The sequence below is a fragment of the Streptomyces sp. NPDC006261 genome (assembly GCF_040613515.1).
In the GTDB taxonomy this organism is placed as follows: Bacteria; Actinomycetota; Actinomycetes; order Streptomycetales; family Streptomycetaceae; genus Streptomyces.
The window spans coordinates 57,672-114,425 of sequence record NZ_JBEXSI010000021.1 but is presented as its reverse complement, the minus strand read 5'-3'; the positions used below and the strand labels follow the sequence as shown (position 1 = coordinate 114,425).

Sequence of the window (56,754 nt, the reverse complement as noted above, 5' to 3'; positions counted from 1 at the left end):
ACCAACCAGTACGGGGTTTGCTCGGTTGCCCCGATAGAAGTCGGTACGCCGAGTAACCCCCGCTTCCCGAGCGTTCCCGCCGTCCCGCACGTCGCCCCAGGACTCCGCACGAAGCCCACCGGAAGCCCGCCGAACACACACCGCGTGCCCACAGGAACATCACGCGTCGGCTACTGAGGGCGACGAACGAGCAGGTGGGGGTCGCCTCGCGCAGGCGGTGTCCGCCCACCGGCTGCTCCCCGCTCCCCTCCGGGCCCGTGCGGTACCCTGACGCCATGCGTGCCGTACGCCTTCTGCTCAGCGAGCCGCGCTGAAGAGTCCCGACCGGTGAGAACGCCTGGTCGGAGTCAGCGCGGCGTCCCCTCCTGTGCGAGGGGATTTTTCGTTTCCCGGCAGATGACGATCGATGGAGCTTTGAGGATCATGAGCGAGACGAATTCCGCAGCCGAGACGGCCGCGCCGCACCGCTACACGGCGGCGATGGCCGCCGACATCGAGGCACGCTGGCAGGACTTCTGGGACGCGGAGGGGACGTACGAGGCACCGAACCCCACCGGTGACCTGGCGGGCGACCCGGAACTGGCCGCCAAGCCGAAGAAGTTCATCATGGACATGTTCCCGTACCCCTCGGGTGCGGGGCTGCACGTAGGACACCCGCTGGGCTACATCGCCACCGATGTCTACGCCCGCCACCAGCGGATGACCGGCCACAACGTGCTGCACACCCTGGGCTTCGACGCGTTCGGCCTGCCCGCCGAGCAGTACGCGGTCCAGACGGGCACCCATCCGCGGGCCTCCACCGAGGCCAACATGGAGAACATGAAGGTCCAGCTGCGCCGGCTGGGCCTGGGCCACGACAACCGCCGCTCGTTCGCGACGATCGAGTCCGAGTACTACAAGTGGACGCAGTGGATCTTCCTGCAGATCTTCAACTCCTGGTACGACGCCGAGGCCGACCGGGCGCGTCCGATCACCGAACTGGTGGAGCAGTTCGAGAACGGCACGCGGGCGGCCCCCGACGGCCGTGAGTGGAACGCGCTGAGCGCCGCTGAGCGCGCCGACCTGCTGGGCCGGTACCGCCTGGCGTACGCCTCCGACGCGCCCGTCAACTGGTCGCCGGGGCTGGGCACCGTGCTGGCCAACGAGGAGGTCACCGCCGACGGTCGCTCCGAGCGCGGAAACTTCCCCGTCTTCAAGGCCAAGCTGCGCCAGTGGAACATGCGCATCACCGCCTACGCCGACCGGCTGCTGAACGACCTGGACGGGCTGGACTGGCCCGAGGCCATCAAGCTGCAGCAGCGCAACTGGATCGGCCGCTCCGAGGGCGCCCGGGTCGAGTTCCCGGTCGACACCGCCGGTGCCATCACCGTCTTCACCACTCGCCAGGACACCCTGTTCGGCGCCACCTACATGGTCCTGGCGCCCGAGCACGAGCTGGTCGAACGGATCATCCCGGCCGCCTGGCCCGAGGGCACGCACCCGGTGTGGACCGGCGGGCACGCGAGCCCGGCCGAGGCCGTCACCGCGTACCGCAAGCAGGCCGCCGCCAAGTCCGACGTCGAGCGGCAGGCCGAGGCCAAGGACAAGACCGGCGTCTTCACCGGCGCGTACGCGACCAACCCGGTCAGTGGCGAAATGGTCCCCGTCTTCATCGCGGACTACGTCCTGATGGGCTACGGCACCGGCGCGATCATGGCCGTACCGGCGCACGACGCACGTGACTTCGCCTTCGCGCGCGCCTTCGAGCTGCCGATGCGCTGTGTCGTCCAGCCCTCCGACGACCGCGGGACCGACCCCTCCACGTGGGACGACGCCTTCGCCTCGTACGAAGCGAAGCTGGTCAACTCCGCCAACGACGAGGTCTCGCTGGACGGCCTGGGCGTCGTCGAGGCCAAGGCGAGGATCACCGAGTGGCTGCAGGAGCACGGCGTCGGTGAGGGCACCGTCAACTTCCGGCTGCGCGACTGGCTGTTCAGCCGCCAGCGCTACTGGGGCGAGCCCTTCCCGATCGTGTACGACGAGGAGGGCATCGCCCACCCGCTGCCCGAGTCGATGCTGCCGCTGGAGCTGCCGGAGGTCGAGGACTACTCGCCGCGCACCTTCGACCCGGAGGACGCCGACACCCAGCCCGAGACGCCGCTGTCGCGCAACGCGGACTGGGTCAACGTGACGCTGGACCTGGGCGACGGGGCCGGTCCGCGCAAGTACCGCCGCGAGACCAACACCATGCCCAACTGGGCCGGTTCCTGCTGGTACGAGCTGCGCTACCTGGACCCGACCAACGACCGGCAGCTGGTCGATCCGGCGATCGAGCAGTACTGGATGGGCCCGCGCGACGGGCAGCCCACCGGTGGTGTCGACCTGTACGTCGGCGGCGCCGAGCATGCCGTGCTGCACCTGCTGTACGCGCGCTTCTGGTCGAAGGTGCTGCACGACCTGGGCCACATCTCGTCTGCCGAGCCGTTCCACAAGCTGTACAACCAGGGCATGATCCAGGCCTTCGTCTACCGCGACGCTCGGGGCATCGCCGTCCCCGCCGCCGAGGTGGAGGAGCGCGACGGCGCCTTCTATTACGAGGGCGAAAAGGTCAGCCGCGTCCTGGGCAAGATGGGCAAGTCCCTGAAGAACGCGGTCACGCCGGACGAGATCTGCGCCGAGTACGGCGCGGACACCCTGCGCCTGTACGAGATGGCGATGGGTCCGCTGGACGTGTCGCGTCCCTGGGACACGCGTGCCGTGGTCGGCCAGTACCGCCTGCTGCAGCGGCTGTGGCGCAACGTGGTCGACGAGGAGACCGGCGAGGTCACCGTCGTCGACACGGAGCCCGGCGAGGACACCCTGAGGGCGCTGCACAAGGCCATCGACGGGGTCGGCCAGGACCTGGAGGGGATGCGGTTCAACACCGCCATCGCCAAGATCACCGAGCTGAACAACCACCTGACGAAGGCGGGCGGCCCGCTGTCGCGTTCGGTGGCCGAGCGGCTGGTCCTGCTGGTCGCCCCGCTGGCCCCGCACATCGCGGAGGAGCTGTGGCGCCGCCTGGGCCACACCGACTCCGTCGTCCACCAGGACTTCCCGGTGGCCGACCCGGCGTACGTCGTGGACGAGACCGTCACCTGTGTCGTCCAGATCAAGGGCAAGGTCCGGGCCCGCCTGGAGATCTCGCCCTCCATCACGGACGTGGAGCTGGAGGCGCTGGCCCTGGCGGACGCGGCGGTCGTCGCGGCGCTGGGCGGCGCCGGCATCCGCAAGGTGATCGTGCGGGCGCCGAAGCTGGTGAACATCGTCCCGGCGTGACCGCCTCCGTACGCAGGCTGCGTACGGAGTCAGGGCCATCCCTTACGGGCAGGTTGGGGGTTCCGAAGGAACCCTCGGCCTGCCCGTTCCGTTTACGGTGGAGGGGGCGACCGGTACCGGCAGCCGCATCGAGACACCGAGGGGCACTCATGACAGCCGCGATCACGATCTTGGCGCTGCTCTTCGTCGCGTTCATCGCGCTGGGCGTCTATGCGGCCGTGAAGGCCGTCGGCGCTGCCAAGCGAGGCGTGGACCGCACGATCACCCAGGCCCGTCGCACGGTGGAGGACACCACGCTCCGGGCCAAGAGCTTCGGCCAGACCGGCGTCGCGGGTGAGCTGGCACAACTCCGGCTCGCTCTGCGCACCTCGATGCGCGCCACCCAGGACGCCCTGCACGCCGGGGTCGCGGAGGACTCCTCGCTCGCGGAGTCGGTGGGCCTCTTCCGGCGGCTGAGCGCCCACGGCCTGGAGCTGGACGAGGAGCTGAAGCGGCTGGAGCGCGAGCCGGACCGGGTGACAGTCACCAGCCTGCTGCCGCAGCTGAGGGAGCGCACACAGCGGATCACGCACTCGGCGGACTCGCTGCGCTGGGCGGCCCGGGACCGCGCGCGGCAGTTCGCCGACGACGACCTGGACGCGCTGAACGCGCAGATCGACATCGAGGCCGGGGCCCTGCGGCACTGGACCGTGGAGGAGCGGCCCGGGACCTCGCAGGGGCCGGACGCCGGGGCGACGCGGGGGCGCGACGCCGGGGTGGACTGGCCCGAGCCGGCCGCCGCCGGGGGCGGCAACAGCAGCACGGCGGACGGGTCCTGGGGCGGACCGGCCCGTGAGGAGGCCCCGCAGGCGATCACCGCGCCGGACCCGCACCTGCGGACGAAGTACCCGTGGCAGAAGTCGGCCAGGCCGGAGACGACCAACTGACGGCAGGCCGTCCGGCTTCTCAGCCCGATGGGCTGGTGGCTGATGGTGACCGGACGCGTTCCGAAGTGACCGCGAATGATCGCCAGGGCCGGGGTCGGGCTCCCGCACTCCCCCCTCGGCAGGTAACCTCCGGCTCATGTCCCGCCATGTCGCTATCGTCACTGATTCAACGGCCTACCTGCCGCGCCGGACGATGGAACGGCACGGCATCACCGCGGTGCCGCTGACCGTCGTCCTGGGCGATCAGGCGCTGGAGGAGGGCACGGAGATCTCGGCCCGCTCGCTCGCCCTGGCCCTGCAGAAACGCCACTCCGTGACCACCTCCCGCCCCAGCCCCGAGGTCTTCGCCGAGACCTACCGGGCAGCGGCCGACGGCGGGGCCGACGCGGTGGTCTCCCTGCACCTGTCGGCGGAGTTCTCGGGCACGTACGATGCCGCGCTGCTCGCCGCGAAGGACGCACCGATCCCCGTACGCGTGGTGGACACGGGCATGGTCGCCATGGCCCTGGGCTTCTGCGCCCTCGCCGCGGCCGAGAGCGCGGAGGCGGGCGGCAGTCCGGACGAGGTCGTGGCGGCGGTGGAGAAACGGGCCGCCGGAACATCCGCGTACTTCTACGTCGACACTCTGGACTACCTCCGCAGGGGCGGCCGTATCGGCACGGCCCAGGCGCTGCTGGGGTCCGCGCTTGCGGTGAAGCCGATCCTCCAGCTCGACGGCGGCCGGATCGAGATGCTGGAGAAGGTACGGACGGCGTCCAGGGCCATCGCCCGCCTGGAGGAGATCGTCGCCGAGCGGGCAGGTGAGGCGACGGTGGACATCGCCGTCCACCACCTCGCCGCGCCGGAGCGCGCGGAGCGCCTGGCCGAGCGGCTGCGGGAACGTGTGCCGGGACTGGCCGACCTCCACGTCAGCGAGGTGGGCGCGGTGATCGGGGCACACACGGGGCCGGGGCTGCTCGGCGCGGTGATCTCGCCGCGGTGACGGTGCCGGATCCCTCGGACGAGTGGCCGGGATATCCACAACTGACCGGCTGTCCACAGGAATCGCGGCAGCTCAGCGGGTTGGGGCGGCTGTCCCTAACGTCGTGAGGCATGGCCCTTCGAACTTCTCGGGTTTCGATCCCCGACGCCCCGTCCGCCGCCGCTGATTACTCGTCCGCCGCTGCTCCGCCCGCGGCCTCCCCGTCTCCGGTGCCGTCTCCCCTCCCGTCTCCCCTCCCGTCTCCGATCCCGCCGTCGGCCTCGGCCTCCGGTGGTCCGGCCGCGGGAGTGGCGGCCGCCGCCGAACGTGCTCCGGCGGGCGGGCGCCGGGTGCGGCGCGGTCCCGGCAGCCGTCCGAGCGGCCGGGCGGGGGTCCGTCCCGGTGCCCGCCCTGGCAGGTACGGGTCCGCGCGCGGCCGTGCCGCCCTTGCCGCCGCGGCGGCAAGGCGCCGGGCGGACGCGCTGATGGCGGGTGCGCCGGGTCCGGGTGCGGTTGCTGAGTCGGGCCCGGGGGTGGTTGCTGAGCCGAGCCCGGGGGTGGTTCGCGAGCCGATCCCGAGTAGGTACCCGCTGCCTGACGACCGCGCGGGGGAGGACGCCCAGACCCAGGCGGGCGGGCCCCAGGCGGGCGGGCACACACAGGTTGGGCGCGTGGTGTCGGGGCTCTGGGACCGGGTGCCCTTGTGGGTGCGGATCAGGTGGGGGCTGGCACCGCGGACGCTCGCGGCGCTGGCCCTGGTGCTGGTGGCGGCCGTCGGTCTCGCCGCCTTCCACTTCTGGACCGTCCGTCCGCAAGGGGTGCGTGCGCCTGAGACGGTGGAGGCGGGGGCTGCGACGGTGGCCGAGGATTCGTTACGTGCCGAAGGCGCGGACCCGGTGCCCCGGCCGGTCGCCGGTGCACCGCCTTCCCCTCCTCCCGAACCGGCCGGGCAGATCGTCGTGGATGTCAGCGGCAAGGTGCACCGCCCGGGCGTCCAACGCCTTCCGGCCGGTTCCAGGGTGGAGGACGCGCTCCGGGCGGCGGGCGGGGTGCGCGCCGGGACCGATGTGACGGGGCTCAACCGGGCGCGCGTGCTCATGGACGGCGAGCAGGTCGCGGTGGGGCTGCCCCAGGTCCCGGCCGCCCTCGGCCCGACCGGTGGGGCGGAGGTAGCGCCGGGGGCGTCCGGCCCGGTGGCCCTGCTGAGTCTGAGCACGGCGACCAAGGAGCAGCTCGAAACCCTGCCCGGGGTCGGGCCCGTGCTGGCGCAGCACATCATCGACCACCGCACGGAGAACGGCGGATTCCGGTCCGTCGACGAGCTCCGGCAGGTCAACGGCATCGGTGACCGCAGGTTCGCCAACCTCCGACCACTCGTGCAGCCATGAACGGTCCCGAGGCGGGTGTGGCCGACCGGCACACGACCGCCGCCACGAATGGTGTGCCGGGGACGGCTCGCGCCCGGGAAGAGGGGCCGGCGGATCTGCGGCTCGTCCCGCCGGCGTTGGCGGTCTGGGCGGCCGCCGCTCTCGCGCTGGGGCTGCCGGGACGCTGGGTGGCCGCAGGGACGGCGGTCTGTGCCGTCGTGGCGCTCGCACTCCTGGCGGCCGCGTCCGCCGGGGGCAGACGGACCGCCGCGCCCTCCGGGTCGGGGCGGGCCGCCGCACCTGCTGGGCGTAAGCGAGCCGTCGCGGCGGGAGCCGTGCTGTTCTGCGCGGCGGCGGGCGGGGCCACGGCCGGACTGCACGGCGCCGACGTGTGGCGAGGGCCCGTCCCCGGGCTGGCGCAGGAGCACGCGCGGGTCGACGCCGAGGTGCGGGTGACCTCGGATCCCAGGCCGACCCGCCCCGGCGTGCGGGGCAGTCACAGCACCCCTGCCATGCTTCTGCTCAACGCCGACATCACCGAGGTGACCGCACCCGGCGGCCACCGCACCCGGGTCCGTACGCCGGTCCTCCTCATGGTCTCGACCGGGGACGACCGGGTGAGGTGGCAGGAGTTGCTGCCGTCCACCCGGCTGCGCGTCGGCGGCCGTCTCTCACCGCCCGCCCACGGGGGTGAACGCCTGGCCGCCGTCCTGCGGGTGGAGCCCCAAGGGCCACCTCGGATCACCGGAACCCCGACGGCCGTCCAGCGCGCGGCCGGGGAGCTGCGCTCCGGACTGCGGGAGGCGACGGACGGTCTCGACGCGGACGCGCGGGCGCTGCTGCCGGGGCTGGTGGTCGGAGACACCTCCAGGGTCTCGCCTGAGCTCCATGACGCTTTCAAGGCCACCGACCTGACGCACCTGTTGGCGGTGTCAGGAGCCAATCTGTCGATCCTTCTCTTCCTCCTCATCGGCCCGCCCGGATCGGCGCTGGACAGTGAAAGACGAGGTCTGGCGCCGAAGTTGGGCATCTCCCTGCGGGGGACCGCGCTGATCGGCGGAGTGCTGACGCTCGTGTTCATCATCGTGTGCCGCCCGGAGCCGAGCGTCCTGCGCGCGGCGGCCTGCGGCCTGATCACCCTTCTCGCCATCGGGACCGGCCGCCGCCGGTCCCTGATCCCCGCCCTGGCGGCGGCCGTGCTGCTCCTGGTGCTGTACGACCCCTGGCTGGCCCGGAGTTACGGGTTCCTGCTGTCCGTCCTGGCCACCGGTGCCCTGCTGACGCTCGCGCCGCGGTGGAGCGCCGCGCTCCAGCGGCGAGGGATGCCGGTCCGGTTCGCCGAGGTGCTGGCGGCGGCAGCAGCGGCGCAGGCGGTGTGCGCGCCCGTCGTGGTGGTCCTGGCCTCGCGGGTCAGCCTGGTGGCGATTCCGTGCAACCTGCTGGCGGAGTTCGCGGTGGCGCCCGCGACGGTGCTCGGATTCGCGGCGCTGGCCGTCGCCCCGGTCGCCCCGCCGGTGGCCGAACTGCTGGCGCGGGTCGCGGGCTGGCCGGCCGGCTGGATCGCCTCGGTGGCCCGCACGGGGGCGGGCCTTCCCGGGGCGGAGGCCCCGTGGCCCGGGGGCTGGGCCGGTGCCGCTCTCCTCGCGGTCCTCACGGTCCTGGCCGTGCTGCTGGCCCCTCGGCTGATCCGTCGTCCCTGGCTCTGCCTTGCCGCCGCGCTGCTCCTGGTCCTGGTCGTGCTGCGGCCGGTCCCGCTGACCCGGATCGTGACGGGGTGGCCGCCACCGGGCTGGGCGTTCGCGCTGTGCGACGTCGGGCAGGGCGATGCGATGGTGCTCGCGGCCGGGGAGGGGGCGGGCGTGGTCGTCGACGCCGGACCCGACCCCCGCTCGGTCGACCGCTGCCTGCGCGATCTCGGGGTCACCCGCGTCCCGCTCGTGATCCTCACCCACTTCCACGCCGACCATGTGAGGGGACTGCCCGGCGTGCTGCGGGGCAGGGCGGTGGGCGCGGTCCAGACGACGAGCCTCGACGAGCCGCCGGAGCAGGCTGCGTTCGTGCGGCGTACGGCGGCCGCGGCCCGGGTCGCGACGGTGCGGGCGGCAGCCGGTGAGCGACGCCGGGCGGGGCCGCTCGACTGGCGGGTCCTCTGGCCGCGCGACGGGCCCGGGGGAGCAGGGGCGGTGAAGGGGGCGGGCGGGCCGAACGACTCCAGCGTGACCCTCCACGTACGGGCCGCGGGCGGTCTGACGCTGCTGCTCCTCGGCGACCTCGAACCACCGGCCCAACGGGGGTTGCTGCACAGCCCGGCGGGGCTGCCCCGGGTGGACGTCCTCAAGGTGGCCCACCACGGCTCGGGCTTCCAGGACGCGGGGCTGCTGGAGAGCGCGCGGCCGAGGCTGGCGCTCATCTCCTGCGGTGCGGAGAACCCGTACGGCCACCCGGCACCCCGTACCGTCGACGCGCTCAGGGCCGCCGGGGCGCGGGTCCTGCGTACCGACACGGCCGGGACCATCGCGGTGACGGGCGCGGGGAAGGAGCTGCGGGCGGTGGGCCGTTCAGGACGGGGCAACTGACCGGTCGGCGGTGGCGGGGGAGGGGGCCGGACCAGCCAGGTGCCGGAGAGCATCGGGTCGCGGCCTGCCAGTTCGTTCACCTCCCGCCAGGCCCGGACGGTGTGCGGGGTGATGCGGAGGTACACCCACGTGGAGCGCTTCCGCGGATCCCACCCGAGCTTCGCCCCGTCCGGTCCCTGGGCGCTACGGCTTCTCCAGCCATCCCTCGTACTCCGCGGCGAACTCGTCCAGTGCCGTGGGGTCCAGGCGTCCTGTCGGGTCTTCCACGACCACCAGCCACTGGGCGTCCTCGGCGTCGTCCTCGCCGGCCAGGGCGTCCCGCACGAGCTGGGGTTCCTCGGCGACTCCGAAACGCTCCGCCAGCTCCCCGGCGACCTCCTCCGCGGCGTCGCGGTCGGGCAGCACCAGTACATGTCTCACATCGCTCACCCGGTCATTCTCCGGTACGGGCACCTGTGCCCCGCACCCTGGGGCGGCCGGGCTGTCAGCGGGTCATGGGATGCTGGATCGCGATGGCCACCAGGAAGAATTCCACCGACGATCCGCTCGCCCCCCTCACCGTCGCCGTGGGCCAGGAGGACCTCCTCCTGGACCGTGCGGTGCAGCAGGTGGTGGCGGCGGCCCGCGCTGCCGACGCCGACACGGACGTCCGTGATCTGGCGTCCGATCAGTTGCAGCCCGGCACACTCGCCGAGCTCACCAGCCCCTCGCTCTTCGCCGAGCGCAAGGTCGTGATCGTGCGCAACGCGCAGGACCTCGCGGCCGACACGGTGAAGGACGTCAAGGCCTATCTCGGTTCGCCGGTCGAGGAGATCACGCTCGTCCTGCTGCACGCGGGCGGGGCCAAGGGCAAGGGGCTCCTGGACGCGGCGCGCAAGGCCGGTGCCCGGGAAGTCGCCTGCCCGAAGACCACCAAGCCGGCCGAGCGGCTCTCCTTCGTACGGTCGGAGTTCCGGACCCACGGACGGTCCGCGACGCCGGAGGCGTGCCAGGCGCTGGTCGACTCCATCGGCAGCGATCTGCGGGAGCTGGCCAGTGCGGTGTCCCAGCTGATCGCGGATGTCGAGGGGACGATCGACGAGGCGGTCGTCGGGCGCTACTACACGGGGCGGGCGGAGGCCTCGTCCTTCACCGTCGCCGACCGGGCGGTCGAGGGGCGGGCGGCGGAGGCGCTGGAGGCGCTGCGGTGGTCGCTGTCGACCGGGGTCGCACCCGTCCTGATCACCAGCGCGCTGGCGCAGGGGGTGCGGGCGATCGGGAAGCTGTCCTCCGCGCGGGGCGGGCGGCCGGCCGACCTCGCCCGGGAGCTGGGGATGCCGCCGTGGAAGATCGACCGGGTCCGGCAGCAGATGCGGGGGTGGACGCCGGACGGGGTGGCTCTGGCCCTGCGGGCCGTGGCCGCGGCGGACGCGGGGGTGAAGGGCGGGGGGGACGACCCTGAGTACGCCCTGGAGAAAGCCGTCGTCGCGGTGGCGCGGGCCGCGAGGCCGGGGCGGTAGCCGTTCCCTCCGGGTTCGACGCTGGATGCGGGGCCCCCCGTGTGAGCACCGGTTCCGTCCTCGCACGCCGGACGGGCTGGAAACGCCCGGCGGCCCCGTGCGCCCGGCGGCCCTGTGCGCCCGGCGGCCCCGCACGCACGGAAGCCCCGCACGCACGGAAGCCGCCCATGCACGGCAGCCCCCCACGCCCGGCACGCACGGAAGCCCCGGAGCGCCGATCTGGGGAGATCGGCGCCCGGGGCTTCCGGGTCACACTCTTGGTGCGCCGCACCCGCGTGGCGAACGCAGGTTCGGTGTGCGGCGCGGGGTGCCGGTCAGGGGCGGGAGAGAGGGCCCGTCGAGTCCGTTCCGGCGGTCACATCAGTGAGCTTCGGAAGAAGCTCAGGCCTGCAGGGCGGCAACCTTGGACGCCAGCGCCGACTTCTTGTTGGCGGCGGCGTTCTTGTGGATGACACCCTTCGAGACAGCCTTGTCGAGCTGACGGGAGGCGTCGCGGACGGCCGTGGTGGCCTTCTCGACGTCACCGGCAACGGCGGCCTCGCGGGCCTTGCGGATCGCGGTCTTGAGCGACGACTTGACGGCCTTGTTGCGCAGGCGCGCCTTCTCGTTGGTCTTGTTCCGCTTGATCTGGGACTTGATGTTCGCCACGAATAGAGCCTTTTCAGGTTCGTTGGATCTTCCAGGTGAGCCGCGCCGCTCGTGAGAGCGCACGAGGCACAGCTGTCCACGGTAGCAGTCACCCTCCGACCGGCCCAAACCGGTCGCTGTCCCGCAGGCGTGGGACGATGGAGCCTACGTATCGATCCGACCGACGATCCGACCGACCCGACATCGACCCGAGACACGGCGTTCGGCGTCTCAAGAATCAGGACCCTGCGTGCCCGCGACTCCTTCCAACGTGCCCGAGCCGAGCCGTACCGACCCGGCGCTGATCCGCAATTTCTGCATCATCGCGCATATCGACCACGGCAAGTCGACCCTTGCCGACCGGATGCTTCAGCTGACCGGAGTGGTCGACCAGCGGCAGATGCGTGCTCAGTACCTCGACCGGATGGACATCGAGCGCGAGCGCGGCATCACCATCAAGTCCCAGGCGGTCCGACTGCCGTGGGCGCCCAACACCGGTGAGGACACGGGCACCACCCACATCCTCAACATGATCGACACCCCGGGCCACGTGGACTTCACCTATGAGGTCTCCCGTTCGCTCGCGGCCTGCGAGGGCACGGTCCTGCTGGTCGACGCCGCGCAGGGGATCGAGGCCCAGACGCTGGCCAACCTCTATCTCGCGATGGAGAACGAGCTCACCATCGTCCCGGTGCTCAACAAGATCGATCTGCCCGCCGCGCAGCCGGAGAAGTTCTCCGAGGAGCTGGCCAACCTCATCGGCTGCCAGCCCGAGGACGTGCTCAAGGTCTCCGCCAAGACCGGTGTCGGCGTGGACGCGCTGCTCGACCGGGTCGTCCGCGACGTCCCGCCCCCGATCGGTGTCGCCGACGCCCCCGCCCGCGCGATGATCTTCGACTCGGTCTACGACGCGTACCGCGGCGTCGTGACGTACGTCCGTGTCATCGACGGACAGCTCAACAAGCGCGAGCGCATCCGCATGATGTCGACCGGCGCCACCCACGAGCTGCTGGAGATCGGGGTGTCCTCCCCGGAGATGACCCCGGCCGACGGCATCGGTGTGGGTGAGGTCGGCTACATCATCACCGGTGTGAAGGACGTGCGGCAGTCCAAGGTCGGTGACACGATCACCTCCCTGCACAACGGGGCGACCGAGGCGCTGGGCGGTTACAAGGACCCGAAGCCGATGGTCTTCTCGGGGCTGTATCCGCTGGACGGCTCGGACTACCCGGACCTGCGCGAGGCGCTGGACAAGCTCCAGCTCAACGACGCCGCCCTGGTCTACGAGCCGGAGACCTCCGCCGCGCTCGGCTTCGGCTTCCGCGTCGGCTTCCTCGGCCTGCTCCACCTGGACGTGGTCCGTGAGCGGCTGGAGCGCGAGTTCGGCCTCGACCTGATCGCGACCGCCCCCAACGTGGTCTACCGGGTCGAGATGGAGGACGGCACCGAGCACGTCGTCACCAACCCGAGCGAGTTCCCCGAGGGCAAGATCGACAAGGTGCACGAGCCGGTCGTCCGCGCCACGGTGCTGGCCCCCAGCGAGTTCATCGGCGCGATCATGGAGCTCTGCCAGAACCGGCGCGGCACCCTGCTCGGCATGGACTACCTCTCCGAGGACCGCGTCGAGATCCGCTACACGCTGCCCCTCGCCGAGATCGTCTTCGACTTCTTCGACCAGCTGAAGTCCAAGACCCGCGGTTACGCCTCCCTCGACTACGAGCCCACGGGCGAGCAGTCGGCCCAGCTCGTCAAGGTCGACATCCTGCTCCACGGCGACAAGGTGGACGCGTTCTCCGCTGTCACCCACAAGGACAAGGCGTACGCGTACGGCGTCCGGCTCGTCGCCAAGCTGCAGAAACTCATCCCCCGGCAGAACTTCGAGGTGCCCATCCAGGCAGCCATCGGCGCCCGGGTCATCGCCCGTGAAACGGTCCGCGCCATCCGCAAGGACGTCCTCGCCAAGTGCTACGGCGGTGACATCTCCCGTAAGCGGAAGCTGCTGGAGAAGCAGAAGGAGGGCAAGAAGCGGATGAAGATGGTCGGCAACGTGGAGGTCCCGCAGGACGCCTTCATCTCGGTGCTGTCGACCGACGAGTCCGCCGGGGAGAGCAAGGGCAAGAAGTAGCCCCAGTCCCGCCCCTCCGAGGTGTCCCGCCCGGCCCGTCCGAGGTGTCCCGCCCCGATCCGGGTCGGCGCCGGGCCGACGAGGAGTCCGAAGGGCCCTCACGCCGCAGTAACGTGCGGTGTGAGGGCCCTTTCGTTATGAAAGCGGCGGCCCGTTGCCCCTTACGTGGCGGACGGGTGCGCTCTACTCTGATCACGCATCGATGGTTACTCGCCAGTTAAACAAGCCGAACAAACAGGTTGCGCAGCAGGACAGCAGCAGTAGTCGCAGTATCAAAGAAGCCGGTCGTAGCAATGCCGCAGGCCCGGAGGACGTCGTGAGCGACACACAGACCTTGATCGATAACCGGCCGCCCTCCGTGGCGGTCCTCTTCATCGACCGCGTGGCGGCGACCCCGGACGGGGAGGCATACCGCTACCCGGTGCCGTCGGCCTCGGGCGAGGGTCCCGACGACTGGAAGTCGCTGACCTGGGGCCAGGCAGCCAAGCGGGTCTACGCGATCGCCGCCGGACTGATCGCCCTCGGTGTACAGCCGGAGGAGCGGGTCGCTCTCTCCTCCGCCACCCGGGTCGAGTGGATCCTCATCGACCTCGGCGTGATGTGCGCGGGCGCCGCGACCACCACGGTCTACCCCTCGACGAACGCCGAGGAGTCCGCGTTCATCCTGGGCGACTCCGAGAGCCGCATCCTTATCGCGGAGGACGCAGAGCAGCTGGCCAAGGCCCGCGAGCGCCGCGCCGAACTGCCCGACCTCGCCCATGTCGTGGTCATCGACCCGGCCGGCGTCGAGCCCGCCGAGGGCGACCCCGAGGGCTGGATCATCACCCTCGCCGACCTGGAGGCCCGGGGCGACGAGCTCCTCGCCAAGACCCCGGACGCGGTCACCGAGCGGGTCTCCGCCATCACGGCCGACCAGCTCGCCACCCTCATCTACACCTCCGGCACCACCGGCCGCCCCAAGGGCGTACGGCTGCCGCACGACAACTGGTCGTACATGGCCAAGGCGACCGTCGCGACCGGCCTGATCACAGCCGAGGACGTGCAGTACCTCTGGCTGCCGCTCGCCCACGTCTTCGGCAAGGTCCTCACCTCGGGCCAGATCGAGGTCGGCCACGTCACCGCGATCGACGGCCGCATCGACAAGATCATCGAGAACCTGCCGGTCGTCCAGCCGACCTACATGGCCGCTGTCCCCCGGATCTTCGAGAAGGTCTACAACGGGGTCGCCTCCAAGGCCCGTGCGGGCGGCGGCGCCAAGTACAAGATCTTCCAGTGGGCGGCCGGGGTGGCCCGCGAGTACGCCAAGGTCTCCCAGGACAACTTCCGCCGCACCGGCAAGGCGTCCGTGCCCTTCGCGCTCGGCGCCAAGCACAAGGTCGCCGACGCGCTCGTCTTCTCCAAGATCCGTGACGCCTTCGGCGGCCGGCTGCGCGCCTGCATCTCCGGCTCCGCCGCCCTCGCCCCCGACATCGGCTACTTCTTCGCGGGTGCCGGCGTCCACATCCTGGAGGGCTACGGCCTCACCGAGACCAGCGCCGCCTCCTTCGTCAACCCGGGCGAGGCCTACCGCACCGGCACCGTCGGCAAGCCGCTTCCCGGCACCGAGGTGCGCATCGCGGACGACGGCGAGATCCTGCTGCGCGGCCCCGGCGTCATGCAGGGGTACCACAAGCTGCCCGAGAAGACCGAAGAGGTCCTGGAGTCGGACGGCTGGATCCACACCGGTGACATCGGCGAGCTGTCGGCCGACGGCTACCTGCGCATCACCGACCGCAAGAAGGACCTGATCAAGACGTCGGGCGGCAAGTACGTCGCCCCGGCCGAGGTCGAGGGCCAGTTCAAGGCGGTCTGCCCGTTCGTCTCCAACATCCTGGTGCACGGCGCGGACCGTAACTTCTGCACCGCGCTCATCGCCCTCGACGGCCCCACCATCCTGAACTGGGCCGCTGAGAACGGGCTGGAGGGCAAGGAGTACGCGGACGTGGTCGCCGCGCCGCAGACCGTCGAGCTCATCGACGGGTACGTGCAACGCCTCAACGAGGGGCTGCAGCGCTGGCAGACCATCAAGAAGTTCCGCCTCCTGCCGCGCGACCTGGACGTCGAGCACGGTGAGCTGACCCCGAGCCTCAAGCTGAAGCGGCCGGTCGTCGAGCGGGAGTACCAGGGGCTGATCGACGAGATGTACGCGGGATCGCGCGAGGCGTAGCGCGCGCTGCCCTGATAGACCCTGGCGTTACGCGGGCGGGGAGCCCGGACCCTCATCGGCCCGGGCTCCCCGCCCGCCGCACGTGCCCCGCGCAGTCCCCGCCGGGTGCCCCCCGTGGGCGGCCGCCCGGCTGAGCGGCGGGCCGTGCCCGCACATCGGATCAGGTCGGTGTGCGGATGACCGGGAGGGCCGGGGCAGACGTAGATCCGCAGGCTGTCGGTGCTGCCGGCCTCGACCTGGGCCGGCTGCGAGGGGCATCGGCCGGCGTGGTGGCGGTCGCGTAGGCGGCGTCACGGTCCTCGTACGGCGCCCAGCCGCGTCCCTCTCCGGCACGGAGCGGGAGCGTGGGGATCGCCGCTCTGCCGGGCCCGCGGGCTGTGACCCGGCGCCCTGGTCGGCCGATCGGCCGGTACGTCTCACCGTCGGCCGGCACGTCTCACCGGTCGCCGCGGAAGTGGTCGCGGATCTCGTCACCGCAGTCGTGCGCAACGCCGACGAACCGGTCTCGGGGGAACGCCAGGATGCCGCCATCCCCGCCCTCCTGCTCGGCCTTCTCCCTCAGCAGCTTCTCGATGTGCGCGGTGTACTCGCGGCACTCGGCGCTGACAGGCCTCTCGCGCCGCGGGTCCGGCGCCGAGGTCGCCCTCAGCCCGGCGGTGGCAGCGAGGCCGGCCACGCACAGCGCAGCCCACGCAGCCACCCACGTGCGGCGGCCCGTCCGTATCGGCTTCGGCATTCCGGCATCTTACGAGCGCTGAGCCCACGCCCGACCGCTGTGCACGTCTTGTGTTTCCCGAAGCCCGGCGTTCGAACCCGCTCGATTTTCTGCCCACTTCGGTAACTCCGTGCTTATGGGTGCGTCCGGTCTGTCACTCTGTCGGAGTCATCGGACCCGTAGGAGCCGCACCGTGGCACCCATCCCCTTGCAGCGGGACACCGTGCAGCGTCCCGGCACCGGCCGTGCCGGGACGCCGCACGGCCCGCGCCTGGCCAGCCGCACCAGCCTGCCCGGAATACCGCTCGCCCCGTCCGCCGCCCGCCGGTTCGTGCGGGCGGCGCTCGCGGAGTGGACCGGGCTCGGGGTGCCCGCCGCCGTGGGCTTCAGCGACCGGCTCGCCGACGACGCCGTGACCGTCACCAACGAGCTGGTCACCAACGCCGTCGTGCACGCCGGGACCACGGTCGACCTGGTCCTCCGGCTGGAGGAGGAGGGCGGCGACGAGCCCTCGGCCGCCCTTGTCCTGGAGGTCACCGACCACCACCCGGCCCGCCCGGTGAGCGGCGACGGACCCGGGGCGGATCCCGAACCCGTCGGTACGGTCGCGGGCGACCTCCCCGACCCCGCCGAGTACGGCCGGGGCCTCCAGCTGGTCGCCACCCTCGCCGAGTCCTGGGGCATCACCTACCGCACCGGCCTCAAGACCGTCTGGGCCCGTCTCCCCGTCGACGACTGGAGCGGCCCGCCCGCCCCGCCCGACCAGGACGCCCTCCGGCGCGGCCTGCGCGCCGCCGAGATCCTCGCCCCCGCAGCCCGGCGCACCGAACGCGACGACGCGGTCTGGGACAGCCGGGGCGCCCCCGCCTTCCTCGCCGAGGCGTCCGACCTGCTCGCCGGGCAGCTCGACGAGGACCTGGTGGCCGCCATAGCGGGCCAGCTGCTGGTGCCCCGCCTCGCCGACTGGTGCGCGATCTGGCTGGAGGCCGAGAGCGGGGGACCGGGGGCCGCGCCCCGGCTCGCCCGGGTCTGGCACAGCGACGAGACCGGTACGGAGCCCTTGCGCACCGCCCTGGAGAGCCAGCCCCTCCGCCTCCCGGCCGGCGTCGGCTCGGGCCCCGTCGCCGTCCCCGTGCCCTGGCCGTCCCCCCGAGCAGAGGCGGACGCCCCGCCCCCCGGCCCCGGCGGCCGCGACGGCGCCGCCCTCGCCTTCCGGATCACCGCGGCCGGCCGGGCGCTCGGCACCGTGCTCGTCGGCCGGGAGGGCGTCGCCCAGGTGCCGGAGGCCGTCGCGTCGCTCGTCGAGGACTTCGTACGCCGCCTGGGCCTCGCCGTCGGCGCCGCCCGCGCCTACACCCGGCAGGCCACCATCAGCCGCATCCTCCAGCGCGGCCTGCTCCCCAGCAAGGTCGCGGAGATCCCCGGCGTCACCAGCGCGCTCGTATACGAACCGAGCGACGACGGCGTGGTCGGCGGTGACTTCTACGACATCTTCCCCTGCCCCGGCGACCGCTGGTGCTTCGTCCTCGGCGACGTCCAGGGCTCCGGTCCGGAGGCCGCCGTCGTCACCGGCCTCGCCCGCCCCTGGCTCCGCCTGCTCTCCCGCGAGGGCTTCGGCGTCGGCGAGGTCCTGGACCGGCTCAACCGGCTGCTCCTCGACGACGCCATGGAGGCCGCCGAGGCCGCCGCCCTGATGGTCGCCGCAGCCGGGGGCCAGCAGCTCCACGACGGAGGGCAGTCCCGGTTCCTCTCCCTGCTGTACGGGGAGGTCGTGCCGCTCCCCGGCGGGGGTGTCCGCTGCACGGTGGCCAGCGCGGGCCACCCGCTGCCGCTGCTGCTGCGCCCCGACGGTTCCGTACGCCCGGCGGCCGAGCCGCAGGTGCTGCTGGGGGTCGTCGAGGACGTGGCGTACGAGAGCCAGACCTTCGACCTGGCGCCCGGGGACACCCTGCTCTGCGTCACCGACGGGGTGACCGAGCGGCGGTCGGGGCCGCTGATGTTCGACGACGGGGACGGACTGGCCCGGGTCCTCGCCGGGTGCGCGGGCCTGCCCGCCGAGGCGACGGCCGAGCGGATCAGACGGGCCGTGCACGAGTTCGCCGAGCAGCCGCCGGACGACGACGTGGCCCTGCTCGTTCTCCACGCGGACTGAAACGTTCCCGAGGCGAGCGACAATGGTCGGTATGCCTTCCGTACTGCCCGATGGTGACCCTGTGCCCGACGACGGGGTGCTGCCCCGCCACGCCCTGGAAGGCGCGGCCGCCCGCCCGCTCGGCTTCTACCTGCATGTCCCGTACTGCGCCACCCGCTGCGGCTACTGCGACTTCAACACCTACACCGCCACCGAGCTGCGCGGCTCCGGCGGAGCCCTGGCCTCCCGCGACAACTACGCCGCCCACCTGATCGAGGAGGTCCGCCAGGCCCGCAAGGTCCTCGGCGACGACCCGCGCCCGGTCCGTACGGTCTTCGTCGGCGGCGGCACCCCCACGCTCCTCCCCGCTGCCGATCTCGTGACGATGCTGGCATCGATCAAGGAGGAGTTCGGGCTCGCGGATGACGCGGAGATCACCACCGAGGCGAACCCGGAATCCGTCGACCCGGCCTATCTCTCCGCCCTGCGCGAGGGGGGTTTCAACCGGGTCTCCTTCGGCATGCAGAGCGCCAAGCAGCACGTCCTGAAGATCCTGGACCGCACGCACACCCCCGGCCGCCCCGAGGCCTGCGTCGCCGAGGCCCGGGCGGCGGGCTTCGACCACGTCAACCTCGACCTGATCTACGGCACCCCCGGCGAGTCCGACGACGACTGGCGGACCACCCTGGACGCGGCGATCGGCGCGGGCCCCGACCACATCTCCGCGTACGCGCTCATCGTCGAGGAGGGCACCCAGCTCGCCCGACGCATCCGGCGCGGCGAGATCCCCATGACCGACGACGACGCGCACGCCGACCGCTACCTGATCGCGGACGAGGCCTTCGCCGCCGCCGGATTCGACTGGTACGAGGTCTCCAACTGGGCCACCACCGAGGCCGGCCGCTGCCTCCACAACGAGCTGTACTGGCGCGGCGCCGACTGGTGGGGCGCGGGCCCCGGAGCCCACAGCCACGTCGGCGGGGTCCGCTGGTGGAACGTGAAGCACCCCGGCGCGTACGCCCAGGCGCTCTCCGAGGGCCGCTCACCGGGCGCCGGCCGGGAGATCCTCGCCGAGGAGGACCGCCGGGTGGAGCGCATCCTGCTGGAGCTCCGGCTCCGCGAGGGCTGCCCGCTCTCCCTCCTGAAGCCCGACGGCCTCGCCGCCTCCCGCCGTGCCCTCACCGACGGACTGCTGGAGAGCGGACCCTACGGGGAGGGCCGCGCGGTCCTCACCCTGCGCGGGCGGCTCCTGGCCGACGCGGTGGTGCGGGACCTGGTGGACTGAGACCGCGGGCCCGCCTCACCCGTCACGTCACTCGGGGAGCGTCACGAAGTCGATCAACTCCTCGACCCTCCCCAGCAGCTGCGGTTCCAGGTCCTTGTAGCTGCGGACCTTGGACAGGATGTGCTGCCAGGCCGCCCCGGTGTTCTCCGGCCACCCGAGCGCCCGGCACACCCCGGTCTTCCAGTCCTGGCCGCGCGGCACCACCGGCCACGCCTCGATCCCCACCGACGACGGCTTCACCGCCTCCCACACGTCGATGTACGGGTGGCCCGCCACCAGCACATGCGGGTCCGAGACCTGCGCCGCGATCCGGGACTCCTTGGAGCCGGTCACCAGGTGGTCCACCAGCACGCCGAGCCGGGCGTCCGGCCCCGGGGAGAACTCGCCCACGATGGCCGGGAGGTCGTCGATGCCCTCCAGGTACTCCACCACCACGCCCTCGACGCGCAGGTCGTCGCCCCACACCCGCTCCACCAGTTCCGCGTCGTGCCGGCCCTCCACATAGATCCGCCCCGCTCGTGCCACCCTGGCCCGCGCGCCGGGCACCGCCACCGAACCGGAGGCCGTACGCGAGGGGCGCACGGGACCGCCGGGCCCCGGGCGCACCAGCGTGACCACCTCGCCCTCCAGCAGGAAGGCGCGCGGCTCCATCGGGAAGACCCGGTGCTTGCCGAAGCGGTCCTCCAGGGTCACCGTGGGCCCCTGCGCCGTCTTCTCGCAGCGGATCACCGCCCCGCAGAAACCGGTGGCGACCTCCTCCACGACCAGATCGGGTTCGGCGGGGACCTCGGGCACGGGGGCGGACCTCTTCCACGGCGGGGTCAGGTCCGGCTGATAGCTGCGCATGCGCCGACGATAATCCTCACCCCGCTCCGAAGATCGTCACTCCGCCCGAGAGGCCGATAGCCGCCACTCCCGATCGAGAGCCCGAGAGCCCGATAGCCCGAGACCCCGAGACCCCGAGAACCGTCACCCCACCCCGAACCGCTCCGCCAGCGCCGCCCGCTGCGCCCGGACGAACGCCGCGTCCACCGCCGCCCCGTGCCCCGGTACGTACACCGCGCCCTCGCCGCCCAGCTCAAGGAGCCGGTCCAGGGCGGCCGGCCAGCGCGAGGTGATCGCGTCCCGGCCCGCCTGCGGTTCGCCCGACTCCTCCACCAGGTCCCCGCAGAGCACCACCGCAGGCTCCCCGTCCGTACCCGGGACCAGCACCGCGAGGTCGTGGCCGCTGTGGCCCGGGCCCACGTCGGCCAGCAGCACCTGACGGCCGCCGCCCAGGTCGAGCGTCCGCTCACCGGTCACCTCGTGGTGCGGCACCACCAGCGTGTCCACCGACCGGTGTGCCTCCTCCTCCGGGAGGCCGTGGTGCACGGCCGAGGCGCCCAGCTCGTCCGCCGAGCGCTGCAGCAGCGCGGTGATGCCCACCGCTCCGTACACCTGCGCCCCGGCGAACGCCGCCGTCCCCAGCACATGATCGAAGTGCGGGTGGCTCAGTGCGATATGCGTCACCCTCCGGCCGAGCAGCGCCTCGGCCTGCCTCCGCAGCTCGACGCCCTCGCGGAGGGTCGAGCCGGTGTCGTACAGCAGCACACCGTCGGCCCCGGCGACCAGCGCGGCCGTGGCATCCCAGCCCGGCAGCCGCCGCCGCCCGATACCGTGGCCCAACCGCTCCCAGCCGAAGTCTTCCCAAGAGACGTGCATGGGGCGACGCTATCGGCAACGTCCCGCACCGCTCGGCGGCGGCGTGGCCGGTCGCCCTTGCCCCCGCCCCACCTCACCCCCTTACACTGACCGGTGGGTAGCTGGCACTCGTACGCTCCGAGTGCCAGACGGATACCGGAGTGAAGACACCGGGGAACGACAGCTGGAGGTGTGCGCCATGCTCAGCGAACGCAGACTCGAAGTGCTGCGCGCCATCGTCCAGGACTACGTCGGCACCGAGGAGCCCGTCGGCTCCAAGGCGCTCACGGAGCGGCACCGGCTGGGGGTCTCCCCGGCCACCGTCCGCAACGACATGGCGGTGCTGGAGGACGAGGGATTCATCGCGCAGCCGCACACGAGCGCAGGGCGCATCCCCACCGACAAGGGGTACCGCCTCTTCGTCGACAAGCTCGCCGGCGTCAAGCCGCTCTCCTCGCCCGAGCGCCGGGCCATCCAGAACTTCCTCGACGGCGCGGTCGACCTCGACGACGTGGTCGGCCGGACCGTACGGCTGCTCGCGCAGCTGACCCGGCAGGTCGCGGTCGTGCAGTACCCCTCGCTCACCCGCTCGACGGTGCGGCACGTGGAACTGCTATCGCTCGCCCCCGCCCGGCTGATGCTCGTCCTGATCACGGACACCGGCCGGGTCGAACAGCGTATGATCGACTGCCCCGCGCCCTTCGGCGAGGCAACGCTCGCGGATCTGCGGGCCCGGCTCAACAGCCGGGTCGTCGGACGCCGCTTCGCGGATGTCCCCCGGCTGGTGCGGGAGCTGCCGGAATCCTTCGACAGCGAGGACCGCGGAACGGTTTCCACGGTCCTTTCCACCCTCCTCGAAACCCTGGTCGAGGAGACTGAGGAGCGGCTGATGATCGGCGGCACCTCCAACCTCACCCGCTTCGGGCACGACTTCCCTGTGATGATCCGGCCGGTGCTGGAAGCACTGGAGGAGCAGGTCGTCCTGCTGAAGCTGCTCGGTGAGGCCACGGACTCAGCCATGACCGTACGGATCGGGCACGAGAACGCCCACGAGGGCCTCACGTCCACGTCCGTCGTCGCGGTCGGCTACGGTTCGGGCGACGAGGCAGTCGCCAAACTCGGCGTGGTCGGACCGACCCGCATGGACTACCCCGGAACGATGGGAGCGGTACGCGCAGTGGCACGTTACGTCGGACAGATCCTGGCGGAGTCGTAAGTGGCCACGGACTACTACGCCGTACTCGGCGTGCGCCGCGACGCATCTCAGGACGAGATCAAGAAGGCATTCCGTCGGCTCGCACGCGAGCTGCACCCGGATGTCAACCCCGATCCGAAGACCCAGGAGCGGTTCAAGGAGATCAACGCCGCTTACGAGGTGCTCTCGGACCCGCAGAAGAAGCAGGTCTACGACCTCGGCGGCGACCCGCTCTCCGCCAACGGCGGGGGCGGCGGTGCGGGCGGTTTCGGAGCCGGTGGCTTCGGCAACTTCTCGGACATCATGGACGCGTTCTTCGGAACGGCCTCGCAGCGCGGGCCACGCTCGCGCACCCGCCGGGGCCAGGACGCCATGATCCGGCTGGAGATCGACCTCTCCGAGGCGGCCTTCGGCACCACCAAGGACATCCAGGTCGACACGGCGGTCGTCTGCAACACCTGCAGCGGCGAGGGCGCGGCCCCCGGCACCTCCGCCCAGACCTGCGACATGTGCCGCGGCCGCGGAGAGGTCTCGCAGGTCACCCGGTCCTTCCTGGGCCAGGTCATGACCTCGCGGCCCTGCCCGCAGTGCCAGGGCTTCGGTACGGTCGTGCCCACCCCGTGCCCGGAGTGTGCCGGCGACGGCCGTATCCGCTCGCGCCGCACGCTCACCGTCAAGATCCCCGCGGGCGTCGACAACGGCACCCGCATCCAGCTCGCCGGTGAGGGCGAGGTCGGCCCCGGCGGCGGCCCGCCCGGCGACCTGTACGTCGAGATCCACGAGCTGCCGCACTCCGTCTTCCAGCGGCGCGGCGACGATCTCCACTGCACGGTCACGATCCCGATGACCGCGGCCGCCCTCGGCACCAAGTGTCCGCTGGAGACCCTGGACGGCGTCGAGGAGATCGACATCCGGCCCGGCACCCAGTCCGGCCAGTCCGTACCGCTGCACGGGCGGGGCATCACCCACCTGCGCGGCGGCGGCCGGGGCGACCTGATCGTGCACGTCGAGGTGACGACCCCGTCCAAGCTCGACGCGGAACAGGAGAGGCTGCTGCGGGAGTTCTCCAAGCTGCGCGGCGAGGAGCGGCCCCTGGGTCAGTTCCAGCCAGGTCAGCAGGGGCTCTTCTCCCGGCTGAAGGACGCCTTCAACGGCCGCTGAAGTGTTTTCCGCCTTTCACCGCACCGCCCACCGGTTACCGACCGGTGGGCGGTGCGGCGTTCGGCGGGAGAACCGGTCACGTCACTCGCTGGCTGATTCGGCCCTGTGCGGAGGACATGGCACGATGCGGTCATGTCCTCCGCGTTGACCGATCTCTGCCGGTATCCGATCGTGCAGGCCCCCATGGCGGGCGGCGCTTCCGGACCCCAGCTCGCCGCGGCCGTCGCCGACGCGGGCGGGCTCGGGTTCCTCGCCGCCGGGTACAAGACGGCGGACGGCGTGTACAACGAGATCAAACAGCTGCGCCGGCTCACCGGCGGCCCGTTCGGCGTCAACCTCTTCATGCCGCAGCCCGCGCTCGCCGACCCCAGCGCCGTCGAGGTCTACCGCCACCAGCTGGCCGGTGAGGCCGCCTGGTACGAGACCCCGCTCGGCGATCCCGACAGCAGCGGCGACGACGGTTACGAGGCAAAGGTCGCCATCCTGCTGGAGGACCCCGTCCCGGCGGTCTCCTTCACCTTCGGCTGCCCCACCCGCGACACGCTGGACGCCTTCGCCAAGGCGGGGACGTACACCATCGTGACGGTCACCTCCGCCGAGGAGGCCCAGACGGCCCAGTGGGCGGGCGCCGACGCCGTCTGCGTCCAGGGCGTCGAGGCGGGCGGCCACCAGTCCACCCACCGTGACGACCCGCAGGCCGACCACACCGGCACCGGGCTGCTCACCCTGGTCACCCAGGTCCGCGAGACGGTGCAGATCCCGGTCATCGCCGCGGGCGGCCTGATGCGCGGCTCGCAGATCGCCGCCGTCCTCGCCGCCGGCGCCGACGCCGCCCAGCTCGGCACCGCCTTCCTGGTCTGCCCCGAGTCCGGCGCCCACCTGCTCCACAAGCAGGCCCTGACCAACCCGCTCTTCGTCCGCACCGAGCTGACCCGCGCCTTCTCCGGCCGGCCCGCGCGCGGCCTGGTCAACCGGTTCGTCCGCGAACACGGCCCGTACGCCCCCGCCGCCTACCCCCAGGTCCACTACCTGACCACCGGGCTGCGCCAGGCCGCTGCGAAGGCCGGGGATGCCCAGGGCATGGCCCTGTGGGCGGGGCAGGGCCACCGCATGGCCCGCGAACTGCCCGTCGGCGAGCTGATCGAACTGCTCGCCGCCGAACTGGAGGCCGCCCGGGCGGCCCTGAGTATGAGGAGCCCCCGGTGACGGCACCGGTCTTCGTCGTCGAGCGGATGCCCACCGGGCCGGAGTTCGTCCTGGACGGCCCCGAGGGACGGCACGCCGTCTCCGTGAAGCGGCTCAACCCCGGCGAGGAGCTCGTCCTCACCGACGGCCTCGGCCACTGGGCGGACGGCACCGTCCGGGCCACCGAGGGCAAGGACCGCCTCATGGTCACGATCGACGCGCCCGTCCAGGAGGAGCCGGAGCCCGCGCCCCGGATCACCGTCGTCCAGGCGCTCCCGAAGGGCGACCGGGGCGAACTGGCCGTCGAGACCATGACCGAGACCGGCGTCGACGCGATCGTGCCCTGGCAGGCCGCCCGCTGCATCACCCAGTGGAAGGGCGAGCGGGGAGCCAAGGCACTGACGAAATGGCGCGGTACGGCACGGGAGGCGGGCAAGCAGTCCCGTCGGGTGCGCTTCCCCGAGGTGACGGAGGCCATGACGACCAAGCAGGTCGCCGCCCTGCTGGCCGGAGCCGACCTCGCCGGGGTCCTGCACGAGGACCGCGACCACGACAGCACCCCCCTCGCCACCGCCGAACTCCCCGCAGCCGGCACGATCGTGCTCGTCGTCGGCCCCGAGGGCGGCGTCTCCCCGCAGGAACTGGCCGCCTTCGCCGACGCGGGCGCCCGCCCCTACCGGCTGGGCCGCACCGTGCTGCGTACGTCCACGGCGGGGACGGCCGCGACCGCGCTGCTGCTGGCACGCACCGGGCGCTGGGGGTGACCTCGAGCCGGACGGCCCCCGTCCGCGCGGGCTCCGGCGATAGCATGCCGGTGTAACTGATCACCAGCGAACGAGGAGGCCCGGCACCATGGCGGGAGAGCCGCAGACCGACTGCCTGTTCTGCAAGATCGTCTCGGGAGACATCCCGGCGACCATCGTCCGCGAGAGCGACACGACCGTCGCCTTCCGCGACATCAACCCGCAGGCCCCGACCCACGTCCTGGTCATCCCCAAGGCCCACTACCCGGACGCCGCCTCGCTGGCCGCCGCCGAACCGCAGATCGCCGCCGACGTGCTGTGCGAGGCCGGAGCGGTCGCCGCCGACGAGAAGGTGGACGGCACCGGCTACCGGATCATCCTCAACACCGGCTCCGGCGCCGGCCAGACCGTCTTCCACGCGCACGCCCACGTCCTGGGAGGCCGCGGCCTCCAGTGGCCGCCCGGATAGCCCTTCCCGTACAGCAGCACAGCAGGAGCGTTTCCCCATGTCCGTACGCGAGCTGGTGGTGCTCGGCACCGCCAGCCAGGTCCCCACCCGGCACCGCAACCACAACGGCTATCTGCTGCGCTGGGACGGCGAAGGCATCCTCTTCGATCCCGGCGAGGGCACCCAGCGCCAGATGCTGCGGGCCGGGGTCGCCGCACACGACATCGACCGCCTCTGCGTCACCCACTTCCACGGCGACCACTCCCTCGGGCTCGCCGGGGTCATCCAGCGCATCAACCTGGACCAGGTGCCGCACCCCGTCACCGCCCACTACCCGGCGAGCGGGCAGCACTTCTTCGACCGGCTGCGGTACGCCACCGCCTACCGCGAGACCGTCCAGCTGACCGAATCCCCGGTCGCCGGAACCGGCGGGGTCCTCGCCACCACGGCCTCGTACACCCTGGACAGCCACCGGCTCTCGCACCCCGTCGAGTCCTACGGCTACCGCCTCACCGAGCCCGACACCCGCCGCATGCTGCCCGCCCTCCTCAAGGAGCACGGCATCAGCGGCCCGGATGTCGGCCGCCTCCAGCGCGAGGGCGTCCTCGGCGGCGTCACCCTGGAGCAGGTATCCGAGCACCGGCGGGGACAGCGCTTCGCGTTCGTCATGGACACCCGGCTCTGCGACGGCGTCCACGCGCTCGCCGAGGGCTGCGACATGCTCGTCATCGAGTCGACCTTCCTCGACGAGGACGAGAAGCTCGCCACCGACCACGGCCACCTCACCGCCGGACAGGCTGCCCGGGTGGCGAAGGAGTCAGGCGTACGCCACCTCGTGCTGACCCACTTCTCGCAGCGCTACAGCGACTCCGAACTCTTCGAGTCCCAGGCCCGCGCGGCCGGGTTCGACGGCGAACTCACCGTCGCGCAGGACCTGATCCGGGTCCCGCTGCCTCCCCGTCACCATCACTGAACCCGCCAGCACCACCGTTTGCGAGACACCGTGCACCTCCCCAAGGCAGAACTCCACCTCCACATCGAAGGCACCCTCGAACCCGAGCTCGCCTTCGCCCTCGCCGAACGCAACGGGGTGACCCTGCCGTACGCCACCACCGAAGAGCTGCGCAGGGCCTACCGGTTCGAGGACCTCCAGTCCTTCCTGGACCTCTACTACGCGCTGATGGCCGTGCTGCGGACGGAGGAGGACTTCACTGAACTCGCCGACGCCTACCTCGCCCGCGCCGCCGCCCAGGGCGTCCGGCACGCCGAGATCTTCTTCGACCCGCAGGCCCACACCGCCCGCGGTGTCCCGATCGGCACGGTCATCGAGGGACTGAGCCGGGCGCTGGAGCGCAGCGAGGAGACCCACGGCATCTCCACCCAGCTCATCCTGTGTTTTCTGCGCGACCTCTCCGCCGAAGCCGCCCTCGGCACCCTTGACGCGGCCCGCCCCTACCTCCACCGGATCAGCGCCGTCGGCCTGGACTCCGCCGAGGTCGGCCACCCGCCCGCCAAGTTCCGAGCGGTGTACGAGGCGGCCACGGCGCTCGGGCTGCGCAAGGTGGCCCACGCGGGGGAGGAGGGGCCGCCGGAGTACATCAGGGAGGCCCTGGACGTCCTCGGCGTCGAGCGCGTCGACCACGGGCTGCGCTGTATGGAGGACCCGGAGCTGGTGGCGCGGCTGGTCGCGGACCGGGTACCGCTGACACTGTGCCCGCTCTCCAACGTGACGCTGCGCACGGTCGACACGCTGAAGGACCACCCGCTGCCGCAGATGATGGCAGCGGGGCTCCTCTGCACGGTCAACTCCGACGACCCCGCCTACTTCGGCGGGTACGCCGGGGACAACTTCGACGCCGTACGGGACGCACTCGCTTTGGATCCGGAGCAGCTGCGCACCCTGGCCCGCAACTCCTTCGAGGCGGCCTTCCTCGACCACGACGAGGAGCGCAGGGCGCGCTACCTGTCCGAGGTCGAGGCGTACGCGTTCGACTGACCGGTCCCGCCGTCCGGACCGGCCGTCCGGATCGCGCTGCGCACCAGCCGCCTGCGCCGTACGCGGAGTTCGGTGACAGCCTGCTCCGGTGAGCCGAGCTTCGGCACGGCACCGGAGAGGCTGCCGGTGGTGGCGGCCAGAAGGGCGGCCGGGGCGCCGCCGCGGCGGCGGACCGAGCCGGGCACCAGCGGCCGGCCACCGGTGTGCAAAGCCACAGCGGTCACCGGCGCGGCGACCAGCAGTGTGGCCGCGCCCAGGATCAGCCCCATCGTCGGATATCCGGCCTCCTCGGAGAGCACGCTCCCCAGCAGCGGTCCGCACGCCACGCCCACGGAGGAGGCCGAGCCCGCCAGGACCGCCCAGCGACCGCGTACGTCGAGTGAGGCGGCCAGGCCGATCAGGTAGGAGAGGACCACCGGGTAGACGGTGTTCCACAGGATCTCGCCGGTCGCGAACGAGCCCAGGCCGCGGGCCGAGGAGCTGACCACGATGCTCCCCGCGATCACCACGGTTCCCAGCCCGATCGGCACCGCCCGGCCCACCCGCGCGCCGAGCACCCCGGCGCCCACGACGCCCAGCAGACCCGCGCCGAGGGCGGCGGCGAACACCGCGCCGACGGTCACCTCGGTCAGCCCCGCCTGGACCACGCCGATGCGGCTGCTGACGCCCCACAGCGCGTTCTGCGCCATGGACCAGACGAGCATGCCGCCCGCCAGGACGAGACCGGAGCGGCGGTGCTGCAGGCGGCCGACGATCCGGGAGGCGGACTCCTCGGGGGCCGTCGGGCCGTCCAGCCGGGTGGTCGCGGGCCAGACGAGCAGGGCGACCAGGGCGATCGCGGCGAACGGGAGGCGGTGGCCGCCGCCGAGGTGGGGGATCGTCAGGTAGAGGGCGCCCGCGGTCGCCGACACCGTGAGCAGCCCGAGCGAGGACGTCCGGTGCGGGTCGCGCTGCGCGGCGATCCCGGCCGCCGCGACCGCCGTCGCCGCCCCCGAGCCGAAGCCGCCGACCACCACGGAGAGCACCACCAGCGGCACGGACCCGGCCAGCGCCGCGCAGCCGTACCCCACGGCGGCCAGCACCAGACCGACCCGGGCCGGGGTACGGGACCCGTGCCGCTCGACCCGGCCCGCCAGGGCGAACCCGGCACTCGCCGAGCTCAGCAGCAGGGCACTGCCGACCAGGCCCGCCTGCGCGGGAGCCAGCCCGAGGTGGACGCTGAGGCGGCCGACGATGGTGGGGAGCAGATAGGAGGCGAGGTAGCCGGCGGTGAAGACGGCGACCAGGGGCCACGCGGCGCGGCGCGAGGACATGGGCGTTCCTGAAGACATGCCTGAGCAGGCAGGGGGGAGGGGGAGGCAACGCGGGGCGCGCCCGAGAAGGGCAGCGCGAAGCAAGCAGGGGACTGCGAAAATACGGGGAGGTACGGCGAGATACGCGGGATACGGCGAGATACGGGGAAGTGCGGCTCTCGTCGGACAACGTCCCCGAAGGTGCTCGCGGGGCAATTTGTATCAAGCGCTCCCGGTCGCCCGGAAGTCGCCCCGCCGTGATCTGGGTCACTTATGCGTTTATGCGCTCAGAAGTGGGGTATCAGCGCATCTTTGTGCAGGTCAGGACGGGCACGTCGGCCCTGTCCTCATCGGCGGGGAGGCCCCGCCCCTGGCCCTGTATCGGGCAGACTGGCCGGATCTCACACTGTCCAGATCTGCCGCACGGCCGGGGGAGCACACGGTGAGCACCGACACTGCAGGGATCGACCCGCTGCTGGCGCTGCGCGCCCCGCAGGACCCCGCCTGCGACGTCTTCCTGACGGGCACGGTCTTCCTCGACATCATCTTCACCGGCCTCGACAGCGCCCCCGTGCGCGGCACCGAGTCCTGGGCCCGCGGCATGGGCTCCAGCCCCGGCGGCGTCGCCAACATGGCCACCGCGCTCGCCCGGCTCGGCCTGCACACCTCCCTCGCCGCCGCCTTCGGCGACGACCACTACGGCGAGTACTGCTGGGACGCCCTCGAACAGGGCGAGGGCATCGACCTGTCGATGTCGCACACCGTCCCCGGCTGGCACTCCCCGGTCACGGTCTCCATGGCGTACGAGGGCGAGCGCACGATGGTCTCCCACGGTCACGAGGCGCCGGCGCCCGCGACCTCCGCCGTCCCGGGCCGGACAGGCGGCCCCACCACCGTCCCGAACCCCGCCTTCCCCCAGTGCCCCCCGCGCGCCCGCGCCGCGATCGCCTCGCTCGTCCCCGGCCGCAGTGAACCCTGGGTGGCCACGGCTGCCCGGCACGGCGCGCTGATCTTCGCCGACGTCGGCTGGGACGAGACCGGCCGCTGGGACCTGGACGCGCTGCCCGACCTGGCGCACTGCGAGGCGTTCCTGCCCAACGCCGAGGAGGCGATGCGCTACACCCGCACCGACTGTCCGCGCGCCGCCGCCCACGCGCTGGCCGAACGCGTCCCGCTCGCCGTGGTCACCCTGGGCGCCGAGGGCGCGTACGCCGTCGAAGCCCGCACCGGCGCCGCCGCCCAGGTGCCCGCCATCGAGGTGGAGGCGCTCGACCCGACCGGCGCCGGGGACGTCTTCGTGGCCGGGTTCGTCACCGGCACCCTCGCCGACTGGCCGCTCGCCGACCGCCTCGCCTTCGCCGGGCTGACCGCCGCCCTCTCGGTCCAGGAGTTCGGCGGCTCGCTCTCCGCACCCGGCTGGGCCGAGATCGCCGCCTGGTGGCAGCGGATCCGCACCTGCGAGAGCCAGGACCCCACCGCCCTGCGGCGGTACGCGTTCCTGGAGGAGCTGCTCCCCACCACGGCCCGTACCTGGCCGCTGCGGCGCGCGGTACCCACGATCGGCTTCCGGCAGTGAGCGCGACGCGTCGCACACACGGCCGGTAAAACCCCTCGGTGTTGTCCCTGCCAGGTCGTAGGCTGGGTAATCCAGAGGTTGTCGAGCAGCGAGAACCCTGCAACGGGAGGTATGCGCAGGCCCGAGGGCCGGCCCATGACTCAGACACCCACACAGCCGCAGGCGCGTGCCCAGATCCGGATCCCGGCCGCACACCCCATGGTGATGCTCCTCGGATCGGGTGACTCGCTGTTGCGCGTGATCGAAGAGGCCTTCCCGGCGGCCGACATCCATGTCCGGGGCAACGAGATCAGTGCCACGGGCGGGGCGGCCGACGTCGCCCTCATCCAGCGCCTGTTCGACGAGATGATGCTCGTGCTCCGCACCGGAGCGCCGATGACGGAGGACGCAGTGGAACGGTCGATCGCCATGCTCAGGGCGGCCGGCACCGGCGAGGGAGACCCCCAGGGCGAGACACCCGCCGAGGTGCTCACCCAGAACATCCTCTCCAACCGCGGCCGCACCATCCGCCCCAAGACGCTCAACCAGAAGCGGTACGTCGACGCGATCGACGATCACACGATCGTCTTCGGGATCGGCCCGGCGGGCACCGGCAAGACCTATCTGGCCATGGCCAAGGCGGTCCAGGCGCTCCAGGCCAAGCAGGTCAGCCGCATCATCCTGACCCGCCCCGCCGTCGAGGCGGGGGAGCGGCTCGGCTTCCTGCCGGGCACGCTCTTCGACAAGATCGACCCGTATCTGCGCCCGCTCTACGACGCCCTGCACGACATGCTGGACCCCGACTCGATCCCGCGCCTCATGGCGGCGGGCACGATCGAGGTGGCGCCGCTGGCGTACATGCGCGGCCGGGCGCAACCGGTCTTCACCAACGTGCTGACGCCCGACGGCTGGCGGCCCATCGGCAGCCTCGAGGTGGGTGACCTCGTCATCGGCTCCAACGGCGAGCCGACCCCGGTCCTCGGCGTCTACCCCCAGGGCGAGAAGGACATCTACCGCGTCAGCGCCCAGGACGGTTCCTGGACGCTGTGCTGCGGCGAGCACCTGTGGACGGTCCGGACGGCGTCCGACCGTGGCCGGGACAAGCCCTGGCGGGTCCTGGAGACCAAGGAGATGATCGGCAACCTCCGAGCGGCGCATGCGCGCCGTTACGAGCTGCCGATGCTGACCGCGCCCGTCAGCTTCCCCGAGCGCGAGGTCCCGATGGACCCGTACGCACTGGGTCTGCTGCTGGGTGACGGCTGCCTAACCGGTTCCACCGCCCCGTCGTTCGCCACTGCGGACCGGGAGCTTGCCGAGGCCCTGAGAGGAGCACTCACCGGCGTCACGCTGCGCCACGAGGCCGGGCCGGACCATGTGCTGAACCGGACCAAGGCGCCGGGCGATGTGATGACACCGGAGAACCCTGTCACCGCGATCCTGCGCCAGCTGGACCTTCTCGGGAGCCGGTCCCACGCGAAGTTCGTTCCGGACGCCTATCTGCACAACTCCGCCGAGGTCCGCCTCGGCGTGCTCCAAGGCCTCCTCGACGCCGACGGCGGTCCGGTCACGCAGTCGGACCGCACCTGCCGTATCCAGTACTCGACCGCCTCGATCGTCCTCCGCGACGACGTGATCGCACTGGTGCGGTCGCTCGGTGGAGTCGCCTGCACGCGCCGCCGGCCGGCGGCGGGCCGGGTGCCCGGACCTGCCAAGGGGCGGCCGGTCCGCCACCGCCACGACGCCCACATCGTCGACATCCGCCTCCCCGAGGGCATCGAGCCCTTCCGGCTCGCCCGCAAGGCTGAGAAGTACCGGGCGGCCGGCGGCGGAGGCCGCCCGATGCGATTCATCGACAGCATCGAACCGGCCGGGCGTGAAGAGGCCGTCTGCATCCAGGTGGCGGCGGAGGACTCGCTGTACGTCACTCAGGACTACCTGCTGACGCACAACACGCTCAATGACGCGTTCATCATCCTCGACGAGGCGCAGAACACCAGCGCCGAGCAGATGAAGATGTTCCTCACCCGCCTCGGCTTCGACTCCAAGATCGTCATCACCGGTGACGTCACCCAGGTCGACCTGCCGAGCGGGACCAGGAGCGGGCTGCGCCAGGTCCAGGACATCCTGGAGGGCCTGGACGACGTGCACTTCTCGCGCCTCACCTCCCAGGATGTCGTCCGGCACAAGCTCGTCGGCCGTATCGTCGACGCGTACGAGAAGTACGACAGCCGAAACGGTCAGCAGGACGGTCAGGCGGAAGGCCGTGAAGACGGCCGACGCGACCGCCGTAAAGGGAAGTAGCCGCAGCGCACCATGTCGATCGACGTCAACAACGAGTCCGGAACCGAGGTCGACGAGCAGGCGATCCTCGACATCGCCCGCTACGCACTGGCCCGGATGCGGATCCACCCGCTGTCCGAGCTCTCGGTGATCGTGGTGGACACCGACGCCATGGAGCAGCTGCACATCCAGTGGATGGACCTCCCCGGCCCGACCGATGTCATGTCCTTCCCGATGGACGAGCTCCGTCCGCCGGCCAAGGACGAGGAGGAGCCCCCGCAGGGGCTCCTCGGTGACATCGTGCTCTGCCCGGAGGTCGCGAAGAGGCAGGGCGAAGAGGCACCGACGCAGCACTCCATGGACGAGGAGCTCCAGCTCCTGACCGTCCACGGAGTGCTGCATCTGCTGGGGTACGACCACGAGGTGCCCGAGGAGAAGGCCGAGATGTTCGGCCTCCAGGCCGCCATCGTGGACGGCTGGCGCGGTGAGCACGGGCTCACCGGCGCGTCTCCGGCCCCCACCGTCTCGTGATCGCCCCTCTGATCACCGGAGCAGTCCTGCTGGTCGTCATCGGCTGGCTGGCCGCCTGCGCCGAGGCGGGCATCGCCCGTACGTCGAGTTTCCGGGCGGACGAGGCGGTACGGGCCGGGCGGCGCGGCAGCGCGAAGCTGGCGCAGGTCGCCGCCGACCCGGTGCGCTATCTCAACGTCGCCCTGCTGGTGCGGGTCGGCTGCGAGATGTCGGCCGGGGTGCTCGTCACCTACGTCTGCCTGCAGAAGTTCCCGGAGACCTGGGAGGCGCTCGCCTTCGCGATGGGCGTGATGGTCCTCGTCAGCTATGTCGCCATCGGGGTCTCCCCGCGCACCATCGGCCGCCAGCACCCGCTGAACACGGCGACGGCCTCGGCGTACGTGCTGCTGCCGCTGGCCCGGATCATGGGCCCGGTCCCGCAGCTGCTGATCCTCGTCGGCAACGCGCTCACCCCCGGCAAGGGGTTCCGCAAGGGCCCGTTCGCCAGCGAGGCCGAGCTGCGCGCCATGGTCGACCTCGCCGAGGCGGAGTCGCTCATCGAGGACGACGAGCGCCGCATGGTGCACTCGGTCTTCGAGCTGGGCGACACCCTGGTGCGCGAGGTGATGGTGCCCCGCACCGACCTGGTCTCCATCGAGCGCTACAAGACGATCCGTCAGGCCCTCACCCTCGCCCTGCGCTCCGGCTTCTCCCGGATCCCGGTCACCGGCGAGAACGAGGACGACATCGTGGGGATCGTCTACCTCAAGGACCTGGTCCGCAAGACCCACATCAACCGCGAGTCCGAGGCCGACCCGGTCTCCACCGCGATGCGCCCCGCCGCCTTCGTCCCCGACACGAAGAACGCCGGGGACCTGCTGCGCGAGATGCAGCGGGACCGCAGCCACGTCGCCGTCGTCATCGACGAGTACGGCGGCACGGCGGGCATCGTCACGATCGAGGACATCCTGGAGGAGATCGTCGGCGAGATCACCGACGAGTACGACCGCGAGCTGCCGCCCGTCCAGGAGCTGGAGAACGGCTGCTACCGGGTGACCGCACGCCTCGACATCGGGGACCTCGGCGACCTCTTCGGGCTCGACGAGTACGACGACGAGGACGTGGAGACCGTCGGCGGACTGCTCGCTAAGGCGCTCGGCCGGGTCCCGATCGCCGGTGCGTCGGCCGTCGTCGACCTGCCCGACAGCCGCAAGCTCCGGCTCACCGCCGAGTCCCCGGCCGGCCGCCGCAACAAGATCGTCACGGTGCTGGTGGAGCCCGAGGAGAAGGAGACGGAGACGGCATGACGCCTCAGCGGCTGCGGGCCTTCTGCCTGGAGTTCAACGCGAGCGTGGAGGAGTTCCCGTTCGGCCCGGAGACCTCGGTCTTCAAGGTGCTCGGCAAGATGTTCGCGCTCACCGCGCTGGACGCCCGCCCGCTGACGGTCAACCTCAAGTGCGACCCGGACGAGGCGGTCCGGCTCCGCGAGGAGCACCCGGCGGCCATCGTGCCCGGCTGGCACATGAGCAAGCGCCACTGGAACACGGTGACCGTCTCCGGCGTCCCGGACCGGCTGCTGCGCGAGCTGATCGAGGACTCCTACGACCTGGTGGTCGCCGGCCTCCCGAAGGCGGAGCGGCTGAAGCTGGACCGGCCGTAGGACGTACGCGTACGAGAGGGCCCGCTCCTCCCGGAGGCCACCCAGCTGAGGGTGCCCGCCCGCCCGGTCCTGGCGGTCGTGCTGCACACCCCTCTGCCGGACACCGGGGCCGGGGCCAGGCTCCGGTGTCCGGCGCCGCCCGAGGGGCGGCGCGGCGCGATGTACCCGGTGCCGGGGTGAGTGGATCCGCGCGGTCAGGTGCTTCGTATGCTCGTGCCATGACCGACAGCACCGGCATCACCGACCTCGACGCCGAGGACCGCAAGATCGTCACCCTGGCGCGCAGCGCCCGCGCCCGCAACGGTGTGGCCGAGGGCGCCGCCGTACGGGACGAGACGGGACGCACCTATGTGGCGGGCACCGTGGCGCTGGAGTCGCTGAAGCTCAGCGCCCTGCAGACCGCCGTCGCCATGGCCGTCGCCAGTGGCGCCACCTCGCTGGAGGCCGCCGCCGTCGTCTCCGCCGCCGAGGCCCCCGCCGCCGAGGACCGCGCCGCCGTTCGGGACCTGGGCGGACCGCAGACGCCGGTGCTGCTCGCAGGCCCGGACGGCACCCTGCGGCTGCGGGTCACGGCGGGCTGACGGGCCGGGTCGGCGGGGGCGGTTCCGTACGGTCCTGCGGCGCACCCCCGCCGTGCCTTCCGGCACGTCCCCGGGGCCCTCCCGACCGGCCTTTCGGCGCGTCCGGGCGGACCGCTGTACGGGAGCGCCGCCGCGATCGGGGAGAATGGTCGCCATGAGCGCTCGCCCGAACCAAGAATCCGCTGCCCAGCAGACGGAGACCACCTCCCCCCACCGGGCCGGCTTCGCCTGCTTCGTGGGCCGCCCCAACGCCGGCAAGTCCACCCTGACGAACGCTCTGGTCGGTCAGAAGGTGGCGATCACCTCCAACCGCCCCCAGACCACCCGGCACACCGTGCGCGGCATCGTGCACCGCGACGACGCGCAGCTGATCCTGGTCGACACCCCCGGCCTCCACAAGCCGCGCACGCTCCTCGGCGAGCGGCTGAACGACGTGGTGCGCACCACGTGGGCCGAGGTCGACGTCATCGGCTTCTGCCTGCCCGCCGACCAGAAGCTGGGCCCGGGCGACAAGTACATCATCAAGGAGCTCGCGGGGATCAAGAAGACCCCCAAGATCGCCATCATCACCAAGACCGACCTGGTCGAGTCCAAGGCGCTGGCCGAACAGCTCATCGCCGTCTCCGCGCTCGCCGACGAGCTGGGCTTCGAGTGGGCCGAGATCATCCCGGTCTCGGCGGTCAAGGACCAGCAGGTGGGCCTGCTCGCCGACCTCATCGCCCCGCTGCTGCCCGAGAGCCCGCCGCTCTACCCGGAGGGTGACCTCACCGACGAGCCGGAGATGGTCATGGTCGCGGAGCTGATCCGCGAGGCCGCGCTGGAGGGCGTACGCGACGAGCTGCCGCACTCCATCGCCGTCGTGGTCGAGGAGATGCTGCCGCGCACGGACCGTCCGGCGGACAAGCCACTGCTGGACATCCACGCCAACGTCTACATCGAGCGTCCCAGCCAGAAGGGCATCATCATCGGCCCGAAGGGCAAGCGGCTGAAGGAAGTCGGCACGAAGTCGCGCAAGCACATCGAGGCGCTGCTCGGCACGCCCGTCTTCCTCGACCTGCACGTGAAGGTCGCGAAGGACTGGCAGCGCGACCCGAAGCAGTTGCGGAAGCTGGGCTTCTAGAAGCCTCCCGCAGCAGGCGCCGGTCTCACGCGCCCTCCTTGAGGACGCGTGAGACCAGCGTGCGCTGCGCCCCGGTCAGATCGGGGTCAGCGCAGTACACGGTGCGGTTGCCGACCGTGATCCGGTACCGGAATCCGTCCGGCACCCCGGACGGCGGCGCGTCCGGGGTACAGGCGAGGACCTCCTCGGCGAGTGACTCCCACTCCGCCGCGTCCCCCCGGCCCTCGGTGTCGACCTCATGGTGGCGGGAGATGCCGGCGAAGCCGCCGGTCCGGGTGACCTGAATACGCATGGCGTCCTGTCTAGCCGGGGCCGGTCGCAAGCTCAAGCCCGCCTCGCTCCCATCCGCTCACTCCGTCGTCGGCACCCCCACCTCGGACCAGGCCTTCAGTACCGCCTCCTTCTCACCGCGCTCCCCGAAGCGGTCGCCCGCCGCCCCGATCGTCAGCCGGGCGAACTCCTCGAAGTCCGCGGTGGCCGTCAGCTCGCCGCCGGTCAGCACGTCGAACCAGATCTGCCCGGCCCGCTCCCAGGCGTTGCCGCCCAGCGAGGTGGCCAGAAGGTAGAAGGCGCGGTTGGGGATGCCGGAGTTGATGTGGACCCCGCCGTTGTCCTCCTCCGTCTCGACGTACTCCTCCATCGACGCGGGCTGCGGGTCCTTGCCGAGCACGTCGTCGTCGTACGCCGTGCCGGGGGCCTTCATCGAGCGCAGGGCGTCCCCGGTGACCCGGGGCGCCAGCAGCCCCGCGCCGATCAGCCAGTCGGCCTGTTCCGCGCTCTGGCCCAGGGAGAACTGCTTGACCAGCGAGCCGAACACGTCGGAGACGGACTCGTTGAGCGCGCCCGACTGGCCCTCGTAGCGCAGGTTGGCGGTGTACTGGGTGAGCCCGTGTGCCAGTTCGTGGGCGATGACGTCGATGGCGTAGGTGAAGTCGAGGAAGATCTCCCCGTCACCGTCGCCGAAGACCATCTGCTCGCCGTCGAAGAACGCGTTGTTGTACTCGTGGCCGTAGTGGACGGAGCCGATGAGGGGCAGGCCCTTGCCGTCGATCGAACTGCGCCCGTAGGCGGAGAGCAGCAGTTCGAAGGTGGCGCCGAGTCCGGCGTACGCGCGGTTGACGCTGGCGTCCGAGGTGGGCTTCTCGCCCTCGTCCCGGACCTTGGTGCCCGGCAGAGAGGTGCCGTTCTCGCAGTCGTACAGGGTGCGGTGGGGTTTGACGGGGACCGCGCCCGCCGTGGGGGTGGCGGGCGCGGCGGCCAGGGCCGTCAGCCGGCGGCGGCTGCGACGGAGGCCGTCGGCCTCCAGGGTGCGGCGGGCCGGATCGGCCAGCCGGGGGTCGCCGGAGTGCGACAGCTTGTCGAGGACGTGGGGCGGCACGATGGTGCAGAAGACGGGGTGGAGCCCGTCTTCGTTGGTTCGAGGCTGCATGACATCGACTGTGGCACTCCGTCACCGTCCTGTCACTGGTTGCGACGATGATTGACGAAATGGAGTGATGAGTCACCGTTTTCCCCTCATCGATGCCCGGTCCCGCATACTGATACGGACCGACGCCCCGGGCCACCCTCGGCTAGGCTCGCCGCATCATGCGTTTCGGGCTGCTTCTCCTTAGCTGCCGCGGCGAGGGCCTGTAGTCGTAGGCCGACCCCCTCCCCGCGGAGTCTGGTGCTGCAGCGGCACCCGTCGGCCGTCCCCTGCTGGACCCCCGAGGAGCCCTACGCCATGACGACCCCCGTGACCCCCGCGAGCGACGCTGTCGGCCGCCCCACCCCGGTCACCAACGCGACGCAGTTCCAGAAGCCGTCCGGGATGCCGGTCCACAAGTACCGCGGTTACGAGGCCGTGGACATCGCGGACCGCACCTGGCCCGACAACCGGATCACCGTGGCGCCCCGCTGGCTGTCCACCGATCTGCGCGACGGCAACCAGGCGCTGATCGACCCGATGTCGCCGGCCCGCAAGCGTGAGATGTTCGACCTGCTCGTACGCATGGGCTACAAGGAGATCGAGGTCGGCTTCCCGTCCTCCGGCGAGACCGACTTCGCCTTCGTCCGCTCCATCATCGAAGAGGGCGCGATCCCCGAGGACGTGACGATCTCCGTCCTGACGCAGGCCCGCGAGGAGCTGATCGAGCGGACCGTGGAGTCGCTGGTCGGCGCGCGCCGGGCCACCGTCCACCTGTACAACGCCACCGCCCCCACCTTCCGCCGCGTGGTCTTCCGGGGCTCGAAGGAGCAGGTCAAGCAGATCGCGGTGGACGGTACGCGGCTGGTGATGGAGTACGCGGAGAAGATCCTGGGTCCCGAGACGGTCTTCGGCTACCAGTACAGCCCGGAGATCTTCACCGACACCGAGCTGGACTTCGCCCTGGAGGTCTGCGAGGCGGTCTGTGACGTCTGGCAGCCCGAAGAGGGCCGCGAGATCATCCTGAACCTGCCGGCGACCGTGGAGCGCTCCACGCCCTCCACCCACGCGGACCGCTTCGAGTGGATGTCGCGCAACCTGTCCCGCCGCGAGTTCGTCTGCCTGTCGGTGCACCCGCACAACGACCGGGGCACCGCCGTCGCCGCCGCCGAGCTGGCCATCATGGCCGGTGCCGACCGGATCGAGGGCTGCCTGTTCGGCCAGGGCGAGCGCACGGGCAACGTCGACCTGGTCACCCTGGGCATGAACCTGTTCTCGCAGGGTGTGGACCCGCAGATCGACTTCTCGCAGATCGACGAGATCCGCCGCGCCAGCGAGTACTGCAACCAGATGGAGATCCACCCGCGCCACCCGTACGCGGGTGACCTGGTCTACACCGCCTTCTCCGGCTCCCACCAGGACGCCATCAAGAAGGGCTTCGACGCGATGGAGCGGGACGCGGCGGCGCAGGGGAAGACGGTCGACGACATCGAGTGGGCCGTGCCGTACCTGCCGATCGACCCGAAGGACGTCGGCCGCTCCTACGAGGCCGTCATCCGGGTCAACTCGCAGTCCGGCAAGGGCGGTATCGCATACGTCCTGAAGAACGACCACAAGCTGGACCTGCCCCGCCGGATGCAGATCGAGTTCTCCCGGATCATTCAGGCCAAGACCGACGCCGAGGGCGGTGAGGTCACCCCGACGCAGATCTGGTCCACCTTCCAGGACGAGTACCTGCCGAACGCCGACAACGCCTGGGGGCGCATCCAGCTGCGCTCCGGCCAGACCACCACCGACACCGACGGCACGGACACCCTGACCGTCGAGGCCACCGTGGACGGCACGGACACCGTCCTGACCGGAACGGGCAACGGCCCGATCTCCGCGTTCTTCGAAGCACTGCAGGCCATCGGCATCGACGCCCGGCTGCTGGACTACACCGAGCACACGATGAGTGAGGGTGCCAGCGCGCAGGCCGCCTCGTACATCGAGTGCGCGATCGACGGCAAGGTGCTGTGGGGCATCGGCATCGACGCCAACACCACCCGCGCCTCGCTCAAGGCGGTCGTCTCCGCGGTCAACCGCGCCTCCCGCTGACCCGGCCGGACACTCCCTCGTACGGACGTCCGCTTTGACCCCGTACAGCACCGGCCCGCGAACCCCGACCGCCCGCTCCGGACGGTCGGGGTTCGGCCATATCCGAGGGTTGTGACCTCCGGGATACTGACGCCGCCTCACGCATGTGGCTAACATCACGTCCAACACACGGCAATGTTGCCGGAGCGTCACGGAGGTGTGCGACGTGCGGTCAGCCAAAGGACAACGCGCTCTGAGGCCGGTCCTCTGCGGCATCCGCACGGTCTGGGACGCCGTCGGCGACGGCGCCTTCTTCTGCCCCGGCTGCGGTGGCGACCGCAACTACCGCCGCCTGACCGGCCGCCGCCGGCTCACCGTCCTCGGCATCCCGCTGGCCCGCCGGGGTGAGACCGGGCCCGTCGTGGAGTGCGCCGACTGCCGGGCCCGCTTCGCCCCTGACGCCCTGGACCACCCCACCACCACCCGGTTCTCCTCGATGCTCCGAGAGGCCGTCCACACCGTCACCCTGGCCGTCCTCGCGGCCGGCGGGACCACCTCCCGTACGGTCCTGGACACCGCGGTCGGGGTCGTACGCGACGCCGGGCTCGACGACTGCACCCAGGAGCAGCTGTACACCCTGGTGGAGGTGCTGGCCGCCGACACGGGGTACGGCTCCCGGTCCGACCCGGCGGCCGAGGCGTGTGGCGCGACCCTCGCCATCGAGCTGCACGAGGTGCTGGCCCCGCTCGCCCCGCACCTGGCCACCGCGGGCCGTGAGTCGGTCCTGCTCCAGGGGGCCAGGATCGCGCTCGCCGACGGGGCCTACAGTCCGGCCGAGCGCGAGGTCCTGACGACGGTGGGCGGCGCCCTGAAGCTCCCGGCCGACGACACGGCCCGCCTGCTCGCCGCAGCCGCCCGTACGCCCTCCTAGGGCTCCGGAGGGCGTACGGCCATCCGGGTGTGCGCGACAATGGCCCCATGAGCTTGTTCCGGGACGACGGCGTCGTGCTGCGTACGCAGAAACTGGGCGAGGCCGACCGGATCATCACGATCCTGACCCGTGGCCACGGCCGGGTCCGCGCTGTCGCCCGGGGGGTGCGCCGCACCAAGTCCAAGTTCGGCGCCCGCCTGGAGCCCTTCTCCCACGTCGACGTGCAGTTCTTCGCCCGGGGCAGCGAACTGATCGGCCGCGGCCTGCCGCTCTGCACCCAGAGCGAGACCATCGCCCCGTACGGCGGCGGGATCGTCGCCGACTACGCCCGCTACACCGCCGGCACCGCGATGCTGGAGACCGCCGAGCGGTTCACCGACCACGAGGGCGAACCGGCCGTCCAGCAGTACCTGCTCCTCGTCGGCGGCCTGCGCACCCTCGCCCGGGGCGAGCACGCACCCCACCTGATCCTGGACGCGTTCCTGCTGCGCTCGCTCGCGGTGAACGGGTACGCGCCCAGCTTCGAGGACTGCGCCAAGTGCGGAATGCCGGGCCCGAACCGGTTCTTCTCCGTTGCCGCGGGGGGCGTCATATGCGGTGACTGCCGGGTCCCCGGCAGCGTCGTACCCTCGGCACAGGCACTCGAACTGCTGAGCGCGCTGCTGAGCGGCGACTGGGCGACGGCGGACGCGTGCGAGGCGCGTCATGTCAGGGAGGGGAGCGGGCTGGTGTCCGCCTATCTGCACTGGCACCTGGAGCGCGGCCTGCGCTCGCTGCGGTACGTGGAGAAGTGACGCGGGCCCTAAGAGAGCGACGCGTTGCGTGAAGAAGTGACACAGGGAGACTGAGAACCTCATGGCAGTACGCGGGATCCTCGGCGGCCGTAACCGGCGCACCTACAAGACCCCCGAGCCGCACCCCTCGGGCGCGACGCCTCCGAAGATCCCCGGTGAACTGGTGCCCCAGCACGTCGCCGTCGTGATGGACGGCAACGGCCGCTGGGCCAAGGAGCGGGGCCTGCCCCGTACCGAGGGCCACAAGGTCGGTGAGGGCGTCGTCATGGACGTGCTCAAGGGGTGCATCGAGATGGGCGTCAAGAACCTCTCGCTCTACGCCTTCTCCACGGAGAACTGGAAGCGCTCGCCGGACGAGGTGAAGTTCCTGATGAACTTCAACCGCGACGTGATCCGACGCCGCCGCGACGAGATGGACGAGCTCGGCATCCGGATCCGCTGGGTGGGCCGCATGCCCAAGCTGTGGAAGTCCGTCGTCCAGGAGCTCCAGGTCGCCCAGGAGCAGACCAAGGACAACGACAAGATGACGTTGTACTTCTGCGTCAACTACGGCGGCCGCGCCGAGATCGCGGACGCCGCGCAGCGCATCGCCCAGGACGTGGCGGCCGGGAAGCTGGACCCGTCCAAGGTCAACGAGAAGACCTTCGCAAAGTACACGTACTACCCGGACATGCCGGACGTGGACCTCTTCGTGCGCCCCAGCGGCGAACAGCGCACCTCGAACTACCTGATCTGGCAGAGCGCGTACGCCGAGATGGTCTTCCAGGACGTCCTGTGGCCGGATTTCGACCGTCGGGACCTGTGGCGGGCCTGCCTGGAGTACGCCCAGCGCGACCGCCGTTTCGGCGGGGCGGAGGCGGTCGAGGCGGCGAAGGCCGCAGAGAAGTGACGTAGGAAGACGTAAAAGAGGGCCCTGTACGCGTACAGGGCCCTCTTTTACGCATGCGTTCGCGCGTCTGTCATGCGCTCGCGCGTCACCCCTTGGCCGCAGCGCACTCCGAGCACGTGCCGAAGATCTCGACGGTGTGCGCGACGTTCACATAGCCGTGCTGGGCGGCGATCATCTCGGCCCACTGTTCGACGGCGGGACCCTCGACCTCCACCGCCTTGCCGCAGAGCCGGCAGACCAGGTGGTGGTGATGGTCACCGGTGGAGCACCGCCGGTAGACGGCCTCGCCCTCGGTGGTGCGCAGGACGTCGACCTCACCCGCGTCGGCGAGGGACTGCAGGGTCCGGTAGACCGTGGTCAGGCCCACGGAGTCGCCGCGGTGTTTGAGCACGTCGTGCAGCTCCTGGGCGCTGCGGAACTCGTCGACCTCGTCGAGGGCCGCCGCCACCGCCGCCCGCTGCCGGGTGGACCGGCCGCGTACCGGCGCTGCGTTCGTGCCACTGATCGGCGCCGTGGCCACAGGTGCCTCCTCGTGTCGCCCGTACATGTGTCGGGCCATTGTGCCAGCCCGCCCGGGCACCACACTCAAACGCGCAGGTCGTCCGCATCCCGGCGGGCAGCCGGTACCTCCAGGGTGCACTCCGCGCCCTTCGCTTCGCTCGCCCGGGCCCGCCGTTTCGCGAGCGGAGCGGCGAGCACGGTCAGCGCGACGAACACCGCGATGGCCAGCAGCACGATCGTCGCGCCCGGCGGGACGTCCTGGTAGTACGAGGTCACGGTGCCGGTCAGGGTCACGGCCGTGCCGATCCCCACGGACAGCACGAACGTCACCTTGAAGGACTTGGTGATCTGCTGCGCGGCCGCCACCGGCACCACCATCAGCGCGCTGACCAGCAGCAGCCCGACGACCCGCATCGCGACGGTCACCGTCACGGCGGCCACCACCGCGACCAGCAGGTTCAGCACCCGCACCGGCAGCCCGGTCACCCGGGCGAACTCCTCGTCCTGGCTGACCGCGAACAGCTGCCGCCGCAGCCCCACGGTGACCAGGACCACGAAGGCGGCCAGCACGCAGATCGCGGTGACGTCGGCCTCGGAGACGGTGGAGAGGGAGCCGAAGAGGTACGAGGTCAGGTTGGCGTTGGAGCCGGTGTCGGAGAGGTTGATCAGCATGACGCCGCCCGCCATGCCTCCGTAGAAGAGCATCGCCAGGGCGAGGTCGCCGCGCGTGTGCCCGTACCAGCGGATCAGCTCCATGACGACCGCACCGGCCACGGCCACGGCGGTGGCCATCCAGACCGGGCTGGTGGAGAGCAGGAAGCCGAGGCCGACACCGGTCATCGCGATGTGGCCGATGCCGTCGCCCATGAGGGCCTGGCGGCGCTGGACGAGGTAGATGCCGATGGCGGGCGCGGTGATGCCGACCAGGACGGCCGCGATGAGCGCCCGCTGCATGAAGGGAGGGGTGAGGAATTCGAGGAGCATCAGGTCAGCAGTCCCGTCCGTACGGGCTCGTCGGCCGCGTGGGGGTGTACGTGGTCGTGACCGGGCAGCGCGTGCTGGCCGAGTGCCTCCGGCGGCGGCCCGTCGTGCGTCACACAGCCGTCGCGCAGGACCACGGCCCGGTCGATCAGCGGCTCCAGCGGGCCCAGCTCGTGCAGCACGAGGAGCACGGAGGTGGTCAGGGCCACCTGCTCGCGCAGGGTCGCCGCCAGGATCTCCTGGCTCGCCAGGTCCACCCCGGCCATCGGCTCGTCCATGATCAGCAGCTCCGGCTCGGCGGCCAGGGCGCGGGCGATCAGGACCCGCTGGTGCTGGCCGCCCGACAGGGCGCTCACGGAGTCCTTGGCGCGGTCGGCCAGGCCCACCAGCTCGATGGCCCGCTCCACGGCCGCCCGGTCGGCCTTCCCGGGCCACCGCAGCTTCGTACGGGCCAGTCGGCCGGAGGCGACGACCTCGCGGATCGTGGCGGGGACCCCGCCTGCGGCCGTGGTGCGCTGGGGCACGTAACCGATCCGGCCCCACTGCCGGAAACGCCGCAGCTCCGTGCCGAACAGCTCGACCGTGCCGCCGGTCAGCGGGACCTGCCCGATGGCGGACCGTACGGCGGTGGACTTGCCGGAACCGTTGGCGCCGAGCAGGGCGACGACCTCGCCGCGGTGCACGGTCAGGTCCACCCCGCGCAGCACGAGGCGCGCGCCGAGGGTGGCCGTGGCGCCACGCAGGCTGACCACGGGCTCGCGGGTGGCACCCCCGGGCTCGCGGGTGGTGCTCTCACGCTCCGGCATGAGCGCCTCCGATCCGAACTTCACCAGTGATGCGGGTCACTTCGCGCCGAGTGCCTTCTGCAGCGCGGCGAGGTTGGCCTCCATGACCTCGAGGTAGTCAGCGCCCTGGGACTTCTTCGTGATTCCCTCCAGCGGGTCCAGGACGTCGGTCTTCAGTCCGGTGTCCTTCGCGAGGGTCTTCGCTGTCCGGTCGCTGGCGAGCGTCTCGAAGAAGACGGTCGTCGCCTTCTCCTTCTCCGCGATGGTGTGGAGCTCCTGGATCCGGGCGGGGGTCGGCTCGGCCTCGGGGTCGATGCCCGCGATGCCCTGCTGGGTGAGCCCGTAGCGCTCGGCGAGGTAGCCGAAGGCGGAGTGGGTGGTGATGAAGGTCTTGGTGGCGGTGTTCTTCAGCCCGGTCTCGTACGCCGTGTCGAGCTTGTTCAGCTCCCCGACCAGGGCCTTGGTGTTCTTCTTGTAGTCGGCGGCGTGGTCGGGGTCGGCCTTCTCCAGTGACTTGCCGACACCCTTGGCGACCTCGGCGTACTTCACCGGGTCCAGCCAGATGTGCGGGTCGGCGCCGCCTTCCTCGCCGTGGTTGTGGCCGTCGCCCTCGGAGTGCTCCTCGTGGGCTTCTTCCTCGTGGCCGTGCTCGTCCCCGTGCTCTTCTTCGCCTTCATGGCCGTGATCGTGGCCGCTGACCTCGGCTCCGTGGTTCTCCAGCGTGGTGAGGGTCGCGGCGTCGACGGTGTTCTTCACACCGGACTGCACAATCGCGTCGTCCACGGCGGGCTGGACGCCCTTGAGGTAGAGCACGTAGTCGGACTCGCTGATGGAGCCGATCTGGCGGGGGGTGAGCTCCAGGTCGTGCGGCTCCACGCCCGGCTTGGTGAGGCTGGTGACGGCGACGTGCTCGCCGCCGATCCTCTCGGCCAGGAACTGCATCGGGTAGAACGACGCGGTCACCTTCAGCTTGTCGCCGTTACCCCCGTCCGCCGCGTCGGAGGTGGAGCAGGCGGAGAGGGCGGCCAGACCGAGGACGACTGCTCCGGCGACGGCGGTGGTGGGTATGAGGCGGTGTACGTTCATGACAGTCATTTTCAACAAAAGTGGAAACGATTGTCAACAAGGCGGATGAGATGCCCGGAAGGTCACATAGGAACGGGCTGAAGATCGTCGGACCCCCCACCGATTTGATCCCAGGGGTGCGCCCGCCGGTAATCTGAAGCATTCGCCGTTCGTCGCCGTCGTAATGAAGAGAGCACCGTGGCCGCCGACAAGATCGACACCATCGTCAGCCTGAGCAAGCGCCGTGGCTTCGTCTACCCCTCCAGTGAGATCTACGGTGGTCAGCGCGCCGCCTGGGACTACGGGCCGCTGGGCGTCGAGATGAAGGAGAACCTGAAGCGCCAGTGGTGGCGCTACATGGTCACTTCGCGCGAGGACGTGGTCGGTCTCGACTCGTCGGTCATCCTGGCCCCGGACGTCTGGGTCGCCTCGGGGCACGTCGCCACCTTCTCGGACCCGCTGACCGAGTGCACCTCCTGTCACAAGCGCTACCGCGCCGACCACCTTGAGGAGGCGTACGAGGAGAAGCACGGCAAGCCGCCGGTCAACGGCCTCGCCGACCTCAACTGCCCCAACTGCGGCAACAAGGGCACCTTCACCGAGCCCAAGGAGTTCTCGGGCCTGCTCTCCACCCATCTCGGCCCCACCCAGGACTCCGGCTCGGTCGCCTACCTGCGCCCCGAGACCGCCCAGGGCATCTTCACCAACTTCGGCCAGGTGCAGCAGACTTCGCGCAAGAAGCCGCCGTTCGGCATCGCGCAGGTGGGCAAGTCCTTCCGCAACGAGATCACTCCGGGCAACTTCATCTTCCGGACCCGCGAGTTCGAGCAGATGGAGATGGAGTTCTTCGTCAAGCCGGGCGAGGACGAGGAGTGGCAGCAGTACTGGATGGACCAGCGCTGGAACTGGTACACGGACCTCGGCATGCGCGAGGAGAACATGCGCTGGTTCGAGCACCCGCAGGAGAAGCTCTCCCACTACTCCAAGCGCACCGCGGACATCGAGTACCGCTTCCGCTTCGGCGGCAGCGAGTGGGGCGAGCTCGAGGGCGTCGCCAACCGCACCGACTACGACCTCAAGGCGCACTCCAAGGCGTCGGGCACCGACCTCCAGTACTACGATCAGGAGGCCGGCGAGCGCTGGACGCCGTACGTCATCGAGCCCGCGGCCGGTGTCGGCCGCGCGATGCTGGCGTTCCTGCTCGACGCCTACATCGAGGACGAGGCGCCCAACGCCAAGGGCGTCATGGAGAAGCGCACCGTGATGCGCCTCGACCCGCGCCTGGCGCCGGTCAAGGTCGCGGTCCTGCCGCTCTCCCGCAACCCGCAGCTCTCGCCGAAGGCCAAGGGCCTGGCGACGGACCTGCGCAAGAACTGGAACATCGAGTTCGACGACGCCGGCGCCATCGGCCGCCGCTACCGCCGCCAGGACGAGATCGGCACCCCGTTCTGCGTCACCGTCGACTTCGACACCCTGGACGACAACGCGGTGACCGTGCGCGAGCGCGACACGATGAAGCAGGAGCGCGTCTCCCTGGACCAGATCCAGGCGTACCTCGGCGCCCGTCTGATCGGCTGCTGACACCCCCGTACGCTCCTGTAGGCGCGTGAGGCCCCTGGTTCCGGGTACGGAACCGGGGGCTTCGTCGTACAGTCCACCGGAGCCCCCGCCGCCGTCCCGGGAGGTACGCGATGCCGTCGATCACCACCAGCAAGGTCACCAGATGGGACCAGCACGGCCGTGAACACGTCGTGCAGGTGCGGAAGTCGGGCATGTCCCGCGAGCTGACGTGCTCCACCTGCGGCTGGCGCCGCTCGGCGCAGTTCCTGCCCTGGCTGAAGGCCCAGGAACACCTCACCGAGGCCCACCAGGCGACGGTCGACCCGAGGGCCTGAAAATCTGGTGCGGGGTGCTCCGGGAGCGGGGTACCGTTTCGGCATGTCTTCGTTCTTCCAGATCTACGAGTGAGAGCGCGGCGGGGCCCGACCACCCGCCGCCCACCGGATCGACCGGATCGATCTCGATCACCCGATCACTTCCTTCCTCACTTCTCACCACGAATGGGAGAACGCCGTGGCCAAGAGCCGCAACAACCTCCTCGGCGTCGGCGGACAGCGCAAGAAGCTGTCCCGCGCCGAACAGCAGGGCGCGGGTTCCGCGCGAGGGGCCGACCGCAAGGTGGCCGAGGACAAGAAGCAGGAGCTGGTGCGCAAGATGCGCGAGCGCGCCGGGACCCAGGCGGCCACGACCGCCGCCGAGCCGGGCGAGCAGGACGCGCCGTCCGCGCAGAGCTGACGCCAGAGGCCTGAGCAGTACCCCGTACGACGGTGGGCCCGGATCACGGATGATCCGGGCCCACCTGCGATCGACCGCCCCGTCACTCGTAGCGGTACTTCAGCGCATCCGCCTCCACCTGCCCGATGCCGGCGAGGGTCAGCTCGGGCATCCGCAGCTGGGCCAGCGTCACTTCGGCCGAGGCCGGCTGGGCGTCTGCCGGCAGCCCGCGCCACGACGGTCACCCGCGCCTGCGCCACCGCGTTCTTCGACCGGGTCCTGCTGGGACTCCACCGCCCGCTGCTCGATGCCCCCAGCCACCGCTGCCCCGAGCTCCAGTTCCTCTGGACACGGGAGGCGGGAAGCGGCCGGGAGCCCGCGTTCAGGAGCACGGCCCCGGCGCCTGGAGGCGGGCGCGGGCTGTGGGAGGGGTTTCTTGGCCGTATCCGGTGGGTGGGTCAGACTGTGGGAGGCCCCCGGCTCCCCCTCCGCCCGCCTGCGGGCCTCCCGCACCCCTCCCCGGTAGGAAAACGCCGTGTCTCACACCTCCGCCGCCCCTCGGGCAAGCAGTCCGGCCCCGCGCTCCGGCTCCCACCGGTTCTCCTCGGTGATCAGCCGCATCGCCGAGGAGATGGCCACCCTCACCGACCACGGCACCCCCGCCGACTACATACCGATGCTCGCCGGTGCCGACCCCCGACGGTTCGGCATGGCCGTCGCGGAGCCGGACGGGACCGTCTACGGTGTCGGCGACTGGCAGCAGCCGTTCTCGACGCAGTCCATCTCCAAGGTGTTCGCCCTGGCCCTGGCGCTGTCCCTGGACGGCGGGCAGCTCTGGCAGGGCGTGGGCCGCGAGCCCTCCGGCAACCCCTTCAACTCCCTGGTGCAGCTGGAGTACGAGAACGGGATCCCCCGTAACCCGTTCATCAACGCCGGTGCCCTGGTGGTGACCGACCGGCTACAGGCCCTGACCGGGGACGCCGCCGGCCAGGTGCGGGAGCTGCTGCGCGCGGAGAGTGGCAACGCCGCCATCGACTTCATGCCGGAGGTCGCCGCCTCCGAAGCGGCCTACGGTGACCGCAACGCCGCGCTGGCCCATTTCATGGCCTCCTACGGCAACATCACGCTCCCGGTCCCCGAACTGCTCGCCGCCTACTTCCGCCAGTGCTCCATCGAGGCCTCGTGTGCGGACCTGGCCCTCGCCGCGGGGTTCCTGGCCCGGCACGGTGTCCGGGCCGACGGCTCCGCACTGCTGACCCGCAGCCAGGCGAAGCAGGTCAACGCGGTTATGCTCACGTGTGGGACGTACGACGCGGCCGGGGAGTTCGCCTATCGGGTGGGGCTGCCGGGCAAGAGCGGTGTCGGCGGCGGGATCATCGCCATCGTGCCCGGGGTGTGCACCCTGTGCGTCTGGAGCCCGGGCCTCGACCGGCGCGGCAACTCCGTGGCGGGCGTCTCGGCCCTCGACCGCTTCACCACGCTCACCGGGCTGTCCGTCTTCTGACCTGCTGCCGCGCCTGCCTGGTCCAGAACTGACGCGGTGCGAAGCCCTCGCGCCGTAGCCAGTGCTCCGTACAGACGATCCGCTCGGCCTCGATCACGACGAGAGGGCCCGACTGGGGTTCGTCGAGGGAACGCGACCGCTCGACGTGGTCGGACTGCCAGCGGAAGGCCGGCCAGTAGTGACGATCGAGACGGTTCTTCGGCGACGGGCCGGCCAGCCATGGTTGGTCACAGGCATGATCGAGTCTCCCACGCCTCGTCCCCCCGCCCTTCCGGCTGTCAGGTCTCCAAGGCCACGAGACGGTACTGCGGGTGCGGACGGATCCGACGCGAAGGGCAAGCCTGGCTGCGTCGCCCCGCGCGACGCCTCCCGGCACCCGCCGCCCGGCCGGGCCCAGCATCAGGGCGAACGGTAGGCGCCCGCCACCGTCCGTCCCGGACGCAGCAGCCGTTCGGTCACGATGCCCGTGCCGCACGCGGTGTCCAGGACCACGCAAGGCCCTTGCGGCAGGAGCCGTTCCACCGCGTCCGCCGCCGCCCGGGCCCTCGGTTCACCACCCCGGGACGCGTCGTAGTGCCGGGCCTCGGCGTCGTGAAGGAGCATGTTTCCGGCCTTTCCCATCGCCTCAGCGTCCCGCGCCTCGATGTCCGGTGGATTCGCCGAGGTGCTTGATCTTCTCGAAGGGATAGGCCCCCACCATCACCACGACCAGGCCGTACGCGGCGAACACCACCAGCGCCCAGGTGGAAACCGACGTGTCGCCGTCACCCAGGATCACGCTTCCGAGGGCCACCACCGGGGCGAGGCTGAGCATCGCGGCCCCCGTGCACCAGAACGCCACCAGACTGTTCGCCCGACCCCGTAGCGCAGGGTCCGACTTCACCTCTGCCGGGACCTCGTATCCGGCGGATCTGTCGCAGACCGCGCCCCGATACCCGATGCGGGCCGCCAGCGAACTGACGACGCCCAGCAGGAGGAAGCAGCCGAAGATGAACAGATGGGCCATGCGGTACCTCGCGGGCTCGTCGTCCCGGGGACCTTATCGGATGGGCCTGATGGCCATGGCGATGGCCTCGTCCCGGAGTGGGTGACATGGCCGTGTCCTGCATCAGTGACCATGACACGGCGGCCCCGTGTGTGGCCCGGCCGCCCCGGTCCGGAACCTGATCGGGGCGTCACCGGCGCTGCGGGAGTACGAGGAGTCGATGCGGCCGCGTCACGCGGAGTCGCTGGCGGCGGCCATCGCCGCCGACCTCGGCGTACCGGAGACGCCGACGGCCTGCCGGACCATCGCGAGGTTCGTGATCGACGCCTATACGCCGGCCCGCGAGGCGGCCGATCCGGAAGCCGCGGTGGACGAGGTCTTCCGGATGATCGAGGCGGCCCGGGGCGCCTCGCGCTTCGCCTGAGCCGGACGTGCGGTGCCCGGGCCGGGCCGGCGGCGGCTCGCCCTCGGCTCCGCCCGTCCTGCCCGGTTCACTGGTCCACCCCATTCGGTCAGTCCGCTGGGTTCGGTCAGTCCACGAGGGTGCTCCAGAAAGCACGGCCGACCGTAGTCGGGACTCGCCCTCCCAGTGCGGTGGCCCGATGAACTCCTGGCCGGTGCAGTCGGCCGGATCGGGATGCGCCTCGGGCTCGTGTGCTCAGCCTCGCCAGAGCAACTCCAGCCTCGGGGCGGGTGAATGGCAGGGTGGTGCTCATGCCCAGTGACCGTCTCATGCGCATCCACAGCCCCGAGTTCCAGGCCATGGCCGACAGGGTCCTGCGGGCCACCGAGCTGACCTCCCGGCTGAACGTCCTGCCCTTCGAGGACGAGGAGGGCAAGGCGGACCTGTTCGCCCAGATCCTCGGCAGGCCGCTGCCGCCCAGGACGACGATCTACCCGCCCTTCTTCACCGACCACGGCCTCCGTCTCGACCTGGCCGAGCGGGTGTTCATCAACCAGAACTGCACGTTCCTGGACTACGCGGGAATCCGGCTCGACCAACGCGTGATGGTCGGCCCGAAGGCCACGTTCATCACGAGCGGCCACCCGGTCGACCCCGAGGAGCGCCGCCACTACCTCACCGGCGGGCCCATCCACGTACAGGAGAACGTCTGGATCGGCGCCGGCGCCACGATCCTGCCGGGCGTCACGATCGGCAAGGACGCGGTGATCGCCGCCGGGGCGGTGGTGGCCGAGGACGTCCCTCCGGCCAGCCTGGTGACCGGCCCGAAGGCCACGGTGGACCGCCGGTGGTGAGGGACGTCCTCGGACGGCACGGGGGCCGGCTCCCATGGGCCCACCGAGGGAGGAAGGCGTCAGCGCCCGTTGGCAGAGGGCGCCGATGTCGTCGACCAAGCAGTTCCCAGTCACCTTTGACTGCGCGGAACCTGAGCGCCTCCCCCGCTTCTGGTGTGAGGTGTTGGGCTACGTCGCACCGCCTCCACCGGTGTTCCCGAGGGCACGGCCGTCAAGAACCGGGTGCACCTTGACGTACGGGTAGGCACGGGCCTTGTGGGTGAAGAGCGTCTCGCCGCACCGGAGGCCGAACGTGCGCGCCCGGAGCCGCTCGGCGCCGTGCACGTGCAGACGCTGTACGACGGCCACGATGTGTGCACCCCGATGCTGGACATCGAGGGCAACGGGTTCTGCAGCGACTGACCCTCCGCCGCGCGTAGGGCGGAAGCGGTGGAACACAGGGTGTGCCGGACCTGGACCGGTTCGGTCTACGGCTTGCCTGGCCCTACCCGTTCAACGCCTGTACATCCGCTACGGACGTCGAGTCGACTTCCACCACGGGGCACGGCAACGGCATGCTGCATCGCCTGTCTCCGTCGGCTGCAGGCGTCGTCCCGGACGGGATCCTGCCGCGCCGACACTTTCCTTGCGGAAACTTTTTGTGTCTCAAGGAAACGGGGCTGAAAATCACCTCCTGCCGCCTACGCGGAAGCCCGAGCCCGCCACCCCTCCGGCGTACGCGACAATGGAGCAATGACCACGCTCGCCCCCGTCCTCCCGCAGCTCCGCATCGGCCCGCACACCGTGCAGCCGCCGGTGGTGCTCGCGCCGATGGCCGGCATCACCAACGCCCCGTTCCGGACGCTGTGCCGGGAGTTCTCCGGGGGCAAGGGGCTGTTCGTCAGCGAGATGATCACCACGCGGGCGCTGGTCGAGCGCAACGAGAAGACCATGCAGCTGATCCACTTCGACGCGACCGAGACCCCGCGCTCGATCCAGCTCTACGGGGTGGACCCGGTCACCGTCGGCAAGGCGGTCCGGATGATCGTCGACGAGAACCTCGCCGACCACATCGACCTCAACTTCGGGTGCCCCGTTCCCAAGGTCACCCGCAAGGGCGGCGGCTCCGCGCTGCCGTACAAGCGGCCCCTGCTGCGGGCCATCCTCAAGGAGGCCGTCTCAGGCGCCGGCGACCTCCCCGTCACCATCAAGATGCGCAAGGGCATCGACGACGACCACCTCACGTTCCTCGACGCGGGGCGCATCGCCGTCGAGGAGGGGGTGACGGCTGTTGCCCTGCACGGGCGCACCACCGCCCAGCACTACGGCGGCACGGCCGACTGGGACGCCATCGCCCGGCTCAAGGAGCACGTCCCCGAGATCCCCGTTCTCGGCAACGGCGACATCTGGTGTGCCGATGACGCCCTGCGCATGATGCGCGAGACCGGCTGTGACGGTGTCGTCGTCGGGCGCGGGTGCCTCGGGCGGCCCTGGCTCTTCGCCGATCTGGTGAACGCCATGGAGGGCAGTGCGACCCGGCACGCGCCCACCCTCCGCGAGGTCGCGGACGTCATGGTCCGGCACGCGACGCTGCTGGGGGAGTGGATCGGCGACGAGGCCCGTGGCGTCATCGACTTCCGGAAGCACGTCGCCTGGTATCTCAAGGGCTTCGCGGTCGGCTCCGAGATGCGCAAGAAGCTGGCCGTCACCTCCTCGCTGCAGGAGCTGGGCGGTCAGCTGCACGAGCTGGACCTGGACCAGCCCTGGCCGGACGGTGCCGACGGGCCGCGCGGGCGGACCTCGGGCAACAACCGGGTCGTCCTGCCGGACGGGTGGCTCAAGGACCCGTACGACTGTGCCGGTGTCAGCGCCGATGCGGAGCTCGACACCTCCGGCGGCTGAGGCCGTACGAGAAGACCTCAGCCGCGCACGTCCGGGCCCGCCCGGCGCTCCAGCGGGGCCGCCCCCGCGGAATTCATCACGTTGAAGACCACGCTCCCCGCCCGGTAGCGGTCGTCCGTCCACTCGATGGCCCGGCCCGCCGCCGTGTACGTCAGGTGGCGCTGGCGCAGCAGCGGGCTGGCCCGGCGCACTCGCAGCAGCCGGGCGTCCTCGCTGCCCGCCGCGACCGCGTCGATCAGGTGCTCTCCGTAGTGCGCGACGATGTCCGCCCGCTCCGCGATGCTGTCCATGATCGAGACGCAGTCCTCCGGCAGATCCAGGACGGCCGGGGCCACCCAGTCCGCGTACACCGTCCGCTCCACCATCACCGGCTCGCCGTCCAGCCACCGCAGCCGCAGGACGTACAGGACCTCGCCGCCCGGCTCCGCGTCCAGGCGCTCGGCCTCCTCGTCGGTCGCGGCCCGCATCGTGCGGGTCAGGATGCGGCTGGTGACCTCGCACCCCATCGCCTGCGCCCACTGCGCGAAGCTGTTGAGCTGCTGGAAGCTCTGGCGGCGCTCCTGGCGCAGCACGACCCGGCGTGCCCCCTGCCGGGAGCCGATCAGGCCCTCGGAGGCCAGCAGCGCCACCGCCTGGCGGACCGTGCCGCGCGAGACCGCCCAGCGGGCGGAGAGGTCGCTCTCGGACGGCAGCCGGGAGCCGAGCGGGTAGGTGCCGGTGCGGATGGCGTGCCGCAGCGACTCGGCGATCTCCCGGTAGCGCGTAGCGCCCACGCGTCCCCCTCGGCTTTCCATGCGCAGGATGGGCTGTGTACAGGTCCGTTGCTCGGTGACGGTCCTGCGGCTCACTCTAGCGTCGTCGCAGCGCGTTTCAATGCGAGGCCGTTATCTACCAGAACCCCTGGATAGTGCGCTTTCCTCTTCCCGCCCTCTTGCGGCATCAGACATGGGACGTTAACTTCCCGGACACCTGGCCCGGGCGAACTGGTGCCAGCTTGTATGAACAAGTGGCCCTCATGCTTCGCTTCTGGGAGACCTACCGTGCGCAGAGCCCGACCCCGTCCCCGTGTCCGTGCCAACAGCCGTGCCGTTGCCGCCATCGCCCTCTCCACCGCCGCCCTCACGGCCCTCACCGCGTGCGGCGCCGCGCCCGAGGAGAAGGCCGAGACCGGCGCGAATGGGGTGAAGTCCACCGAGGCCGCCTCGGTCGCCGACTTCGGCGGGCTGGAGAAGCTGGTCGCCGCCGCCGAGAAGGAAGGCGAGCTCAACGTGATCGCCCTGCCGCCGGACTGGGCGAACTACGGCGAGCTGATCAAGACCTTCCAGGCCAAGTACAAGGTCAAGATCAAGAGCGAGAACCCCGACGGCTCCAGCTCCGACGAGATAGCCGCAGTCAAGTCCCGCAAGGGCCAGAAGCGCGCCCCCGACGTCCTCGACCTCGGCATCGCCTTCGCCCGCAGCGGAGCCTCCGAGAACCTCTTCGCCCCGTACAAGGTCGCCACCTGGGACAAGATCCCCGACAGCCAGAAGGACGCCGACGGCCGCTGGTACAACGACTACGGCGGCTACGTCTCCATCGGCTGCGACGCCGCCCGCATCAAGACCTGCCCCGAGACCTTCGCGGACCTGCTGAAGCCCGAGTACAAGGGGAAGGTCGCCCTCAACGGCAACCCGACCAAGTCCGGCTCCGCGTTCGGCGGCGTGTACGCGGCGTCCCTGGCCAGCAAGGGCTCGTTCGGGGACATCCAGCCCGGCATCGACTTCTTCGGCAAGCTCAAGAAGAGCGGGAACTTCATCCCCGTCGAGTCCACCCCGGCCACCGTCGAGAAGGGCGAGACGCCGATCAGCATCGACTGGGACTACCTGAACGCCGGGTACGCCGACCAGTTCAAGGGCAAGGGCGTCGACTGGAAGGTCTCCGTGCCGAAGGACGGGGTCTACGCCCAGTTCTACTCGCAGGCCATCAACAAGGACGCCCCGCACCCGGCGGCCGCCCGCCTGTGGATGGAGTACCTGTACAGCGCCGAGGGCCAGAACCTCTGGCTCAAGGGGTACGCCCGACCGGTGCTGCTGCCCGCCATGACCGAGGACGGGACGGCCGACAAGGCCTTCGTGGCCAAGCTTCCCGCCGTCGAGGGCACGCCGACGTTCCCCTCCTCCGAGGAGCTCGACAAGGCCAACGCCACGCTCTCCGAGAACTGGGACAAGGCCGTCTCCTGATGACCCCTTCCCACCCGACCGCCGCCCCGGGACCCGGGGCGGCCCCTGTGAAGGCCGGTGGCCCGACGCGCCGCCGCCGGCCGCCC

At 71.3% G+C, this 56,754-nt stretch carries 51 protein-coding genes and 6 pseudogenes (1 of these 57 cut by a window edge); 39 read left to right on the top strand and 18 right to left on the bottom strand.

The genetic code is table 11. The features are described from left to right. Positions 1-423 precede the first annotated feature (423 nt). The 5 genes from leuS to ABZ154_RS16385 all read left to right on the top strand — a co-directional run bounded on the left by leuS (position 424) and on the right by ABZ154_RS16385 (position 9,127). Positions 424-3,297 carry a leucine--tRNA ligase gene (gene leuS / locus ABZ154_RS16405; protein ID WP_356833094.1) on the top strand — a complete coding sequence of 958 codons (2,874 nt, stop codon included), beginning with the start codon at positions 424-426 and terminating at the stop codon, positions 3,295-3,297. Between the two features lie 149 nt (positions 3,298-3,446). Beyond that, positions 3,447-4,223, top strand: coding sequence for a hypothetical protein (locus ABZ154_RS16400; RefSeq protein ID WP_356833092.1), 777 nt, complete (start codon positions 3,447-3,449; stop codon positions 4,221-4,223). A gap of 136 nt (positions 4,224-4,359) precedes the next feature. Next, entirely contained in the window at positions 4,360-5,205 is an 846-nt protein-coding gene (locus tag ABZ154_RS16395; RefSeq protein WP_356833090.1) for a DegV family protein, read from the top strand. 650 nt (positions 5,206-5,855) lie between these two features. Continuing rightward, complete coding sequence (locus tag ABZ154_RS16390; RefSeq protein ID WP_356833088.1) at positions 5,856-6,572, top strand: ComEA family DNA-binding protein; 717 nt, start codon at positions 5,856-5,858, stop codon at positions 6,570-6,572. Next, positions 6,569-9,127, top strand: a complete 2,559-nt coding sequence (locus ABZ154_RS16385; protein WP_356833086.1) for a ComEC/Rec2 family competence protein — start codon at positions 6,569-6,571, stop codon at positions 9,125-9,127. The genes ABZ154_RS16390 and ABZ154_RS16385 overlap by 4 nt, the downstream gene beginning before the upstream one ends. Positions 9,128-9,156: 29 nt before the next feature. Here the strand turns inward: ABZ154_RS16385 and ABZ154_RS16380 are convergent. Then, positions 9,157-9,291, bottom strand: a pseudogene (locus tag ABZ154_RS16380) (pyridoxamine 5'-phosphate oxidase); the annotation flags it as partial. Between the two features lie 19 nt (positions 9,292-9,310). After that, positions 9,311-9,556, bottom strand: coding sequence for a hypothetical protein (locus tag ABZ154_RS16375; protein WP_356833084.1), 246 nt, complete (start codon positions 9,554-9,556; stop codon positions 9,311-9,313). Between the two features lie 83 nt (positions 9,557-9,639). On the opposite strand from ABZ154_RS16375, the gene holA reads away from it, so the two are divergent. After that, positions 9,640-10,626 carry a DNA polymerase III subunit delta gene (holA, locus tag ABZ154_RS16370; RefSeq protein WP_356833082.1) on the top strand — a complete coding sequence of 329 codons (987 nt, stop codon included), beginning with the start codon at positions 9,640-9,642 and terminating at the stop codon, positions 10,624-10,626. Positions 10,627-11,007: 381 nt separating this feature from the next. Here the strand turns inward: holA and rpsT are convergent, their stop codons facing one another. Beyond that, positions 11,008-11,274 carry a 30S ribosomal protein S20 gene (rpsT, locus tag ABZ154_RS16365; protein WP_018961227.1) on the bottom strand — a complete coding sequence of 89 codons (267 nt, stop codon included), beginning with the start codon at positions 11,272-11,274 and terminating at the stop codon, positions 11,008-11,010. Between the two features lie 229 nt (positions 11,275-11,503). On the opposite strand from rpsT, the gene lepA reads away from it, so the two are divergent. Together lepA and ABZ154_RS16355 are read left to right on the top strand one after the other, a co-directional pair. Beyond that, entirely contained in the window at positions 11,504-13,378 is a 1,875-nt protein-coding gene (gene lepA, locus ABZ154_RS16360) for a translation elongation factor 4 (protein ID WP_356833080.1), read from the top strand. A gap of 316 nt (positions 13,379-13,694) precedes the next feature. Beyond that, positions 13,695-15,584 (top strand): AMP-dependent synthetase/ligase, encoded by a 1,890-nt coding sequence (locus tag ABZ154_RS16355; RefSeq protein ID WP_356833078.1) that lies wholly within the window; start codon positions 13,695-13,697, stop codon positions 15,582-15,584. A 436-nt stretch (positions 15,585-16,020) separates the two neighbouring features. On the opposite strand, the gene ABZ154_RS16350 is transcribed toward ABZ154_RS16355, so the two are convergent. Continuing rightward, positions 16,021-16,320, bottom strand: a complete 300-nt coding sequence (locus tag ABZ154_RS16350) for a hypothetical protein (protein WP_356833076.1) — start codon at positions 16,318-16,320, stop codon at positions 16,021-16,023. A 172-nt stretch (positions 16,321-16,492) separates the two neighbouring features. On the opposite strand from ABZ154_RS16350, the gene ABZ154_RS16345 reads away from it, so the two are divergent. Both ABZ154_RS16345 and hemW read left to right on the top strand, forming a co-directional pair. Next, positions 16,493-18,451 (top strand): ATP-binding SpoIIE family protein phosphatase, encoded by a 1,959-nt coding sequence (locus tag ABZ154_RS16345; protein ID WP_356833074.1) that lies wholly within the window; start codon positions 16,493-16,495, stop codon positions 18,449-18,451. A 22-nt stretch (positions 18,452-18,473) separates the two neighbouring features. After that, positions 18,474-19,715, top strand: coding sequence for a radical SAM family heme chaperone HemW (gene hemW, locus ABZ154_RS16340; protein ID WP_356833072.1), 1,242 nt, complete (start codon positions 18,474-18,476; stop codon positions 19,713-19,715). Positions 19,716-19,742: 27 nt separating this feature from the next. Here hemW and ABZ154_RS16335 read toward each other — a convergent pair whose 3' ends face one another. Both ABZ154_RS16335 and ABZ154_RS16330 read right to left on the bottom strand, forming a co-directional pair. Further along, positions 19,743-20,561, bottom strand: coding sequence for a DUF3097 domain-containing protein (locus ABZ154_RS16335; RefSeq protein WP_356833070.1), 819 nt, complete (start codon positions 20,559-20,561; stop codon positions 19,743-19,745). A gap of 123 nt (positions 20,562-20,684) precedes the next feature. Next, positions 20,685-21,416 carry an MBL fold metallo-hydrolase gene (locus tag ABZ154_RS16330; RefSeq protein ID WP_356833068.1) on the bottom strand — a complete coding sequence of 244 codons (732 nt, stop codon included), beginning with the start codon at positions 21,414-21,416 and terminating at the stop codon, positions 20,685-20,687. Positions 21,417-21,594: 178 nt separating this feature from the next. Between ABZ154_RS16330 and hrcA the strand changes: the two genes are divergently transcribed. The 7 genes from hrcA (at position 21,595) to ABZ154_RS16295 (ending at position 28,123) form a co-directional block, all read left to right on the top strand. Further along, complete coding sequence (gene hrcA, locus ABZ154_RS16325) at positions 21,595-22,611, top strand: heat-inducible transcriptional repressor HrcA (RefSeq protein ID WP_356833066.1); 1,017 nt, start codon at positions 21,595-21,597, stop codon at positions 22,609-22,611. Then, positions 22,612-23,751, top strand: a complete 1,140-nt coding sequence (dnaJ, locus tag ABZ154_RS16320) for a molecular chaperone DnaJ (protein ID WP_356833064.1) — start codon at positions 22,612-22,614, stop codon at positions 23,749-23,751. Positions 23,752-23,883: 132 nt separating this feature from the next. Further along, on the top strand, positions 23,884-24,957 hold the full coding sequence (locus tag ABZ154_RS16315; RefSeq protein WP_356833062.1) for a nitronate monooxygenase: 1,074 nt from the start codon (positions 23,884-23,886) through the stop codon (positions 24,955-24,957). Beyond that, positions 24,954-25,700, top strand: a complete 747-nt coding sequence (locus ABZ154_RS16310; protein WP_356833060.1) for a 16S rRNA (uracil(1498)-N(3))-methyltransferase — start codon at positions 24,954-24,956, stop codon at positions 25,698-25,700. The genes ABZ154_RS16315 and ABZ154_RS16310 overlap by 4 nt, the downstream gene beginning before the upstream one ends. An 88-nt stretch (positions 25,701-25,788) precedes the next feature. After that, on the top strand, positions 25,789-26,148 hold the full coding sequence (locus ABZ154_RS16305; protein WP_356833058.1) for a histidine triad nucleotide-binding protein: 360 nt from the start codon (positions 25,789-25,791) through the stop codon (positions 26,146-26,148). Positions 26,149-26,185: 37 nt separating this feature from the next. Further along, positions 26,186-27,100, top strand: coding sequence for a ribonuclease Z (locus tag ABZ154_RS16300; protein WP_356833056.1), 915 nt, complete (start codon positions 26,186-26,188; stop codon positions 27,098-27,100). 30 nt (positions 27,101-27,130) lie between these two features. Then, the gene (locus tag ABZ154_RS16295; protein ID WP_356833100.1) at positions 27,131-28,123 is read left to right on the top strand and encodes an adenosine deaminase; all 993 of its coding nucleotides are present in this window, start codon (positions 27,131-27,133) and stop codon (positions 28,121-28,123) included. Here the strand turns inward: ABZ154_RS16295 and ABZ154_RS16290 are convergent. Then, entirely contained in the window at positions 28,087-29,436 is a 1,350-nt protein-coding gene (locus ABZ154_RS16290; protein WP_356833054.1) for an MFS transporter, read from the bottom strand. The genes ABZ154_RS16295 and ABZ154_RS16290 overlap by 37 nt on opposite strands. 421 nt (positions 29,437-29,857) lie before the next feature. On the opposite strand from ABZ154_RS16290, the gene ABZ154_RS16285 reads away from it, so the two are divergent. The 8 genes and pseudogenes from ABZ154_RS16285 to era all read left to right on the top strand — a co-directional run bounded on the left by ABZ154_RS16285 (position 29,858) and on the right by era (position 37,121). Next, positions 29,858-30,991 carry a PfkB family carbohydrate kinase gene (locus ABZ154_RS16285; protein WP_356833052.1) on the top strand — a complete coding sequence of 378 codons (1,134 nt, stop codon included), beginning with the start codon at positions 29,858-29,860 and terminating at the stop codon, positions 30,989-30,991. Positions 30,992-31,126: 135 nt separating this feature from the next. Further along, positions 31,127-33,271, top strand: a complete 2,145-nt coding sequence (locus tag ABZ154_RS16280) for a PhoH family protein (RefSeq protein ID WP_356833050.1) — start codon at positions 31,127-31,129, stop codon at positions 33,269-33,271. 12 nt (positions 33,272-33,283) lie between these two features. Continuing rightward, positions 33,284-33,781, top strand: coding sequence for an rRNA maturation RNase YbeY (gene ybeY, locus ABZ154_RS16275; protein WP_356833048.1), 498 nt, complete (start codon positions 33,284-33,286; stop codon positions 33,779-33,781). Further along, positions 33,778-35,067, top strand: a complete 1,290-nt coding sequence (locus ABZ154_RS16270) for a hemolysin family protein (protein WP_356833046.1) — start codon at positions 33,778-33,780, stop codon at positions 35,065-35,067. Before ybeY ends, ABZ154_RS16270 begins: the two co-directional genes overlap by 4 nt. Then, positions 35,064-35,420, top strand: coding sequence for an MmcQ/YjbR family DNA-binding protein (locus ABZ154_RS16265; protein ID WP_356833044.1), 357 nt, complete (start codon positions 35,064-35,066; stop codon positions 35,418-35,420). The genes ABZ154_RS16270 and ABZ154_RS16265 overlap by 4 nt, the downstream gene beginning before the upstream one ends. Before the next feature lie 33 nt (positions 35,421-35,453). Beyond that, a pseudogene (locus ABZ154_RS16260) lies at positions 35,454-35,600 on the top strand (XRE family transcriptional regulator); the annotation flags it as partial. A 38-nt stretch (positions 35,601-35,638) separates the two neighbouring features. Next, a complete protein-coding gene (locus ABZ154_RS16255) occupies positions 35,639-36,001 on the top strand; it encodes a cytidine deaminase (protein ID WP_356833042.1) in 363 nt (120 codons plus the stop codon). Between the two features lie 145 nt (positions 36,002-36,146). After that, a complete protein-coding gene (era, locus tag ABZ154_RS16250) occupies positions 36,147-37,121 on the top strand; it encodes a GTPase Era (RefSeq protein ID WP_356833040.1) in 975 nt (324 codons plus the stop codon). Positions 37,122-37,146: 25 nt separating this feature from the next. Here era and ABZ154_RS16245 read toward each other — a convergent pair whose 3' ends face one another. Together ABZ154_RS16245 and ABZ154_RS16240 are read right to left on the bottom strand one after the other, a co-directional pair. Then, entirely contained in the window at positions 37,147-37,413 is a 267-nt protein-coding gene (locus ABZ154_RS16245; RefSeq protein WP_356833038.1) for a protealysin inhibitor emfourin, read from the bottom strand. 57 nt (positions 37,414-37,470) lie between these two features. After that, a complete protein-coding gene (locus ABZ154_RS16240) occupies positions 37,471-38,550 on the bottom strand; it encodes a M4 family metallopeptidase (RefSeq protein ID WP_356833036.1) in 1,080 nt (359 codons plus the stop codon). A 294-nt stretch (positions 38,551-38,844) separates the two neighbouring features. On the opposite strand from ABZ154_RS16240, the gene leuA reads away from it, so the two are divergent. The 4 genes from leuA (at position 38,845) to ABZ154_RS16220 (ending at position 43,216) form a co-directional block, all read left to right on the top strand. Next, on the top strand, positions 38,845-40,623 hold the full coding sequence (leuA, locus tag ABZ154_RS16235; protein ID WP_356833034.1) for a 2-isopropylmalate synthase: 1,779 nt from the start codon (positions 38,845-38,847) through the stop codon (positions 40,621-40,623). A 205-nt stretch (positions 40,624-40,828) separates the two neighbouring features. Continuing rightward, positions 40,829-41,533 (top strand): TerB family tellurite resistance protein, encoded by a 705-nt coding sequence (locus tag ABZ154_RS16230; protein ID WP_356833032.1) that lies wholly within the window; start codon positions 40,829-40,831, stop codon positions 41,531-41,533. 47 nt (positions 41,534-41,580) lie between these two features. Beyond that, positions 41,581-42,327: a DNA repair protein RecO gene (recO, locus tag ABZ154_RS16225; RefSeq protein WP_026241394.1), complete on the top strand. Its 747-nt coding sequence runs from the start codon at positions 41,581-41,583 to the stop codon at positions 42,325-42,327. 61 nt (positions 42,328-42,388) lie between these two features. Continuing rightward, complete coding sequence (locus ABZ154_RS16220; protein WP_356833030.1) at positions 42,389-43,216, top strand: isoprenyl transferase; 828 nt, start codon at positions 42,389-42,391, stop codon at positions 43,214-43,216. A gap of 85 nt (positions 43,217-43,301) precedes the next feature. Here ABZ154_RS16220 and ABZ154_RS16215 read toward each other — a convergent pair whose 3' ends face one another. The 4 genes from ABZ154_RS16215 to ABZ154_RS16200 all read right to left on the bottom strand — a co-directional run bounded on the left by ABZ154_RS16215 (position 43,302) and on the right by ABZ154_RS16200 (position 46,569). Continuing rightward, complete coding sequence (locus ABZ154_RS16215) at positions 43,302-43,736, bottom strand: transcriptional repressor (RefSeq protein ID WP_356833028.1); 435 nt, start codon at positions 43,734-43,736, stop codon at positions 43,302-43,304. A 65-nt stretch (positions 43,737-43,801) separates the two neighbouring features. Beyond that, entirely contained in the window at positions 43,802-44,701 is a 900-nt protein-coding gene (locus ABZ154_RS16210) for a metal ABC transporter permease (protein ID WP_356833026.1), read from the bottom strand. Further along, positions 44,701-45,504, bottom strand: a complete 804-nt coding sequence (locus ABZ154_RS16205; RefSeq protein WP_356833024.1) for a metal ABC transporter ATP-binding protein — start codon at positions 45,502-45,504, stop codon at positions 44,701-44,703. Before ABZ154_RS16205 ends, ABZ154_RS16210 begins: the two co-directional genes overlap by 1 nt. A 36-nt stretch (positions 45,505-45,540) precedes the next feature. Next, complete coding sequence (locus ABZ154_RS16200) at positions 45,541-46,569, bottom strand: metal ABC transporter substrate-binding protein (RefSeq protein ID WP_356833022.1); 1,029 nt, start codon at positions 46,567-46,569, stop codon at positions 45,541-45,543. A gap of 177 nt (positions 46,570-46,746) precedes the next feature. Here ABZ154_RS16200 and ABZ154_RS16195 point away from each other — a divergent pair, with 177 nt between their 5' ends. The 3 genes from ABZ154_RS16195 to ABZ154_RS16185 all read left to right on the top strand — a co-directional run bounded on the left by ABZ154_RS16195 (position 46,747) and on the right by ABZ154_RS16185 (position 48,843). Then, positions 46,747-48,129 carry a glycine--tRNA ligase gene (locus tag ABZ154_RS16195; RefSeq protein WP_073873650.1) on the top strand — a complete coding sequence of 461 codons (1,383 nt, stop codon included), beginning with the start codon at positions 46,747-46,749 and terminating at the stop codon, positions 48,127-48,129. A gap of 110 nt (positions 48,130-48,239) precedes the next feature. Next, entirely contained in the window at positions 48,240-48,443 is a 204-nt protein-coding gene (locus ABZ154_RS16190; protein WP_356833020.1) for a hypothetical protein, read from the top strand. A gap of 178 nt (positions 48,444-48,621) precedes the next feature. Further along, positions 48,622-48,843: a DUF6243 family protein gene (locus ABZ154_RS16185; RefSeq protein WP_356833018.1), complete on the top strand. Its 222-nt coding sequence runs from the start codon at positions 48,622-48,624 to the stop codon at positions 48,841-48,843. An 82-nt stretch (positions 48,844-48,925) separates the two neighbouring features. Here ABZ154_RS16185 and ABZ154_RS16180 read toward each other — a convergent pair. Next, positions 48,926-49,048 (bottom strand): annotated as a pseudogene (locus ABZ154_RS16180) (pyridoxamine 5'-phosphate oxidase); the annotation flags it as partial. Between the two features lie 309 nt (positions 49,049-49,357). On the opposite strand from ABZ154_RS16180, the gene ABZ154_RS16175 reads away from it, so the two are divergent. Next, complete coding sequence (locus ABZ154_RS16175; protein WP_356833016.1) at positions 49,358-50,326, top strand: glutaminase; 969 nt, start codon at positions 49,358-49,360, stop codon at positions 50,324-50,326. Here ABZ154_RS16175 and ABZ154_RS16170 read toward each other — a convergent pair. The 3 genes and pseudogenes from ABZ154_RS16170 to ABZ154_RS16160 form a co-directional block, all read right to left on the bottom strand. Then, positions 50,304-50,507: pseudogene (locus ABZ154_RS16170) on the bottom strand (hypothetical protein); the annotation flags it as partial. The gene ABZ154_RS16175 and the pseudogene ABZ154_RS16170 overlap by 23 nt on opposite strands. Before the next feature lie 218 nt (positions 50,508-50,725). After that, the gene (locus ABZ154_RS16165; protein ID WP_356833013.1) at positions 50,726-50,929 is read right to left on the bottom strand and encodes a hypothetical protein; all 204 of its coding nucleotides are present in this window, start codon (positions 50,927-50,929) and stop codon (positions 50,726-50,728) included. Positions 50,930-50,951: 22 nt separating this feature from the next. Beyond that, entirely contained in the window at positions 50,952-51,332 is a 381-nt protein-coding gene (locus ABZ154_RS16160; RefSeq protein ID WP_356833011.1) for a hypothetical protein, read from the bottom strand. Positions 51,333-51,471: 139 nt separating this feature from the next. On the opposite strand from ABZ154_RS16160, the pseudogene ABZ154_RS16155 reads away from it, so the two are divergent. The 4 genes and pseudogenes from ABZ154_RS16155 to dusB all read left to right on the top strand — a co-directional run. Beyond that, a pseudogene (locus tag ABZ154_RS16155) lies at positions 51,472-51,735 on the top strand (TetR/AcrR family transcriptional regulator); the annotation flags it as partial. 290 nt (positions 51,736-52,025) lie between these two features. Next, positions 52,026-52,568 (top strand): DapH/DapD/GlmU-related protein, encoded by a 543-nt coding sequence (locus tag ABZ154_RS16150; protein ID WP_356833009.1) that lies wholly within the window; start codon positions 52,026-52,028, stop codon positions 52,566-52,568. Positions 52,569-52,653: 85 nt separating this feature from the next. Beyond that, positions 52,654-52,970 (top strand): annotated as a pseudogene (locus tag ABZ154_RS16145) (VOC family protein). 330 nt (positions 52,971-53,300) lie between these two features. Then, positions 53,301-54,449: a tRNA dihydrouridine synthase DusB gene (gene dusB / locus ABZ154_RS16140; protein WP_356833007.1), complete on the top strand. Its 1,149-nt coding sequence runs from the start codon at positions 53,301-53,303 to the stop codon at positions 54,447-54,449. 17 nt (positions 54,450-54,466) lie between these two features. Here dusB and ABZ154_RS16135 read toward each other — a convergent pair whose 3' ends face one another. Beyond that, entirely contained in the window at positions 54,467-55,222 is a 756-nt protein-coding gene (locus ABZ154_RS16135; RefSeq protein ID WP_356833005.1) for a GntR family transcriptional regulator, read from the bottom strand. Between the two features lie 267 nt (positions 55,223-55,489). On the opposite strand from ABZ154_RS16135, the gene ABZ154_RS16130 reads away from it, so the two are divergent. Both ABZ154_RS16130 and ABZ154_RS16125 read left to right on the top strand, forming a co-directional pair. Continuing rightward, the gene (locus tag ABZ154_RS16130) at positions 55,490-56,668 is read left to right on the top strand and encodes an extracellular solute-binding protein (RefSeq protein ID WP_356833003.1); all 1,179 of its coding nucleotides are present in this window, start codon (positions 55,490-55,492) and stop codon (positions 56,666-56,668) included. Then, positions 56,668-56,754, top strand: partial view of an ABC transporter permease subunit gene (locus tag ABZ154_RS16125; protein WP_356833001.1) — the 5' end (the start) only. The gene runs 831 nt beyond the window's last position; only the first 87 of its 918 coding nucleotides appear in the window; its start codon is at positions 56,668-56,670; its stop codon lies beyond the right edge, outside the window. Before ABZ154_RS16130 ends, ABZ154_RS16125 begins: the two co-directional genes overlap by 1 nt.

Excerpts from the sequence above, each read along its gene's own strand:
- leuS (WP_356833094.1), top strand. The coding sequence starts at position 424 with ATGAGCGAGACGAATTCCGCAGCCGAGACGGCCGCGCCGCACCGCTAC.
- ABZ154_RS16400 (WP_356833092.1), top strand. The coding sequence starts at position 3,447 with ATGACAGCCGCGATCACGATCTTGGCGCTGCTCTTCGTCGCGTTCATC.
- ABZ154_RS16395 (WP_356833090.1), top strand. The coding sequence starts at position 4,360 with ATGTCCCGCCATGTCGCTATCGTCACTGATTCAACGGCCTACCTGCCG.
- ABZ154_RS16385 (WP_356833086.1), top strand. The coding sequence starts at position 6,569 with ATGAACGGTCCCGAGGCGGGTGTGGCCGACCGGCACACGACCGCCGCC.
- holA (WP_356833082.1), top strand. The coding sequence starts at position 9,640 with ATGGCCACCAGGAAGAATTCCACCGACGATCCGCTCGCCCCCCTCACC.
- ABZ154_RS16350 (WP_356833076.1), bottom strand. The coding sequence starts at position 16,320 with ATGCCGAAGCCGATACGGACGGGCCGCCGCACGTGGGTGGCTGCGTGG.
- hemW (WP_356833072.1), top strand. The coding sequence starts at position 18,474 with ATGGTCGGTATGCCTTCCGTACTGCCCGATGGTGACCCTGTGCCCGAC.
- ABZ154_RS16335 (WP_356833070.1), bottom strand. The coding sequence starts at position 20,561 with ATGCGCAGCTATCAGCCGGACCTGACCCCGCCGTGGAAGAGGTCCGCC.
- ABZ154_RS16330 (WP_356833068.1), bottom strand. The coding sequence starts at position 21,416 with ATGCACGTCTCTTGGGAAGACTTCGGCTGGGAGCGGTTGGGCCACGGT.
- hrcA (WP_356833066.1), top strand. The coding sequence starts at position 21,595 with ATGCTCAGCGAACGCAGACTCGAAGTGCTGCGCGCCATCGTCCAGGAC.
- ABZ154_RS16315 (WP_356833062.1), top strand. The coding sequence starts at position 23,884 with ATGTCCTCCGCGTTGACCGATCTCTGCCGGTATCCGATCGTGCAGGCC.
- ABZ154_RS16305 (WP_356833058.1), top strand. The coding sequence starts at position 25,789 with ATGGCGGGAGAGCCGCAGACCGACTGCCTGTTCTGCAAGATCGTCTCG.
- ABZ154_RS16300 (WP_356833056.1), top strand. The coding sequence starts at position 26,186 with ATGTCCGTACGCGAGCTGGTGGTGCTCGGCACCGCCAGCCAGGTCCCC.
- ABZ154_RS16290 (WP_356833054.1), bottom strand. The coding sequence starts at position 29,436 with ATGTCCTCGCGCCGCGCCGCGTGGCCCCTGGTCGCCGTCTTCACCGCC.
- ABZ154_RS16280 (WP_356833050.1), top strand. The coding sequence starts at position 31,127 with ATGACTCAGACACCCACACAGCCGCAGGCGCGTGCCCAGATCCGGATC.
- ybeY (WP_356833048.1), top strand. The coding sequence starts at position 33,284 with ATGTCGATCGACGTCAACAACGAGTCCGGAACCGAGGTCGACGAGCAG.
- ABZ154_RS16265 (WP_356833044.1), top strand. The coding sequence starts at position 35,064 with ATGACGCCTCAGCGGCTGCGGGCCTTCTGCCTGGAGTTCAACGCGAGC.
- ABZ154_RS16255 (WP_356833042.1), top strand. The coding sequence starts at position 35,639 with ATGACCGACAGCACCGGCATCACCGACCTCGACGCCGAGGACCGCAAG.
- era (WP_356833040.1), top strand. The coding sequence starts at position 36,147 with ATGGTCGCCATGAGCGCTCGCCCGAACCAAGAATCCGCTGCCCAGCAG.
- ABZ154_RS16245 (WP_356833038.1), bottom strand. The coding sequence starts at position 37,413 with ATGCGTATTCAGGTCACCCGGACCGGCGGCTTCGCCGGCATCTCCCGC.
- ABZ154_RS16240 (WP_356833036.1), bottom strand. The coding sequence starts at position 38,550 with ATGCAGCCTCGAACCAACGAAGACGGGCTCCACCCCGTCTTCTGCACC.
- leuA (WP_356833034.1), top strand. The coding sequence starts at position 38,845 with ATGACGACCCCCGTGACCCCCGCGAGCGACGCTGTCGGCCGCCCCACC.
- recO (WP_026241394.1), top strand. The coding sequence starts at position 41,581 with ATGAGCTTGTTCCGGGACGACGGCGTCGTGCTGCGTACGCAGAAACTG.
- ABZ154_RS16220 (WP_356833030.1), top strand. The coding sequence starts at position 42,389 with ATGGCAGTACGCGGGATCCTCGGCGGCCGTAACCGGCGCACCTACAAG.
- ABZ154_RS16210 (WP_356833026.1), bottom strand. The coding sequence starts at position 44,701 with ATGCTCCTCGAATTCCTCACCCCTCCCTTCATGCAGCGGGCGCTCATC.
- ABZ154_RS16205 (WP_356833024.1), bottom strand. The coding sequence starts at position 45,504 with ATGCCGGAGCGTGAGAGCACCACCCGCGAGCCCGGGGGTGCCACCCGC.
- ABZ154_RS16200 (WP_356833022.1), bottom strand. The coding sequence starts at position 46,569 with ATGAACGTACACCGCCTCATACCCACCACCGCCGTCGCCGGAGCAGTC.
- ABZ154_RS16190 (WP_356833020.1), top strand. The coding sequence starts at position 48,240 with ATGCCGTCGATCACCACCAGCAAGGTCACCAGATGGGACCAGCACGGC.
- ABZ154_RS16165 (WP_356833013.1), bottom strand. The coding sequence starts at position 50,929 with ATGCTCCTTCACGACGCCGAGGCCCGGCACTACGACGCGTCCCGGGGT.
- ABZ154_RS16160 (WP_356833011.1), bottom strand. The coding sequence starts at position 51,332 with ATGGCCCATCTGTTCATCTTCGGCTGCTTCCTCCTGCTGGGCGTCGTC.
- ABZ154_RS16150 (WP_356833009.1), top strand. The coding sequence starts at position 52,026 with ATGCCCAGTGACCGTCTCATGCGCATCCACAGCCCCGAGTTCCAGGCC.
- dusB (WP_356833007.1), top strand. The coding sequence starts at position 53,301 with ATGACCACGCTCGCCCCCGTCCTCCCGCAGCTCCGCATCGGCCCGCAC.